Consider the following 56,765-nt stretch of genomic DNA (forward strand, 5'->3'; position numbering starts at 1 on the left):
GCCCGCCGATGGTCTCCTCGGGGCTGCGGATCGGCACCCCTGCCCTCGCCACCCGGGGCTTCGGCGCGGCGGAGTTCCGGGAGGTCGCCGACATCATCGCCCAGGCTCTGAAGGACGAGCGGCTCGGCGACGAGCGCGCGGGCCTGCTGCGCGCCCGGGTCGAGAAGCTCGCCGCCGCGTTCCCCCTCTATCCCCACCTGCCCCAGCTGAACGGAGACGCGGCATGACCACCCAGCCGCTTCCGGAGCACCCGGACTTCCTGTGGCGCACCCCGGACCCGCGCTCGTCGTACGACGTCGTCATCATCGGCGCGGGCGGCCACGGCCTGGCCACCGCCTACTACCTCGCCAAGAACCACGGCATCACCAACGTCGCCGTCCTGGAGAAGGGCTGGCTGGCCGGCGGCAACATGGCCCGCAACACCACGATCATCCGCTCCAACTATCTGTGGGACGAGAGCGCGGCGATCTACGAGCACGCGCTCAAGCTGTGGGAGCGGCTCCCGGAGGAGCTTGACTACGACTTCCTGTTCAGCCAGCGCGGCGTCCTCAACCTCGCGCACACCCTCCAGGACGTGCGCGAGGGAATGCGCCGCGTCAACGCCAACCGCCTCAACGGGGTCGACGCCGAGTGGCTCACCCCGGAGGAGACCGCCGAGGTCTGCCCCATCCTCAACGTGTCGCCCCGCACCCGGTACCCGGTCCTCGGCGGCACCTTCCAGCCCCGCGCCGGCATCGCCAAGCACGACCACGTCGCCTGGGCGCTGGCCCGCCGGGCCGACGAGATGGGCGTGGACCTGATCCAGGGCTGCGAGGTCACCGGCTTCCTCAAGGACGGCGACCGGGTCGTCGGCGTCGAGACCAACCGTGGCCGCATCCTCGCCGGCCGGGTCGGCCTCGCGGCCGCCGGGCACAGCAGCGTGCTGGCCGCGCGGGCGGGCGTACGGCTGCCCGTGCAGTCGCACCCCCTGCAGGCCCTGGTCTCCGAACTGCACGAACCGGTGCACCCGACGGTCGTCATGTCGAACCACGTGCACGTCTATGTGTCCCAGGCGCACAAGGGCGAGCTGGTGATGGGCGCGGGCGTCGACTCCTACAACGGCTATGGACAGCGCGGTTCGTTCCACGTGATCGAGCAGCAGATGGCCGCCGCCGTCGAGCTGTTCCCCGTCTTCGCCCGCGCGCACGTGCTGCGGACCTGGGGCGGCATCGTCGATGTCACGCCGGACGCCTCGCCGATCATCGGCACCACCCCCGTCGAGAACCTCTACGTCAACTGCGGCTGGGGCACCGGCGGTTTCAAGGCCACCCCGGCCGCCGGCTGGACCTTCGCGCACACCATCGCCACGGGCGAGCCCCATCCGCTGAACGCCCCCTTCGCCCTCGAACGCTTCACGACGGGCGCACTGATCGACGAGCACGGCGCAGCAGCCGTGGCCCACTGAAAGCCTGTTGAGAGAAGGACACCGTGCTGCTGATCAGCTGCCCATGGTGCGGTCCCCGTGACGAGACCGAGTACCACTACGGCGGACAGGCCCACGTCCCCTACCCCGAGGCCTCCGCCCAGCTCACCGACGAGCAGTGGGCCGAGTACGTCTTCTACCGCGACAACCCCAAGGGCCCCTTCGCCGAGAGGTGGATGCACAGCACCGGGTGCCGCCGCTGGTTCAACGTCCTGCGCGACACCGTCACCAACGAGGTGCTCGCCGCCTACCGGCTCGACGAGCCCCGCCCCGAACTGCCCCAGGCCGGAGGGAACCGATGACCGACCAGCACTTCCGGCTGAGGCAAGGGGGCCGCGTCGACCGGGGCACCGTGCTGCGGTTCACGGTCGACGGGCGGGAATTGACCGGGCACCCCGGAGACACCGTCGCCTCGGCGATGCTGGCGCACGGGCTCGTCGAGGTCTCCCCGTCGCTCTACCGCCATCGCCCGCGCGGCATCGTCGGCGCGGGTGTCGAGGAGCCCAACGCCCTGTTGCAGATCGACGGTTCGTACTCGGAGGGCATGCTCCCGGCCACCACCGTGGAGCTGTACGACGGACTGTCCGCGACGACCCTGTCCGGGATGGGGCGGCTCGACCCGGCCCCCGACCCCGCCGTCTACGACAAGAAGTACGTCCACACCGATGTCCTGGTCGTCGGCGCCGGACCCGCCGGGCTCGCGGCCGCCACCGCTGCCGCCGGTTCCGGCGCCCGTGTGATCCTCATCGACGACCAGCCCGAGCCCGGGGGTTCGCTGCTCTCCGGGCGCACCGAGAGGGCCGGTGCGCGGACCGCCCACGAGTGGGTCGCCGACGTCCGCGCGGCACTCGACGCCGCCCCCGAGGTCGTGGTCCTGCAACGCACCACGGCCTTCGGGTCGTACGACGACAACTACGTGCTGGCTCTCCAGCGTCGCACCGACCACCTGGGAGCCGACGCCCCTGAGCCCTCCGCCGTCGTCTCGCGCCAGCGGCTGTGGCACATCCGCGCCCGCCAGGTGATCCTGGCGACCGGCGCTCACGAACGTCCGCTGACCTTCGCCGGCAACGACCGTCCCGGGGTGATGCTCGCCGCGGCCGCGCGCACGTACCTCAACCGGTACGCCGTGGCCCCGGGCTCCCGGGCCGTGGTGAGCACGACCAACGACAGCGCCTACGACACGGTCGCCGATCTCCACGCCGCAGGCGTCGACATCGCCGCCGTCGTGGACGCACGCCCCGAACTGTCCCACCGGGCCGCCGAGGTGGCCGTGGCGACCGGGGTACGGGTCCTGACGGGCAGCGCGGTGGTCCAGACCCAGGGCGAAGGCCGGCTCACCGGCGTCACCGTCCAGGCGCTCGACGAGTTCGGTCGACTCACCGGTGAGGCACGGTCGTTCGACTGCGACCTGCTCGCTGTCTCGGGCGGCTGGAGCCCGGTGGTGCATCTGCACAGCCAGCGCCAGGGCAAGCTGCGCTGGGACGAGGACCTGGTCGCCTTCGTCCCCGACGGGACCGTACGGGACCAGCAGGTCGTGGGTGCGGCCCGGGGGACGTACGACCTCGACGGCTGCCTGGCCGAAGGGGCCAGGGCCGGTGCGCGGGCCGCGACGGACGCCGGATTCCCGGTACCCGTACCGTCTCCCGGCGATGCGCGGTCCGGAGCGGGCCCGACGCGCGCACTGTGGCTGGTGCCTGCCCCGGGCGGTGAACCCGGCACCTGGGACACCCACTTCGTCGACCTCCAGCGCGATGTCACCGTCGCCGACATCTGGCGGTCCACCGGCGCCGGCATGCGCGGTGTCGAGCACGTCAAGCGCTACACCTCGCTCGGCACGGCGAACGACCAGGGCAAGACGTCCGGCGTCAACGCGATCGGTGTGATCGCGGAGGCCCTCGGCGGTTCCCTCGGAGAGATCGGCACGACGGCCTACCGGGCGCCCTACACACCGATCGCCTTCGCCGCCCTGGCCGGGCGGGAGCGCGGCGACCTGTTCGATCCGGAGCGGACCACATCCATCCACAGCTGGCATGCCGCCCACGGTGCGGAGTTCGAGGACGTCGGGCAGTGGAAGCGCCCCTGGTACTACCCCGGGCCCGGTGAGGACATGGACACGGCCGTGGCCCGCGAGTGCCGGGCGGCACGTGAGGGCGTGGCGTTCATGGACGCCTCCACCCTCGGGAAGATCGAGATCTGGGGCGCCGACGCGGGCGAGTTCCTCAACCGCGTCTACACGAACGCCTTCAAGAAGCTCAAGCCCGGCACGGCCCGCTACGGCGTCATGTGCAAGCCCGACGGCATGATCTTCGACGACGGTGTGACGCTCCGCCTGGACGACAACCGCTACTTCATGACCACCACCACCGGCGGCGCCGCCGGGGTCCTGGACTGGCTGGAGGAGTGGCTGCAGACCGAGTGGCCCGAACTCGACGTCCACTGCACCTCGGTGACCGAGCAGTGGGCGACGATCGCGGTCGTGGGCCCTCAGTCGCGCCAGGTCGTCGCGGGACTCGCGCCCGACATCGACCTGTCCGCCGAGGCGTTCCCCTTCATGGCCTTCCGCGAGACCACCCTGGCCTCCGGCATCCCGGCCCGTATCTGCCGGATCTCCTTCTCCGGCGAACTCGCCTACGAGATCAATGTGTCCGCGTGGTACGGCCTGGCCGTCTGGGAGCAGGTGTACGAGGCCGGTCAGCCGTACGGCATCACCCCGTACGGCACCGAGACCATGCACGTCCTGCGGGCCGAGAAGGGCTACATCATCGTCGGCCAGGACACCGACGGTACGGTCACCCCGCAGGACGCGGGCATGTCCTGGGTGGTCTCCAAACAGAAGGACTTCGTCGGCAAGCGGTCCTACTCCCGCGCCGACACCGCCCGCACCGACCGCAAGCAGCTGGTCGGCCTGCTGCCGAGCGACCGCACGACCCGGCTGCCCGAGGGCACCCAGCTCGTCGCACCGGATGTGCCGATCACCCCCGAGGCCGGGCCGGTGCCCATGCTCGGACACGTGACCTCCAGCTACCACAGCCCGGCCCTCGGCCGTCCCTTCGCCCTCGCCCTCGTCGCCGACGGGCGGGCCAGGATCGGCGAGACCCTGCTCGCCCCTGTGGGCGAGGACCTGGTGCTCGTCGAGGTGACCGACTTCGTTCTCTACGACCCCGAAGGGACCAGGCGCGATGGCTGAACCGACGACGACCGGGACAGGCTCAGGACCGGTGACGCTGCGCACCAGCCCTCTGGCGCATCTGGAAGAGCGGATGCGCGACGCCACCGTCACCGGAGCCCACGGCGTCACGCTGGCCGAGTGGCCGTTCATCACCATGGTGAACCTGCGTGTCACCCCCGACTCCGAGGCGGCCGACCGCATCGAGAAGGCCCTGGGGGCGCCGCTGCCGCAGCGGTGCGGCCACACCAGCGCATCCGGCCCCCATACGGTCATGTGGCTCGGCCCCGACGAATGGCTCGTGCTGTCCCAGGCCGAAGGGGCCTCTGTGGCCGCCGAGTTGCGGGGAGCGCTCGCGGAAGCCCCGGGTTCGGTCGTGGACGTTTCGGCGAACCGGACCACGCTGGAGCTGAGCGGCCCGGCCGCCCGGCAGGTCCTGGAGAAGGGCTGCCCATTGGACCTGCACCCCCGGGCCTTCGGCCCCGGCCACGCGGTGTCGACCACGGTCGGCCCTGTCGCGGCGCTGCTCTGGCAGGTCGACGGCATGCCCACATACCGGCTGTTCCCGCGGTCCTCGTTCGCCGACTACCTGGCGCGGTGGCTCATCGACGCGATGAGCGAGTACCGCGGTGTGGAGGTGCCCTGATGGTTTCGAGCGCGTCGCCGGACTCCCGGACCGTGAGGGCCGGTCACGCCCCGTCGACCGAGGGCGGGCTCCCGGCTTCCGCCGCGTCACCAGCTCACTGGCCGGCCGAGGCCGATTCCGGCGCGGCGCCCGTCGAGCACGTACTCACCCTCGACTGTCCCGAGGCTCCCGGCATCGTCCTTGCCGTCTCGCGGTTCCTGGTCGAGCACGGCAGCGACATCATCGACAACCAGCAGTTCGGCGACCGCCGCGACGGCCACTTCTTCATGCGGGTGCGCTTCGCCACCCCCGGCAGCGAGAACACCACGGAAGCCCTGCGTCGGGACTTCGCCACGGTGGCTCCCGCTTTCGCCATGCGGTGGCATCTCGAACCGGTCAGCGCCCGGCGCCGCGTGCTGGTCATGGTGTCCCGCTACGGCCACTGCCTCAACGACCTGCTCTTCCGCACCCGCAGCGGCGACCTGCCCATCGACGTGGTCGCCGTGGTCTCCAACCACCGCGACCACGAGGCACTGGTCGCCTGGCACGACATCCCGTTCTTCCATGTGCCGGTCACCGCCGCGACGAAGCACGAGGCTGAAGGCCGGCTCCTGGAGATCGTCGACTCGTGCGGCGCCGAACTGGTCGTGCTGGCGCGATACATGCAGGTGCTGTCCGACGACCTGTGCACCCGGCTGGCCGGCCGGACGATCAACATCCACCACTCGTTCCTGCCCAGCTTCAAGGGCGCCAAGCCCTACCACCAGGCACACGACCGCGGCGTCAAGCTCGTCGGCGCGACGGCCCACTACGTCACCGCCGACCTCGACGAAGGACCGATCATCGCCCAGGAGGTCATCCACGTCGACCACAGCCACACCCCCGACGACCTGGCCGCCATCGGCCGCGACGCGGAGTCGGCGGCCCTGGCCCGGGCGGTGCGGTGGCACTGCGAAGGCCGGGTGTTCGTCCAGGGCAGGCGCACGGTGATCCTTCGCTGACGGCCGGACGCCCACCACGAGCCCTCCCGTCCGCGAGAGTGCTCAGCCCTTGACGGCGGAGCTGGCGACTCCCTGGACGAACCAGCGCTGGAAGAACGCGAAGACGATCAGTACGGGCAGGACCAGGAGGACGCCGAAGGCGAGGATCTGGCCCCAGTCCGGGGGCAGTTGGGCCTGGAAGACGCTCATCTCCAGGGGCAGCGGGCGTACTGAGGGGTCGGAGACCATCAGGACGGGCCAGAGGAAGGAGCCCCACTGCGTGAGGAAGGTCAGGATCGCCACGGACGCGAAGGCCGGCTTCGACATCGGCACGATGATCGCGAAGAAGGTGCGCCAGGGGCCCGCGCCGTCGATGCGGGCCGCCTCCTCGATGCTCGGCGGGATCGAGCGGAAGAAGGTGTGGAACTGGTAGACGGAGAAGGCATTGGCGATGAACGGGATCGCCTGGATGAAGAGCGTGTTGCGCTGGTCGTTGTACATGTAGAAGAGCGGGACGGCCACCGACTCGAACGGGACCAGCATCAGCAGCAGGATGAGCGTGAAGACGGCGTTGCGGCCGCGCCACTTCAGCCGTGACAGCCCGTACGCCGCCATCGAGTTGACGAACAGGCCACCGGTCACCACCACGAACGCGAGCAGCAGCGAGATGCCCATGAAGCGCCAGAAGTAGCCGGTGCTGTCGGAGTTGAGGCTGCTCAGGACGTTGGAGTAGTTGTCGAAGGACAGGTGGGTGGGCAGGAAGCCGGACAGGCCGTTGAGCACTTCGTCGGACGGCTTGAGGCTGCCTATCAGCAGGTAGAGGACGGGCAGCACGAAGATGAACGCCAGCACGCTGAGGACGGCGTAGTCGAGGAAGCGGCGCAGGGGTGTGCGGGTGAGGCCCGTGTGGGTGCTCATGGTCAGTCCTCGTTGTCGGGCCGGACGACGCGGCGCTGGATGAGGGTCAGGGCGACCACGATCAGGAAGAAGACGACGGTGATCGCGGCTGCCTGGCCGACGTTGTTCTGGTCGAAGGCGGTGGTGACGGCCTGATACATCACGGTGCGGCCGGCGTCCTCGTTGAGGCCGCCGCCCTTGACGAGGACGTAGACCTGGTCGAAGACCCGGAAGGAGAGCACCGAGGTGAGCATGGCGACAAAGACGAGGGTGCCGCGAATGCCGGGCAGGGTGATGTGGCGGAACTGCTGCCAGCGGCCGGCGCGGTCGAGGTCGGCGGCCTCGTAGAGCTCACCCGGTATCTGCTGGAGGCCGGCGAGGAGGATGACCATCTGGAAGCCGACGCCCTGCCAGATGGACAGCACGATGATCGAGGCCATCGCGGTGGCGGAGTCGCCGAGCCAGTCGAAGGCACCCCAGTTGCCGAAACTGACCGCGTCCAGCGCGGAGTTGAGCATGCCCTGGTCGCTGCGGGCGAGGATGAGCCGCCAGATCACGGCGACCAGAGCCATCGGGAAGACGACCGGCATGAAGAAGAGGGACCGGAACAGGCCGATCGCCTTGAGCTTGCGGTTCAGCAGGATCGCCAGCCCCAGCGCCAGGGCCGACTGGACGGGGACGACGACCACGGCGAACGTCAGGTTGTTCAGCAGGGCCCGCAGGAAGGGGCCCGACAGGTCCGGGTCGGTGAACAGCCGCCGGTACTGCTCCAGGCCGAAGAAGGTGGGCGCGAGCGGGGAGCCGAGGCGGACGTTGTAGAAGGAGAGGACGACGGCGTAGCCGAACGGGATGCCCACGAAGGCGATGAGTCCGGCGACAGCGGGCGTGGACATGAGCAGTCCGTGCAACCAGTCGCGGTTCCTGCGCACGGAACGCGCCGGATGCGCCGGACGCACCGGACGCTCGGGCTTGGCGGCGGTCACGGGTGGGGCCTTCTCCCGGGCGTGGGGCGCGGCGTGCGCCGGTTCGACGGATGTCACGGATGGGTCCTGTTCCCGGCGGGGGCGGGCGCGGTCTGTTCCGTCCCGCCCCTGGCCGATGGTCCTACGGGATCTTGTAGCCGGCGTTGTCGGAGAAGTCCTGGTCGATGGCGCGGGCGGCCTTCTCCAGGGCGCTCTTCGGGTCGGCTCCGCCGTAGATCGAGTTGAGGGCCTCGCTGAACTTGGCGGTGATGGTGGGGTATCCGGCGGTCACCGGGCGGGTGACGGCGACGCAGGACTTGGTGATGTCGCTGTCGCCGCAGGGCTTGGCGAGCTGGTCGGTGAAGAGCTGGAGCGGGCCGCCCTCCTTGTACAGGGGGCTCGCGGCGAGCGCGGTCTTCGTCGCGGGCGGGGCGCCGTTGGCCGTCGTCATCGCGGTGACGTTGGCGTCGTTGAGCAGGTAGTCCATGAAGGCGCCGGCGGCCTTGGCGTTCTTGGTGTCGGCGCCGATGCCCCACGCCCAGGAGCCCTGGCCGGTCTTGGGACCGTTGCCGAAGTCGGGCAGCGGCAGAACGACCAGGTCGTCGCCGAGCGCCTTGCTGTAGGTGGGGTACATCCAGTGGCCGACCCAGCTCAGGGCGACACGGTCCTTGGCAAAGGCGTTGCCGTCGGTGTTGGGGTCGACGTAGGTCTTCCAGGACTGGACGGTCTTCAGCGCCGAGACCACGGCCGGTGAGTCGAGGGCGCCTTCCGCCTTGTCGCCCTTGATCAGCGAACCGCCGGCCGACCAGACGACGGGGGCGAAGCCGTAGGTTCCCCACTCGGTGGCCAGGCCGTTGCCCTCTTGGATGTCGAGGGTCTTGCCGTCGGAGTCCTTGGCCTTCAACGCCTTGAGGGCGGCGGTGAACTCGTCCGCCGTCCAGGCGTCGGCCACGCTCGTCGGGTACTTGACGCCGGCCGCGTCCAGCAGCTTCTTGTTGCCGTAGATCCCCAGGCCCGAGTCGTACATGCCCAGGCCGTAGTGCTTGCCGCCGATCGCTCCCTGGGACTTGCTCGCGTCGGTGGCGTTGGACATCGTCTTGGCGGAGACGTAGTCGTCGACAGGGGCGAGCTTCTTGTTGTAGACGAAGTTCGCCATGGTCGGGCCGTCGAACTCCAGCACGTCCGGCAGCTCGGAGGCGCTGGTGGCGGTGATGGTCTTGGTGTAGTCGTTGCCGGGTATCAGCTTCAGCTCGACCTTGATGTCGCTCTGCGAGGAGTTGAAGGACTTCACCGCGGCCTGCACGGCGGCGTCCTCGCTCTTCTGGCCCTGGTGGGCCCAGACGCTGATGGTGCCCTTGCCGCTGCCGGCGTCCGCCGAGGCGTCGGTGCCGCTGCCCCCGCCACAGGCGGCCAGTGCCACGAGAGGGAGCAGGGCCAGGCCCGTACAGGCCGTGCGGCGGTGCCTTCTGTTGGTCGAGCTCATGGTCTGTGCCTCCGTGCTGTGGCGTGGGTTCGAGGTGTGGGAGCGATGTCGAGGCGTGGGGATGTGGGGGTCAGAGGGGGCGCTGGGGGGCGCTACTGAGGTCCGCGCGGACGGGGCGGGGCGGTGGTCTCGCGCAGGACCATGCGGATGGGCATCTGGACATGGCCGGGGTGTTCGGCGCCCGGTTCGTCGAGCTGGCGCAGCAGCAGCCGGGCGGCCTCCGCGCCCTGGCCCGCGACCGGCTGGGCGACCGTGGTCAGACCGACCACGTCGGCGAGTTCGTGGTCGTCGAAGCCGACGACGGACACGTCGTCCGGGACCCTCAGCCGGTGGCGGCGCAGGGCGCGCAGCGCGCCCATCGCCATCTCGTCGGACTGCGCGAACACGGCGGTCGGCGGCCGGGAGGTGGCCAGCAACTCGGTCATCGCCCGCTCGCCGCCCTCGACGGTGTAGTCGCCGTCCGCCTCCAGGGCCGGGTCGTGCTCTATCCCGGCCTCGGCCAGGACGTCGAGATACGCCCGGCGGCGCTCGATGGGCGTGGTCCAGTGCAGCGGACCGCTGGATCCGCTGATCATGCCGATCCGGCGGTGGCCGAGGTTCACCAGATGCCGTACGGCGCTCTCCGCGCCCGCCCGGTCGTCGATGCCGACCACCGTGAAGCCGGGCCGGGCGACGCCGACCGTGCTGGCCAGCGGCACCCCCAGGGAACGCAGCGCCGCGGACTCCGCCTCGTCGGGGATGAGCAGCGACAGCACCGCGTCCACCCGCTTGCGGACCGGCAGCTTCGTGAAGAAGCGCTTGCGTGACTCGGGTGCGCCCAGGTTGTACAGCAGGACGTCGTACCCGGCGGCGCTGAACACCTGCTCCGCCGCGTCGAGCACGGTGCCGAAGAACCAGCGGCCCACGTACGGGACGACGACCCCGATGGTGAAGGTGCGACCGCTGGCCAGGCTGGAGGCGGAGCGGGACGCGGTGTAGCCGAGCTGTGCGGCGACGGCCGCGATCCGGTCCCGCACCTCGTCGGAGACGCCCGCCCGGCCGCGCAGGGCACGGGACACGGTGGACGCGGAGACGCCGGCGGCGCGGGCGACGTCGTTGATGCTGGCCGTCACGGCTCAGTTCCTCCCGTTGATTTCACGGCGGTGTGATCTGCGAGTGACGTGACCGTAAACCTGACCTCGCTGTTGCGCAAGCGTTTGCGTTCATATTTACTTGGGCCGATTCTCAAGAGATGCCGCTTTGGTCAATGGTCAGCGCATGCGTTTGGGCGCTGTGAGCCGACAGGAACTACGCATGCGATACGCCCCGCCCGGCCTCTGCGTGAACGACTTCGCCCTGCTGCGCGACGAGGACGGCACGTACACGGTGCTGCACCTTCAGGGGCCCTGGACAGCGGAGTTCGACCACCTGCGGATGGAGACCTCCTACGGCCGGGCGACCTCCGCCGACCTGGTCCGCTGGCAGCCCCAGGGCACCGCCTTCGGCAACGGGCTGCCCGGCCGCTTCGACCAGCAGGCCGTGTGGACCATGCACCCGCTGCGGCACGGCGACGGGATGGCCATGTTCTACACGGGAGTGAGCGGGCTGACGGCGGACGGCTGGCCCCTGCAGTCCGTCGGCCTCGCGTACTCCGACCGCACCGACGGCACGGGCTGGCGGCGCCACGGCACCGGGCCGGTCGTCGAGGCGGACCCGCGCTGGTACCGCACCGGTGAACGCATGGGCTGGCGCGACCCGTTCGTCGTACGCGACGACGAGGGCGAGGGCTGGGTGATGGCCGTCTGCGCGAGCGACGCCTCACTGCCGGTGGAGGTCAGCGGCTGCGTGGCGCTGGCCACGTCGACCGATCTGGAGCACTGGACGGTCCACCCGCCGCTCGTCTCACCCGGGGACGTCGACGAGTTGGAGTGCCCGGTCCTGGAACGCCTCGACGACGGCAGCTGGCTGTTGATCGGCTCCATCGGCGCCACCCGCGGTTTCGAGGCGTGGACCGCCCCGCGCCTGCGCGGCCCCTGGACCCGCCGCGGCCCCCTCGGCCCGACCGGCTCGTACGCTCCCCGTGTCGTCGCGGCGCCCGACGGTTCCCGCGTAGTCGTGCACACCACGCCCCGTCAGGTGGGCCTCACCGACACCGGGGAGCGCTGCCGCGGCATGCTGGCCCAGCCCAAGTCCCTTGTCGTACGGGAGGATTCGGCGCCCCGCCTGGAATGGTGGACCGGCCTGAACGCCTGGCTCGGCGAGGAGACCGATCGGCCCGCCCTCCACGCGGTCGGCGACATCGGCATCACCGGGCCCGTCGAGATCACTCTCCGCACCGACACCCCGGAGGACGGGGGCTCGGCCCTCTCCGTCGGCTGCGACGGCAAGAACCTCTGGATCACCGGCCCCCGCGGCATCCGGCTCGGCGAGACGGTCCTGACCGAACCCGCCGCCACCCTCCGCATACTCACCATCGGCGAATACGTCGAGGTGTACGCCGACAACGTCTTCGCCCTCACGGCCCTGTGCTACTCCGGGCACTCCACCCCGTGGACAGCCGTATCCGACGAACACAGCCGTACGATCCCCATCCGCCCGATCCGGCTGCCCGACCCCCACCGTGACGACGCCTCGGCCATCTGGCCCGGGCCTTGAGTGACCCGGGTCGACTGCCTGGGCGTGGGCCGTTCACTCGGTGGCGGCCCGGGCGCGTGCGGCCTCGCGGACCGCGGCCACGTTCTTCTTGCCCTTCCGCGAGCCGTTCAGCTTGGCCCTGATGTGGTCCCGGACGGTGACCGGTTCGTAGGCGAGACCGTGGTCCGCGTCGAGAAGGGCGGGCAGCGTCTCGATGACCGCGTCCGGGTTCCCGTCGTGGAAGAAGGCCGCCGAGCGGCGCCGCAGGATCGTCCCGTCGACGACGGGGGGCTTGACGCGGTGCAGCGTCGACATCCACCGGTCGTTGGTCAGGAGGGCCGTGAGATCGCCTAGGTTGACGAGCAGAGCGCCGTCCGCGGGCGTCACGTCGTGCCAGGTGCCGTGGCGGTCGAGCACCTGGAGCCCGGGGACCTGGTCGGCCCACAGCACGGTGACGATCCCGTAGTCGGTGTGCTCGCCCATGCCCATCAACTCGCTGTCCAGATCCACGGTGCCTTCGGGCAGGGCGTAGTTGTTCATCCGGAGCACGTCGATGGAGTGTCCGGTGAGCGCCTCGAAGAAGTCCGGTGCCAGACCGAGGGCGTCCGCGAAGATCCGCGTCAGTGTGCGTGCCACCCGCGAGGCGTGACCGAAGTAGGCCTCCACCCGCGGCGTGAACGCCTCGATGTCCGGCCACACGTTGATCCCGAAGTCGTCCTCGGAAAGGCCGAGTTCGGGCGGGAAGGAACGCGCCTCGACACCGACGTTGAAAGCCTCGAAGAAGTCGTTCATCCGTGAGGCCGACTCCAGGCCCAGGCTCAGGCTGAGTGACTCGCTCCGCGGCGGGCTGTACCCGCGGTTCGCGCCGTCGACGCGGTACGTCTTCTTTGCCTCCAGGGGCAGCGCGAAGAACGCGTCCATCGCCCCCTTCAGACCGTCGAGCGCGCTCCGGGGAATGCCGTGCCCGAGGACCTGGATGAACCCCACGTCGGCACACGCGGCATCGATCAGCCGTGCCACTTGCCGCCGCTTCTCGTCCGTACCGTCTCCGACGTAGGGGGAGATGTCGACGGCCGGAACGGTGAACATGGGCGTGGCGGCGGCATTGTGAGACTTCACTGTCCTGCGTCCTTTCAGACTGCGGTCATGGGGCGAAGGGGCGCTGGCCGGCCCGTGTTCCCGGTCCAGTTTCGGGGCGCAGCAGGTCCCATGGCATCTGCTTCCTACGGGAACCACCGTTGAGAGGGACCTCAGCGGGAGGTCAGCGGGGTTTCCGACTCGACGCGGGTGAGTTTTTCGGGGTTGCGGACGTAGTAGAGGCCGGTGACGCGGGCGTTGTCCACCGTGAAGGCAAGCACGCCGTCGATCACGCCGCCCAGGCGCAGGATGAGGCCGGGGTTGCCGTTGACCGTCGTGGGCTCGCTGCTGAAGGTGCCGCCTGCCTTGTCGATGCTGCCGGCCATGTAGCGGAGCACCTTGTCGGCGCCGACGACCGGTCGCAGGGCCGCCAGCCTGAGGCCGCCGCCGTCGCTGACGAAGACGACGTCCGGGGCGAGTACGTCGAGCAGCCCCTGCAGATCCCCGGTTTCCAGCGCGCGCCGGAACGAGTTCGACGCCGCCCGGGCCTCTTCCGGGGAAGCCGGTCTGCGCGGTCGGCGGGCATCGACGTACTGGCGTGCGCGGTAGGCGATCTGGCGTGCGGCGGCGGGGCTCTTGCCGATCGCGGCCGCGATGTCGTCGTAGCCGAAGTCGAAGACCTCGCGCAGTACGAAGACGGCGCGTTCGGTCGGTGAGAGGGTCTCGAAGATGTACATGAGGGCCAGCGACAGGTTCTCGGAGAGTTCGACGTCCTCGGCCACGTCGGGCGTGGTGAGCAGGGGTTCGGGCAGCCAGGGGCCCACATAGGCCTCCTTGCGCCGTTTGAGGGTGCGCAGCCGGTTGAGTGCCTGCCGGGTCGTGATCCGCACGAGGTAGGCGCGCGGGTCCCGCACCTGCGCCGGGTCGGCCTTGACCCATCGCAGCCAGGTCTCCTGGAGGACGTCCTCGGCGTCCGCGGCCGAACCGAGCATCTCGTAGGCGATGGTGAACAGCAGGTTGCGGTGGGCGACGAAGGCCTCCGTCGCGGGGTCGGTGACGTGGTCGTTCATGGCGTGCGCTTCGCTCTCTCGCGGTCGGCCCCACCTCCCGGAGGCAGGCCGTGCATGTGTACCCGGTCCAACGTCGGCTTATCGCCGGCGGCCTCCCCCACTGATCGGCCGGACCGGTCGGTCCGGCCGAAGGAAGGAGGGCCTGACGGCTAGGCCGCGCGTCCGGTCCCGGACCGTGTCGTGCGGTGTTCCGGCCGAGGAGTCTCCGGGCGGTCCGTGTCGTCGCGCTGGGCTGTGCGGGGGCCGGCTTTGCGTGCCCCGGACACCAACTTGTTGAGGGTGAACTTGCAGGCGATCTCCTTGACGCCGGCACCGGTCCGCCCGCCGATGTGGAGCGCGTTCACCGTGTCGTTCGGGTAGGAGAACTGGGTGACGCCCTCGTCCCGGCCGAGGCTCAGGCACTGCCCGGCGAACCACATCCGGACGGGAGCGGGTGTCTTCCCCGCGATCCGGCGCAGAATCGTGGCGGCGGCCGCCGGGCCCAGCTGCACGGCCGCCTGGCAGCTCATCCGGAACGGATGGTCCGGCATCACCCCCGCGTCCCCGGCGGCGACGATGCGCTCGTCGTCAACACAGGTCAGCGTCGCGTCGGTCACCAGACGCCCGGCGGCGTCGGTGCGCAGCCCGCTGCGGGCAGCCAGGTCCGGGACACGGAATCCCGCGGTCCAGATCGTCACCGCGCTGGGCAGTTCACGGCCGTCGCCGAGCTGTACGGCGTCGTGTGTCACTTCCGTCACCTGCGCGCCGGGACCTTCGAGGACGGTCACACCCAGCTTGGCGAGCCGACGGGCGACCGGGCGGCGGACCCGGGCATGCAGGGAGGGGCCGAGCACGTCGCCGCAGACCAGGGTGACCTTGCGACCCGCTTCCGCCAGCTCGGCGGCGGTCTCCAGACCGGTCGGGCCCGCCCCGACCACGGTCACCGGACGCGTCGCGGGCGCCGCGTCAAGCGCCGACCGCAGCCGCTCCGCGCCTTCGAAGTCCGACACCCAATAGGCGAACTCCGCCGCTCCGGGCACGCCGGGATCGGCGGCGCCGCTGCCCACCGCGTAGACGAGGTAGTCGTACGAGACCGCGCCGCCGCCCGCCAGGGACACCCAGCGCTCGGCGGCGTCGATCCGGGTCACGGTGTCGACCACCAGCCGGACCTTCCCGCCCAGAACCTCACCGAAGCTCTCGACCGCGTCGTCCGAGCCGGTCACGAGCTGATGCAGACGGATCCGCTCGACGAATTCAGGACGTGGGTTGACCAGGGTCACCGACACGCCATCGCGTCGAGCCAGGCGATTGGCCGCCGTCACTCCCCCGTACCCGCCGCCGACCACGACCACCTGAACATTCCCGTTCATCATGTCTCCCTGTGTCTCCCACGCGTGATGGACTCGGCATGGAGACACCGGCCGCGCGTCCCGTGTCACAGCCGACGGATGAGACGTAGCGCACATCGGACGCGGCGGAGACGGCGCAGCGACAGAGATCCCTCGACGGGGCCTGACCTGTTGGCGTACTCGCCCGGCCGGACCGGAGACCAGCAGACGAGCAGACGAGCAGACCATGGGGAGCGATGGCACAGGTTCACCAGGGTGGTCATCTGCCGGTCGACGAAGGCGGGCTTGTGCTCCGCACCGGCTGCCGCCGCCCACCTCGGCACGAGTCGGCACGAGCTTGTTGGGCGGCGATCCGGGCCGCAGTGCGAGGTGCCCACGGGCGGCCCCCGGACCGGCCTTGAACGGTCCCACACCGGCGCTGCGACACTCTTCCGTCTCGCGCGGATCACATGATCTACTCCACCAAGGCCATCGAGTACTGGGCCTGAACCTTTCACTGGAAGCGACTGACACGACGGAGTTGTCATGCCGACCGGCCCACAACGGTTCTCACAGATCGTCACCGACAAGGCGCATCCCGCGCGGGTCTACGACTGGCTGCTGGGTGGCAAGGACAACTATCCGGTCGACGAGGCCGTGGGTGAACAACTCCCGCCCGAGGCCAGGGACGCGGCGCGGCAGAACCGCCAGTTCATGCACCGGGCGGCCGCCTGGCTCGCCACGCAGGGCATCGACCAGTTCCTGGACATCGGGACGGGAATCCCCACCGAGCCCAACCTCCACCAGATCGTCCAGGGCATCGTGCCGACGGCGAAGGTCGTCTATGCCGACAACGACCCGATCGTCCTGCGTCATGCCGAGGCGTTGCTGGTCAGCCGGCCCGGAGGAGTCACCGACTACATCGAGGCCGATGTCCGGCAGCCGCAGGGGATCGTCGAGCACGCCCAGCGCATCCTGGACTTCAGCCGCCCCATCGCGCTGTCGCTGATCGCGCTGATGCACTTCGTCCCCGACGAGCAGGACGCGCACGCCATCGTCCGCGATCTGGTCACCACACTGCCGCCCGGCAGCTATCTGGTGCTGTCGCACGCCGCCTCCGACCTCTATCCCGAACTCGCCGCACAGGTCACCGCCGAGTACGCCAAGGGCGGCATCCGGCTCGGCTTCCGTACCCGTGCCGAGGTGGAGCGCTTCTTCGACGGCCTCGACCTCGTTCCGCCCGGTCTGGTCACCGCGACGGAGTGGGCTCCCTCCGACAAGGAGCAGGAAATCGAGGGCAGCGGCATCTACGTGGGGGTGGCCCGCACTCCGTGACCTCGGGGTCTCCGGTGTGGGCCGGACCCGCGATCCGCGGTACCGCAGGAACGGCGCGGCAGGCCCTCGCCGGGGCGCCGGCGCGGCTTCGATGTGACCGGCACAGCCCCAGGCGCACCGACGGCACACTCCCCCCTGGTCAACGAGCAAGGACGGCTCGGGCAGGCCGGGCCGTACGACGTCGAAGGGACCCCCGTGCATCCTTTCCGTCCGTCCTCGCTGCGGCGCGCCGCGGTGGCCCTGGCTCTGACGCTCATGGCGTCCGGTTCGGCGGTCGGCGCCACCACCGCATCCGCCTCGGGCGACCGGTCCTCGACAGGGCCGGCCGAGCGCGCATGGTTCACGTCCTGGGCTCAGTCCCAGCAGGAACTCGCCCCGACTCCCCTGCGTGACCAGTCCGTTCGCATGATCACCCACCTCAGTCAGGGCGGCGGAGCACTGCGGGTCCGGATCCAGAACACCTTCGGCAGAACGCCGCTCACCGTCGACGCCGCCACCGTCGGCCGAAGCAGCGCGGACGGCCAGGGCGGACCGGCGATCGACGGTGCCGTCCGTGCCGTCACCTTCGACGGCCGACGCGACGTGGTCGTTCCGGCCGGGGGCGAGGTGTGGAGCGACGCCACGGAGCTGGAGACCCGCGCGCAGGACGACGTCGCGGTGTCCCTGTCCGTGTCCGGCACGGTCGCCCCGGGACGGCACACCAACGCCTTCCGCGCCAACTACCTCACCCCACCCGGTTCGGGCGACCACACCGCCGAGGCGAGCGGCTCCGCGTACACGCAGACAGTCGACTCCACGTACCTGGTCAGCGCCGTCGACGTGGACAACCCCGCCGTCAGGGGCACGATCGTCGCGTTCGGGAGTTCGGTGGTCGACGGGACCGGCAGCACCGACTGCGGGCCTGGTTGCACACCGGACGGACCCGATCTTCGCTGGACCGACCACCTCGCCCGCCGCGTCGCCGCCGAACTACCCCGCACCCGGCAACTCGCGGTCGCCAACGCGGGCATCGCCGGCACGACCAGTTCCGCCGACTGCCCGCGCACCCCCGCCGGGGTCCAGGGCCTCGACGCGGCAACCAGGCTGGACCGTGATGTGCTCGACCTGCACGGCGTGACCGGAGTGCTCTACTACTACGGCACGAACGACCTCGCCAACGGCTGCGACGCCACTCAGATCCTGCGCAGCTACCGAGAGGTGTTCCAGCGCCTGCACGCCGCCGGGATCAAGGTCTACGTCACGCCCGTCACGTCGCGGCCCGGGTACACCGACCAGAACAACCTCGACCGCCACACCGTCGGCACCCACGTCAAGAAGCGGAACTCCTGCGGCGGAACCTGCGACGGCGTGATGGACTTCGATCAGGTGCTCAAGGACCCGCTCAAGCCCAACGGCATCAACCCGGCCTACGACACCGGCGACGGAGTCCACGCCAACATCGCCGGCCAACGGGCACTCGCCGACTACTTCTCCCTGCCGATGCTCCTCTCGTCGACCGCACACCACTGACAGGGCAGGCGATGGCGGCCGTCCGCGCCCCGCCGGGTGCCGGGTCTTGAGTGGGGTCAGACTTGTGGCGTGACCGTGCCATCCGAGACCTCACCCCCGTCGGGACAGACCCTCTGCGGCCAGGACGCACGCGGGCCTCTGAGCGCCTTCCTGCGGACGGAGACCGGCAGTGCCTCGGTGCTGCTCGTCGGCGCCCTCGCCGCCCTCGTCTGGGCCAACATCGCCGCCGGTTCGTACGAGGCGCTGTGGGGAACCGAGTTGTCGGTCCGTGTCGGATCGAGCTCTGTGTCGCTGGAGCTGCGCGAGTGGCTGAACAGCGGGCTGATGACGTTGTTCTTCTTCGTCGTCGGCCTGGAGGCACGCCGCGAGTTCGACATGGGCGAGCTGCGCGAACGCCGACGGATCACCCTGCCGCTGCTCGCCGGGCTCAGCGGCATGCTCGTACCCGTCGCCATCTACCTGTCCGTCAACGCGGGCGAGGACTCCGTGCACGGCTGGGGTGCCGCCATGTCGACGGACACGGCCTTCGCGCTGGGCATGCTGGCAGTCTTCGGGAGCCGGCTGCCGGGCGGCCTTCGCGTCTTCATCCTCACGGTCGCCGTCGTCGACGACTTCCTGGCCCTGGCCGTCATCGCCTTCGCCTACAGCGGAGCCATCTCCCTGCCCGCACTGCTCACCGCGCTCGCGCTCTTCGCCGTCGTCCTGCTGGTGCGACGCACCCTCGGCATGCGAATCCCCGCCCTGTACGCGCTGCTGGGCACGGCGATCTGGGTGGCACTCCTGAAGTCCGGGGTGGACCCTGTGGTGACCGGCCTCGCCATGGGTCTGCTGACCTATGCCCGACCGGCGGAACGCCACGACCTGGAACAGGCCAGCAGGCTGTTCAGACGCTTCCGCGAACAGCCGACCCCCGAACTCGGACGCTCGGTACGACGTCAGATCGCCTCGACGCTCTCCCCCAACGACCGCCTCCAGCGGATGCTGCACCCCTGGACGAGCTATGTGATCGTGCCGCTGTTCGCCCTCGCCAACGCGGGCATCGCTCTCAACGCCGGCCAGTTGGCCGACGCCTTCACCTCACCGGTCACCCTCGGCATCCTGTTCGGCTACGTCCTCGGCAAGCCGCTCGGCATCATCGGCGCGACCTGGCTCACGACACGCCTCAGCGGAGGGCGCCTGCACCCACCGGTCGGCTGGGGCGCCATCACGGCCGGCGGCACCCTGGCCGGGGTGGGCTTCACCGTGTCCTTGCTGATCGCCACCCTCGCCTTCGACGGGGACGTGCTGGAGCAGGCGAAGATCGGCATCCTGGCCGCCGTCCTCTGCGCCTTCCTCCTCACCTGGCTGGTCACCGCGGTGATCGGCACCCTGCCACGGCCCTCCCGTGCCCGCGCCCTCCTCGGCACCGGCCGGACGATCGTCGACCTCAGCGATCCCGTCGACATGGACCGCGACCATGTGCGCGGGCCCGTGGACGCACCCGTGACCCTGCTGGAGTACGGGGACTTTGAATGCCCCTACTGCGGGTTGGCCGAGCCCGTCGTGCGCGAGCTGCTCGCCGACTTCGGGGACGTGCGCTACGTATGGCGGCATCTGCCGCTCACCGACGTGCACCCGGGCGCCCAGCTCGCCGCGGAGGCCGCCGAAGCCGCGGCCCGCCAGAACAGCTACTGGGAGATGCACGAGCAGATGATGCGTCATCAAGGAGAACTGCGGCCGGAGGATCTGCTCCGCTACGCCGAGGAGATCGGCCTCGACATCCACCGCTTCAGCGCGGACCTGAGAGCCGGTACGGGCGCCGCGCGTGTCGCCGCGGACGTGGAGTCCGCCGACCTCAGCGGGGTGTCCGGTACCCCGACGTTCTTCGTCAACGGTCGTCGCCACCACGGCGCCTATGACATCGCCACCCTGTCGGCGGCCGTACGCGCCGCACGGGCACGAGCGGCTCTCACGGGAGCGGGTCAGGAGAGCTGACGTCCGGTTCCGGGGCGGCCGCCCACGCCAGGAACCTCATGCCGCCGCGGGCTCCCACACGAACCCGTCCGGGTCGGTGAAGGCCTCTTCGCCGCCGCCGATGGCCAGACGGTGGGATCCGCTGCCCTCCGGCGTGACTCCGGCCACCTTGGCCAGTCCGCGACGTCCGTACAGCGACAGCTTGACGGCACTCGCCGAACCGTCGAACTCGACGTACTTGCTCCCGAAGCTCTTCGCGACAGTGAGGCCCCGGTCGACGTAGAACCGCTTGGTCACGGCCATGTCCGAGACGCCCAGCAGGACGACGATCTCATCGATGTGCCGGCTGTCCGGGCCGGTGTCCTTCTTCGACGAGGTCGCGAGCTGCCAGATCGTCCCGTCCGGGGCCTGTACGACGCCGCCGTACCCCCACAACGACTTCTTGGCGGGCTTCAGCTCGGTGGCACCGGCGGCCAGGGCGGCGCCGAAGAGACCGTTGACGATCGACGGCTGGGAGACCACGAGCGACACCGTGAACCCGCGGAAGCCGGCCGTCGGCTCCTCCGAGGCCCGCAGCCGTACTTGTTTGCCCAGGCCGAAGGCATCCGTGTAGAAACGCTCGGCGGCCGCGACGTCGGCCACCTCGATGGTGAGGAATTCGATTGAGGTCATGTCATTCACGCTAGCTGCGGGTCCGTGACCGGCGCTTCTCGAATCCTGACCGGTGTCGCCACCTCCGGTGCCACGCATGGGGCAGCACGGAGAGCACACGGGCGCTGCCCGACCCGGCCGCCGGTGTCCCGACCAGCGCCATTTCGCGGGTTCTGGCCGGGCCACCAACGGGTTGGCGGTCCTTCCGGGCGTGATCGAGGTGCGTGGTGATCAGAATGGTGTCCGTTCACCTGCGGTGTCGCCCGGATGCCCCGCGGGCCTTGCCGCGCGAGCACGGTGTCGGATTCCACTCAGCCCGGGTAAGGGGTGGCCTCGCGTGCCGACGTGAGCGCACCCGCCCACCAGGCCAGCTGGTCCAGCAGCGCTTTGGCGTATCCGGGAGTCTCGGGGTCGAGCGGACGGCCGTCCTGCCATGCCGTGAAGTAGTTGGGGAAGGCGAGACCGTCGCGGATCGTCACCGCATGCAGTTCCGTCAGGACGTTCTCCAGGTGCAGGACGGCGTGGCGGCCGCCCGCCGCGCCCCCGTAGCTGACGAAGGCGACAGGCTTGGCCGTCCACTGGGTGAAGTGCCAGTCGATGGCCGCTTTCAAGGAGGCGGGGTAGCTGTGGTTGTACTCGGGTGTGACCATGACGAACGCGTCCGCGCTCTCCAGTGCGGTGGTCAGGTGCCGCATCCCGGACGGGCGGGGGTAGTCGTCGCCGGCGTACTTCGGTGACGCCGCGGGCAGGGACAGCGGGATCTCGACGTCGGCCAGATCGACGACATCGACGTCGAAGCCGCCGTGCGACTCGGCCTGTTCAGCCAACCAGGACGCCACCACCGGACCGAACCGCCCTTCGCGGACGCTCGCGACGATGACCACCAGCTTGTGTGTGTTGTTCTCCATGCCCACCACCATCGGGGCGGTTCTCGGCCACAGCCAGGCCGGGCTCAGGCTGGCCCCCGCAGGGCCACCCTGAGCCCGGCACGACCGGTCCGGCCCGCCCTATCCTCAGGACATGGGTACGCCGTTGGGAGACTTCATCCGGAGCAAGCGCGACAGTGTCCAGCCGGAGACACTCGGCCTCCCGGACCGAGGCCGCCGCCGCTCACCGGGGCTACGCCGCACGGATCTCGCGGCGCGCGCCGGCATCAGCGTCGAATACCTGACCCGCATCGAGCAGGGCCGTGACCGCAATCCCTCGGTGGCGGTGGTGAACGCCCTCGCCGACGCCCTCAGCCTCTCCCCCACCGAACGCACCCACCTGCGTTACCTCACGAAGATCACAGGCGGAGAATGCACCGCCCACACCCGGCCCGCACCCCCGCCCCGGCAGGTGCGGGACGCCGTTCAGCAGACACTCCGCCTCCTCGAACCAGGCATCGCCGTGGTGACCAACCGGCTGGGTGACATCCTCGCCCACACCTCCGCGTACCGGTCGGTGACGAACGGCAGCGGACTGCTCGACACCGAAGCCCCGAACCTCACCCGCTACGTCTTCGCCGACCCCCGCGCCCGCACCTTCTTCACCGACTGGGACGACGTCGCCGACGAGCAGGCGTTCGACCTGTGGCTCGCCCCGTCCGCCGAGAACTCCGAGTGGTTCACCGCGGAACTCGCACCCCTTGCCGGCCCCGAACTGACCCGGCGCCTGAACCGGCACGTCGTTCCGCAACGCGGAGTCCTCCGGCTCAGCCATCCAGCCGGATGCGAACTCCGTTTGCTGCGGGAGACACTCGAACTCCCCGCTGACGCACAACAGTTGACCGTCCTCCTCCCCTCGGACGACGAGACCGCCGAGGCCGTCGAACAACTCCGCCGCAGTCGCCGGAACAGCACACTGCGGGCCATCTCCTGACGTGTGCCGGGCGAGGTGCTCGACAGGCCGACAGATCGCGAGACTGGCCCCGACGTTGTTCAGCGGCCCCACCATGTCGGCTTCAGCCGGCCCCGATTCGTGAAGATCGCCGCCTGCAGACGAATCGTTGGGAATCAGTCACGGTGGATGACATTCAGTCGAGCCAGCGGGCCTTGTCCCCGATACGGACATGGCCGGGTTTCTCGACCGCTGCGTACACGCCGAGGGTGTTGCCGAGCTCGCGGGCGACCCAGCGCAGCACGGCGCGGTCATGCGGGACGGTAGGAGTCTCCTTGGTGATCATCACGCAGCGGTCGCACCCCCCGGTGAAGCGCAACCGCAGCGTGCCGATGGCCATCCGGCGGCCGGTCCAATCGTGCTCGGGGTACCCGGTCGCGTGGTCGCCGGGCACGTCGTCGAGCACCAGGTTGGGCCGGAACCGGCTGGCGTCTATCGCACTGTCCGGCAGCGTCGAGCGGAGGCTGCGCAGCGCCGTCGTCGTCAGTACATGGAGCGCGGCATCAGGCCGGTCCGGCTGGTGCTCGACCAGCGTGATCTCGGCCTGTACAGCCGCGCTGAGCCGACTGGCGGCGTCAGGCGCATCGGAGCGGAACCGTCGGCCGTCCGGCAGGATCAGTTCGGCCACGCCCGGCCCGAGGGTGACTGCCCGCAATCGCATGAGCGCCGGAACGGCACCGGCCCAGGTGACCTCTTCCCGCTCGTCGTGGATGGCGATGCCCCGGTCACCCTCGATTCCGAGCACTCTGACCGTGGCCGCGGTCAGTCGCTCACCACCCACCGACTTCACCGGATACCGCCACAGTTGTTCGACCCGCATCCATCGCCCCCTTCATCCCAGCGGTCCGGCGACCGTGGTCGACGGCTGCCCAGGCGAGCACAGCGACGATCACCGTACTGAAGGTCATGCCGTCGTTCCACCGCCGCCTGGCTGTGACGTCTGCCGGCGGCCCCGTCGTGGCCTCTCTTGCGGCGGCAGCACCTGTGAAGGCAGCGGTGGGGACCGGTTCCAGTTGAACCCGCCGCCGAGCAACGCGCCGCGGCCGGGTGGGGCCAAGTCAAGTCGTCCGCGCACGAGGTGTCTCCCAGCTGCCGACCTCCTGGGAAGCAGAGGCAGTCTCCAGGGACCGCCGCCAGGGTCCTTCTACCGCTCACAAGACCCTGAGCAACTTCTCGAAGGCCGCGTCGACGGCCTCCCCGGCATCCGACCTGCCGCCCAGTCGGATCTCCGCCCAGTGGACATAGGCGATGGAGGCCGCCTGGGCTGTGGCTACGGACGCAGGGCGCGGGGGCTTCGTTTCAGCGGGTGCCCAGCAGGCCGGCGAGCAGTTGGAGTCGTTCGGCGTCGGGGCTGCCGTCTTCGGCGGTGTAGACGATCAGCATCGGACCGGGATCACCAGGCAGCGGGTACGCGTCCCAGTCCAGGTTCAGTTCTCCGACCAGCGGGTGGTTGACGCGCATCCGGCCGCGGGTCGTCTCCTCCACATCGTGGCGGGCCCAGAGTGTGGCGAACTCGCCGCTGTGGACTGCGAGTTCACCTACCAGTTCCGCGGCGCGCGGATGGCCCGGACGGGCGGCGACCTGCGCGCGGAGCATCGCGCTCAGTTCGGCGACGGTGACTGCCCGCTCCGGGCAGGTCTGGTCTGCCTCCGGGTGCAGCAGCAGTGCCAGCAGGTTGCGTTGCGCCCGCGGCCGTTGGGTGAACTCGCCCAGCAGGGCTCCGGCCAGCGGGCTCCAGGCCAGCACGTCCAGGAAGCGGCCGACGACCAACGCGGGCGCGGGCATGGTGTGCAGCAGCCGCAGCGTGGTGGGCGGCACCTCCTCCGGCGCATGCTCGCGCGGGCGACGGGCGGGCGTGCGCGCGGCGGCGGCGAGGCCGTGCAGGTGCCGGGTCTCCTCGGCGGTGAAGTTCAGGGCGCGCGCCAGGGCGTCCAGGACCTGCTCGGAGGGGTGTACGTCGCGTCCCTGCTCCATGCGCTGGTAGTAGTCCGAGCTGACCCCGGCCAGCAGAGCCAACTCCTCCCGCCGCAGCCCGGCGACGCGCCGCCTCGGGCCCGGTTCCAGGCCAACGTCCTGTGGACGTAGGCGAGTTCGGCGGGTCCGCAGGAACTCGGCGAGTTCGCGCCGGGGATCGTCGGTCACGTCGAGGGCGTCGTCGGTCACGGGGTCAGTATGGCGCGGGCGAGGCCGGGGAGGGTGGGTCTGCCAGTCCCAGGAAAAGGCGAACGACCATGATGCGGGCAGCCGGAGAAAGGATCGGACTCACACCAGCCGACCACGGAAGGACCACCATCATGAAGGCCGCCCAGATCACGAGTTACGGTGCAGCGGATGTCCTGCGGGTCAACAAGGTCGCCCGCCCCGCTCCCGGTACCGGCGAGGTCCTGGTGTCGGTCGAGGCGTCCAGCGTGAACGGGCACGATGTGATCGTCCGCGCCGGGGAGTTGAAGATGGTCTCCGGGCGCCGCTTCCCGCTAGGGGCGGGGCTGGACTTCGCGGGCGTCGTCGTAGAGACCGGCGCGGATGTCGAGGGCTACCGGGCCGGGGACCGGGTGTGGGGCATGGTACATCCCCGTAAGCGGCACGCAACCGCTGGAGCGGCCGAGTACGTCGTGGTCCCGGCCGGCCGCATCTCGCTCGCCCCCGCCGGGGTCTCGTCGGTCGAGGCGGCCTCCCTGGTCGTCACGGGCGCGACGGCGCTGCTCGCGCTGCGGGACTCCGTGCACGCGGTGAAGGGGGAACGGGTCCTCGTCCGGGGTGCGGCGGGCGGGGTCGGCACGGCCGTCGTCCAACTGGCCCACGCGCTGGGCTGCCACGTGACGGCACTCGCCCGCGACCGCCACGCTCCGGTCCTCACCGGCCTCGGCGCCGACGAGGTCCTCGACCACGGCTCGACGACCTCGGACGGGATCGGCCCCTTCGACGTCATCGTCGACACGGTCGGTACGGAACTGAACTGCTACCGGAGCCGGTTGGCGACCGGCGGCCGGATGGTCACCGTAGGACTCTCCGCGTCGGCCCTGGCCGCGATCGCCGCGTCGAGTGTGTACGGTTCCCGCCGCATCCGCACCTTCAGCGCCAACCCCGACACCGCCGTGCTGCGCGACCTGGCCGACAACGTCACGTCAGGTGCGCTGCGTCCGGTGATCGACAGCGTGTACTCGCTCACGGACATCGCCGCGGCACACGAGGCATTCGAGCGCGGTGGCGTCGTGGGCAAGCACGTGGTCGCGGTGTCCGCCTAGCTCCGTCGCTCTCGTGGAGAACGGCGCGCACCCGTCCGGGGACTTGGCCACTCGTCGGCGGAGGTGATGGGCGGGCGGCGCGCCATGAGCACCGGTTGGCGCAGTCATCGCAACTCGCGGCGGCTCAGGCCGCGCGCTTTGGGAGTTCGGCGAGGTAGTCGCCGATCGCGTCCCGGTTGCGGGTCAGGACGTCGACCCACTCGGTCAGCCTGTCACGCTCGCGTTCGGGCGCCGCCATGGCCGCAGCGTCGGGCGCGCCGGATCCGTCGATACGCCCCATCCACCCCCCGCCAATCCGTCGCAGCCGCCGGCGCCGCACAGCCCCACATCACCGGGACGGAGCGCCGGCTGCTCGCCTCACCCGCCTGCGCAGGAGGGTGAGGCACGTCGTCCCGAGCGTCCGCATGCGCCGACGGAAGCGAACTCAACCGCGCACACCGGCGTTTGGACCATTGACAGCAATCCGGTCGACATGGCAGGTTCTCGGTCTGTCCAGCCGAGACAACGTTGTCAAGGAGGTCTGCCCGATGCGGCTGTCCGTCAGACGGATCACGGCCCGCGCAATCGCCGCGGGCGTCGGCTTGCTCATTCCAGGCCTGCTGTTCGGAGGTGTGCTTCCGCCCGTCGCTGCCGCCGCAGAACCGGTCTCCGACCCCGCCGCACTGGTGAACCCCTTCATCGGCACCCAGAACTTCGGGAACACCTTCCCGGGGGCCGCAGCCCCGTTCGGCATGGTCCAGGTCAGCCCCGACACCGGCGGGCAGGGCGGGTACGACTACCAGCAGGACAAGATCCACGGGTTCAGCCAGACCCACCTCTCCGGCGTCGGCTGCGGTGTCTCCGGAGAGCTGCCGATCATGCCGACCACCGGCGCGGTCGACAGCGTCAACCCGGACACGTACCGCTCCAAGTACTCGCACGACGACGAGGAAGCCACCCCCGGCTACTACCGGGTGGGACTGTCGACGTACGACATCGAGGCCGAGCTGACCGCCACGAAGCGCACCGGCTGGCAGCGGTACACCTTCCCGGCCACCGGCGCGGCGAACGTGCTGTTCAACACCGGCAAGGCCAACCAGAACGTGTTCGACTCCGAGGTGCACGTGGTCGGGGACCGCACGGTGGAGGGACGGGTGCGTGCCGGTGGGTTCTGTGCCGGGAAGGACAAGCACACCGTCTACTTCACCGCCACCTTCGACCGGCCCTTCAAGGATCACGGCACCTGGCGCGGTTCAACACCCAAGCCGGGCACGCGAGATGCCGAAGGAGAGGGCGGCAACGGCGCCTGGGTGACCTTCGACGCGACCGAGGACCGGGACGCCGTCGTGAAGGTGGGCCTGTCGTACACCGGCATGGACGGTGCCCGGAAGAACCTCGCGGAAGAGACCGGCGACTCGTACGACTTCGACGCCACGCGCGCCGCGCTGCGCGCCACCTGGGAGAAACAGCTCTCCTCGATCAAGGTCGGCGGAGGGACTCCGGAACGGCAGAAGGTGTTCTACAGCGCCCTGTACCACGCGCAGTTGCACCCGAACCTGGCCGGAGACGTGGACGGCCGCTACACGGGGTTCGACGGCGCGGTGCACACCGCCTCCGACTTCACGCCGTATCAGAACCTGTCACTGTGGGACACCTACCGGCCGCAGAACCAGCTGCTGGAGATGGTGGAACCACGCGTCGCCCGGGACGTCGCGCTGTCGGTCCTCGCGATCGGCAAGGACGGCGGATGGCTGCCCAGATGGGCTCTCGCCAACAGCGAGACCAACATCATGACCGGCGACCCCGTGACGCCGTTCCTCGTCGAGGCATGGTCGAAGGGCATGCTGGCCGGGCACGAGGACGAGGCCTACGCGCTGCTGAAGAAGAACGCGACCAGCACCCCGCCCGCCGACTCCCCGTACAACGGCCGCTCCGCCGTGGACCAGTACAGCAAGCGCGGCTACGTCCCCTCCGGCCTGCAGCTGAAGAAGGACTGCGCGGACAAGGGCGGCGACAACGACTGCACCCACCCGGCTTCGGCGACCCTGGAGTACTCGGCCGCGGACGCGTCACTGGCCCTGATGGCCAAGGGGCTCGGGCACGGCTCCGACGCACGGATGTTCGCGGCCCGCGGCCAGTGGTACCGCAACCTGTGGGACTCCTCGATCGGCCAGTTCCGGCCCCGCACGACGGCGGGGACGTGGCTGACGCCGTACGACCCGGTCGAAGCGGGCCACCAGTTCCACGAGGGCGGCGCGTACCAGTACCAGTGGCTCGTGCCGCAGGACCCCGCCGGTCTCGTCGATCTGATGGGCGGCCGGAAAGCCACGGAGAAGCGGCTCGACTCCTTCTTCGCCTACGACAAGCTGATCACCGACCCGGCGGGCACGGCACGCGAGGACTGGATCTCCCAGCCGTACGACTACTACGGCAAGCCGACCTACAACCCGAACAACGAGCCTGACCTCCACGCGCCCTACATGTACCTGTGGGCGGGCGCTCCGGCGAAGACGGCGACCGTGGTGCGCGCCGCGATGACGCTGTTCACCAACGGGCCCGACGGCATGACCGGCAACGACGACCTGGGCACCATGTCGGCCTGGTACGTGTTCTCCTCACTCGGCCTCTACCCGACGATGAGTGGCGGCGACTTCATGGCGCTGTCCAGTCCGCAGTTCGACTCGGCGGCCATCACGATCGGCCGGTACGGGAAGCGGCAGGGCGGCACTCTGACGATCAAGGCGCCGGGGGCGAGCGACACCAACCGGTACGTACAGGATGTGTCGTTGGACGGCCGGGACGTGCGGCGCACCTGGCTGGACTGGGACAAGGTCTCGCACGGCGGCACCCTGGTCCACCGGCTCGGCACGAAGCCGTCCGGCTGGGGTACCGGTGCGGGCGCCCAGCCGCCGTCGGTCAACCAGGCGGACGCCGACGGCCGACGCCACCTGGACGCGTCCCTTCGGAGCTCCTCCGACGTCGTCCCGGCCGGTGACACGGCCCAGACCGCCCACCTGACCCTGGACGTCCTCGGCCAGGCCCCGGGTGAACTGCGGGCGTCGGTGACGGCCAAGGCGCCCACCGGCTGGCAGGTGACGACAACTCCGCGCTCGCCACTGCGGATCCGGTCCCAGCACCTGCCCGTGCAGAAGACTGTGTCGGTGAAGGTGACCGTGCCCCCCGGCACCGCCGCCGGTTCCTACCCGGTGCGCTTCACGGTCGAGGCGAAGGGAGCGAGCGAGGTCACCCGGGACGCCACTGTCGAGGTACGCCCCGCCGCGAAGTGTGCGACAGCCACGGACAAGCAGTGCGCGGTGGACCTGAGCGGGGACATGGCGCACGACGGGACGGCCACCACGGAGGCGTCCGGCCAGGGTGACTTCGACGGTGGCGGATGGAGTTACGACGCCGGCCTGCTCCCGGCCGCCGGCCCCGTCACCTGGGACGGCGTGACGTACGAGGCACCGGATCCGACGGGGACCGCGGCGAACTTCGTCGAGGCCCGCGGCCAGACGCTGCTGCTGCCGGCGCGCAGCCACGGCACCCTGCGCCTGGTGGCGGCATCGCACAACGGGCCGGTGACCACGGCGCTGACCGTCCGATACGCCGACGGCAGCAGCTCCGAGGTCCCGCTCAAGGTCGGCGACTGGGCCGGCCAGGCCCCCGACGGCACCACCGTCGTCCTCGACATGCCCCACCGGATCAAGGCCGGCCAAGGCGTCGACGGTCCGCCGGTACGACTGTTCGGCAGTTCCGTCGAGCTGGACGATGCCAAGGAGATGCGCTCGTTGACACTCCCGGACGATCCGCGGATCGAGGTGTACGCGATCACGCTGTCGTAGGCGGCCAGCGCAGGCAGCCGTCGCAAGCCCCCATCAACCCCCCATCCGCCTCCGCTCCAGCCTGTCGGCCGGAGCGGAGGTGGGGGGCTTTTCCTGTGTCGGTGCGGTTCCTGTGTCGGGGCGGTTGAGTCTCTGGCCGGGCCCTCAGCCTGCGACCAGGGGACCCTGGGGTAACTCCTCCAGGGAAACGGTGCGATCGAAGACGCTTCCCGGCTCCACGGTTCCGTCCAGGACTGCGGGCAGCAACTCGTCGACGTAGGCGTGCACAGCCGATACCAGCGTCGAACCACACGCTAGGACGGTCGTCGTTGCACGGCATCGGCGATAGCCGCTGTCACGAACTTGTTGACGGCCGCCAAGTCCGGTGGGCCGGGGTCGCGGTCTGCGAACAGGAGATGCCCGCCACCGACCAGCGAGAGGGTGAGTGAGTCGATGTCGGCGTCGGCCGCGATGCGGCCCAGTTCACGCTCGTCGGCCAGATAGACGGAGATCGCGGTCGCGGCTTCGGCGAGGATCGCGATACCGCCTCCGGGCCTGGCTTGTCGCAGCCGTGCGCGCAGCTCATCCCGGAAGGTGATGAGCGGGATGATTGCCACCGGAATCGGCCCGAACAGGGTGGCCAGTGCGCTGGTGAGGTTGTCGGCCACCGCGCCGCTGCCGGCGGACTCGCGCAGCGCACTCGCCTGCGTCTCGATCTGCGCGGCCCGGTCGAGCACGAGGTCGGCGAGGAAGGCGTCGAAGTCGGAGAAGTGCCGGTGCAGGACACCTTTGGCGCAGCCCGCCTCGTCGGTGACGGCCCGGCTGGTCAACCCGTTCGGCCCGTCCCGCAGAAGCACGCGTTCTGCAGCGTCGAACAGCTGCTGCCGCGCGTCGCGAAGATGCACCCCAGTCGGCATTCACAGATCCTCTCGTACTTCATCCCGCCGGCAACCGTTGCCCAGTGGGCATGCGCCCACTAAGGTGGGCGCATGCCCACTTTACCGCGAGAGCAACCAGAATCATCCCCGGCGGAGCCGCATGAGGCCCGGCGGATGGCCGAGTCGTTCGGCGTGGACGCGCAACGCTACGATCAGGCCCGGCCCGGCTACCCCGATACGTTGGTGACTCGGATCGTCACTGGAAGCCCCGGCTCCGACGTCCTCGACGTCGGCTGCGGCACCGGCATCGCGGCCCGCCAGTTCCAGGCCGCCGGCTGCACCGTGCTCGGCATCGAGCCGGATGCGCGGATGGCCGACTTCGCGCGAGCCCGTGGCCTACAGGTCGAGGTGGCGACCTTCGAAGCCTGGCAGCCGGTCGGCCGGACATTCGACGCGGTCATCGCCGCCCAGTCGTGGCACTGGGTGGAACCGGTCGCCGGCGCCGTGAAGGCGGCACGTGTGCTGCGCCCAGGGGGACGGCTGGCGATCTTCGGACACGCGTACGAGCCGCCAACCGAGGTGGCCGAACCCTTCGCCGCCGCCTACCGGCGGGCGGCGCCCGACTCCCCGCTCAGCGGCCAACCGGCCCGGCGTCCGCTCGACTTCTACCGGGCGGCATACGCGAAGTCCGCCGACAAGATCCGCGAGACCGGACAGTTCAACGATCCCGAACAGTGGCGATTTGACTGGGAACAGTCCTACACACGCGACCAATGGCTGGAGCTGCTACCCACCACCGGCGGCCTCACCCAACTCCGTCCCGATCAGCTGGCCCAGATACTGGACGCGGTCGGGAGCGCCATCGACTCCCTGGGCGGACGCTTCACGATGGACTACACCACCCTGGCCGTGACCGCCGTACGCGCCGACGCCTCGGGGCTGGGTGCTTCATCACTGGGCGCGACGCGAAGCCGTTGATCCCGCCGTCGAGGGTGCGAGCGCAGGGCGGCGGAACGCAGAACTCGCCTGATGAGACGCTGATCTCCTGGGCCGTCATCACCCACACGACCGGGCGCCTGACCCGAGAAGGCGCCACGCCCAGCCGGCCGAGGAAACCGGCGCCGGCCGATGCTTGAGTAGCGGTTACTCATGCCATGCCACGGCGGCACAAGCCACTCTCTGAGCGCCGGCGCGATCCACGCCCCACCGGGTCGACCACGAGAAGGGACACGGTGGGAAGGCGGGCGCGCGGTACATGTGCACGCTCAGCGGAGCAGTGCGCAGTCGGCTTTGATCAGGAGGCAGGTATGAGAGGTAAGTTACGATGTCGCGGCGCCATGGCCGCGGTGGTCGCGGCACTCAGTGCCGGTGGGATGGTTCTGTCGACCGCGTCCGCATCCGCGGCCGCGTCAGCGTCCGTGCTGCTCAGGGTGGAGGTCGGGGCGGCTGTCTTCAACGGCCGCAACCTGGCTTCCGGTACGGTCGGAGTCCCTGACCTCTGGTCCGGGGATGTACTCCTCGCCACCTGCTGGAACACCGGCGAGAACCTCGGCGGAGGAAACCGCTGGTACCTCACCGTCTACGAGCGCTACAACCACCTCAACGGACTCGAGCTGACCGTGACGGGGTGGACGTACGCGCCGTTCGTGGACAACAGCGCCGCGTCCAATGGCGGCATCACGCACTGCTGACCGGATGAGCATTGTTCCCATTCCGGCTTGAAGTCGCTGGTCAGCGATCCAGTGCACCTTCGCTGCGCGCTGGGGGCGTGGTAGATCCCGTGGCGCGCACCGAAGGTGCTGCTGTCTGCTCTACTGCGGGCCGATGCTGGTCGGGATTGGACAGAGTTGCCTAATAGGCAAATAAAATCGCCTCGCGGGTTGACCATGGGTGCCGCTCAGTCGATCCTGGGTGCATCCGGAGGAACCCGCGGCTCGCAGGAGGAAGAGCAAAATGGCGACGTTCGTACTGATTCATGGTTCCTGGGGCGGAGGCTGGGTCTGGGACCGCATGCGGCCCGTCCTGGAAGAGGCCGGCCACCGTGTCCTGACTCCCACGCTCACCGGCTTCGCCGAGAAACACGATCTGTCCCGGCCGGAGGTGGGGCTCTCCACCAATGTCCAGGAGATCGCCGACCTGCTCACCACCGAGGAGGTCGGCGACGCGATCCTCGTCGGCCACAGCTACGGCGGCATGGTCATCACCGGAGTGGCGACCCTTGTCCCCGATCGCGTCAGCCAGGTCGTGTACGTGGACGCCTTCGCCCCCACCACCGGCGAGTCGGCCTTCACGGTGCTGCCTTGGCTGGACGACGCCTTCGTGGCCCCCGAGGGAGGCCCGGACTGGGAGGTCGCCCCGCTGGATCCACGCGCTCTCGGCGCGGACGAGGACGGCGCCACCTGGATGGAGGGCCGCCTGACCCCCATGCCGCGCCTCACCCATGCCGAACCGCTGGGGCCCGGCAGCGAGGACATCCTCGAAGGCAAGCAGGTGACCTACATCCACTGCGCGGCCCAGGAGTTCTTCAACGACACCGCTGCCGCCGTGGCCAAGCGCGGGTTCCGCCTTGTCACGCTCACTGAAGTGACTCATGTCGAGGTGCTGGTGCAACCACAGGTCCTGGCCCGCGAACTGCTCCTGCTCCTCTAACCTGCTCCTCTGACCGGTTGCTTCCCTGACCGATTGCTTCCCCGACCGGTCGGCGAAGGGTCAGCGCCGGGATTTCGGTGACGGAACCGGGTGATGCATCGGCATCGTCGCGGCGGTCGACGCGACCAGCACTGTGGCGGGCTTCTCGCTCTTGTTGGTCAACCGGTGCACCTTCGACGAGTCGAAGTGCAGTGAATCGCCGGAACTCAGGGTGATGTCCTTGCCTTCCAGGCGGAAAAGGACCTCGCCCGACAGGACGTGCAGCCACTCTTCGCCCGCGTGCTTGGCGTCCTTGGTCGACTTTCCGGGCTCCACCTCGACACGGATGACGGCGATCGTCGATCCCGGGCCGCTCAGGACGGTGTAGTGCCCGTCCTGCCCGGGGTGCTCGACCGCGTCACCGGCTCGTACGAGGTGGTAGTCCTCCGGCTCCTGCTCCTGGATCAGCTCGCTCACCGAGATCCCGTACACCCGGGCGATCTGCAGGAGGCTGCCGATGGACGGCTGCCGGTGTCCCTTCTCCAGGCGGGAGAGGTGGGTGACGGAGATACCGGTCTGCTCGGACAAGGTCACCAGCGTGATGCCGCGTTCGCTGCGCAGGTCCTTGAGCCGATGACCTACCCAAGTGGCCAGCTCAGTGTCTGCCTCGTTCTCGTGCGCCATGCCCGTAACATACACACCTCACAGACAAAGCATGTTGCCGGGTTGGCAAACATCGCGAAAGCGGCCGAACGGCCATGACCGGCCTCCCTCACCGGCCGGCAAGGATTGCGGCCACCCCTGATTCGAACCGCTCGTCGAAGGACGTCGGCGCGAGATGGCCGGCCACGCGATGGAGGGAGGGATAGCTCGCCTCCGAGATGGCGCTCGCCAGGATGTCGCCCAGCGGGCGCTGGTTCACCGCCTGCTCCTCCTGTGTGAGGCCCAGGGTGAAGTAGATGACCGCCCACGCCGTCCACGCGGCCTCGCGGTCGCCCGGGCCGCACTTCAGCAGCGCCTCCACCAGGACCTCCGCGAAGCGCAGGGTGTGCGGCTCTGCGGCATAGGTGCCCACCACCAGTGCGGCACCGTCGCGATGGGACAGCAGGGCGCGGCGGTAGCGGCGGGTCAGCTCACGGGCTCGTTCGTCGGGGGTGGCCGGCAGGTCGGTCAGTGGGATTTCGCCGAGTACGGCGTCGGCCATGAGTTCCAGCATTCGGGCCTTGGTCTTCACATGCCACTGCACGGTGTTGATGCGTACGCCGAGTCGGTCGGCGACCGCTCTCGTGGACACCGCGTCCAGGCCCTTCTCGTCCAGGAGGTCCAGTCCCGCGCGGATCACCGTGGCCGGGTCCAGTCGGTCGCTCTGTTGCCTGTTGGTCACTGACCTAGTTTACTGCACTCAAGGGTTCTTGGTCGGCGACCAAGAAACTGCCCGAGCGCCTTCGTCATGCCAGAAATCTCGCCAGCAACCAAAAGAGAGTGGTCGCATGGAAACACCGCAGGTGGAAACAGCGCAGGTCGTCATTGCCGGAGGAGGTCCCGTCGGGCTCTGGCTCGCCGCCGAACTGCGGCTGAACAACATCTCCGTCACCGTCCTGGAAGTGCGCACCGAGATCGACCAGCGCTCCAAGGCGCTCACCGTGCACCCGCGCGGTGTCGAGGTACTGGCCTCACGTGGGATCCACCAGCGATTCCTCGACGAGAGCCTGAAGATCTCCACCGGTCACTTCGCCAACCTCTCCAACCGGCTCGACTTCTCGGTCATGGACACGCCGTTTCCCTACACCCTGTTCATCCCCCAGGCCCGCACCGAGGCGCTCTTCGAGGAGTACGCCCTCGGGCTCGGCGCCACCATCCGGCGCGGGCATCGCGTCACCGGCTTCACCGAGCACACGGACTCGGTGACCGTGCAGGTGGAGGGGCCGCAGGGGCCGTACGAGATCGAGGCCGAGTACATCGCCGGCTGCGACGGCACCAAGAGCACCGTGCGCGAGGCCGCGGGCATCGGCTTCCCCGGCACGCCCTCCACCTATCTCGGCTGGCTCGGCGATGTCCTCTTCGACAACCCGCCCCCGCCCGGTTTCAACCGTTTCAACGAGCGCGGCGGGCTGATGATCATCCCGCTGCCGGACAACCAGTGGCGCATCGCCGGCACCAGCGCCGACGGTGCGACCACGGAGTGGCCCGGCGACCTCACGATGGACGAACTGCGGCAGAGGGTCATCGACATCGCCGGTGACGACTTCGGCATGCACGACCCGTCCTGGCTCTCCCGCTTCGGCAACGCCACCCGGCTGGCCACCCACTACCGGCGCGGCCGCGTCGTGCTCGCGGGCGACGCCGCCCACCAGCACTACCCCACCGGCGGCGTGGGCATGAACGTCGGTTTCCAGGACGCATTCAACCTCGGCTGGAAGCTGGCCGCGACGATCGACGGCTGGGCCTCGGACGGGCTGCTGGACACGTACCACTCCGACCGCTACCCGGTCGGTGAACAGCTGATGGAGCACAGTCGCGCGCAGACCTATCTGTTCCACGCCTTCACACCCGAGGGCCTCGCCCTGCGTGATCTGCTCAGCCGGATGGTCCCCCAGTCACGGGAGTTCAGCGACGTACTGGCCGGCCGCCTCACCGCGCTCGACGTCGCCTACCCGAGCCCCGACGCGACGGCCCACCCGGTGACCGGCACCCGCGCCCCCGACCTCACCCTCACCGGCTCGGAGAGCACCCTATTCGGCGCGCTGCGGGCGGACTCGTACGTCCTGCTCGATCTCACGGCCGACGGTGTGCTCGCGGACCGCGCCCAGGAGCGGATCGCGGTGCATCGCGGGGCGCCGGACCGGACGCGGGACGTCTGGGAGGACGTACGCGCCGCCCTGATCCGGCCCGACGGGCATGTCGCGTGGGCCTGGACGGAGCAGGACGACACCAAGCTGGGAGCGGGTGTGGACTCCGTCATCACCACCGCTCTGGGCCGCTGACAGAGGACCAAGCGCATGGATCTCGAACTCAAGGACAGGGTGTACATCCTCACCGGTGCCACACGCGGGCTGGGCTACGCCGTCGCGCGCGAACTGGTCGCCGACGGGGCCAAGGTGGTGGTCACCGGCCGCGACGAGAAGCGCGCCGCCGAGGCGGCGGCCGAGCTGGGGCCGAACGCGGCCGGAGTCGCCGTGGACAACTCCGACCCGCAGGCACCGCAGCAACTGATCGGCACCGCACGGGAGTTGTTCGGCGGCTTCGACGGCATCCTCGTCAGCGTCGGCGGACCACCCGCGGGCAACGTGGCGGACAACACCGACGAACAGTGGCAGGCGGCGTTCGAGTCGGTGTTCCTGGGCGCGGTACGGCTGACCCGGGCGGCCGCCGCAGAACTGGGAGACGGAGGCTCCATCGGATTGGTCCTCTCCATCACGGCACACGAACCGTCCCCCGGCATGGTCATCTCCAACGGGCTGCGGCCCGGACTCGCCGGGTTCGCCAAGTCACTCGCGGACGAGCTGGGCCCACGCGGAATCCGCGTCTTCGGGCTGCTGCCGGGGCGTATCGGTACGGATCGCATGCGCGAGCTGGACGGACTGTCCCCCGATCCCGAGACCCGGCGAGCCGCCAACGAGTCCGGGATCCCGCTGCGGCGGTACGGAGCGCCGGAGGAGTTCGGACGCGCGGGCGCGTTCATGCTGTCGCCGGCGGCTTCCTACGTGACCGGGGTGATGCTGTCGGTGGACGGCGGGGCCCGGCGCGGTTTCTGACACTGTTCGACCCCAGGGCACGGGGCGCCTGCTCAGCTCCCCGTGTCCCTTGCCCGTCGGTCCCGATCGCCCGCCTTTGCAGGAGTCGCACGGGACCGGGTCCGGACGGGGCAGGAGGGCCGGAGCTGCCAGGCCCCGGACGTGCAGCAGCGTGGGACGCTCGGGCGCCGCAGCACTCAAGGGGGTGCGACCGAAGTCGCACCCCCTCTGAGCGGATCGGTCAACCGGACGTACCGGCATCCGGATCCGGCTCACCGGTCCACGGGTCCAGCCCTTCCTTGAGCTTGCCGTTGGGGTAGTAGTCCCAGCCCATGGTGCGGCTGGGGGAACAACGGCGCCGAGGTCAGAGTCCGTGAGGTCTGGCGTGTGCACCGGTGCAGGTGCTGGAGGACGACGTCAGATCCGTGTCGTCGAGCCGGTGCGGTCAGGCTCGCCTGCGAGCAGCGTGCGCCATCGGTCGACGATGTCGTCGACCGCCGCGTCGCCCTCGGGAATGAGGTCGCCCAGTACGGGGAAGTCGTGGACCTGACCGGCGACGCGGAACAGGGACACGTCGACTCCGGCCGTTTGCAGGGCGCGGGCGTACTCCTCCCCGGCGTCGCGGAGTGGGTCGTACTCGGCTGTGACGACCAGGGCAGCGGGTGTGCCCGCGAGGTCGGTGGCGGCGGCCGGAGACAGTTGAGGGTGCGAGAGGTCCTGGCCAGGGGCGTAGAGGCTGATCCAGTGCTCGAATTCGCTCGTCGACACGAAGTAGCCCTTGGCGAACTCGACGTAGGATCCGCGGCGATGGCCGAGGTTCACTGCCGCGCAGATGAGCAGCTGCGCACGTACCGTGAACTCGTCCGTGGACCGCGAGGCCTGTGCGACGACCGCGGCGAGGTTGCCCCCGGCGCTGTCACCACCGACGAGGATTCCTGGTCCGCCCGCATTGATGTCGGAGGCGTTCCGGCTGAGCCAGGCCGCTGCGGCCAGCGCGTCCTCGACGGCCGCGGGGTACGGGTTCTCGGGTGCCAGCCGGTAGTCGACGTTGACCACCACTCCCCCACTGCGAGCGGTGAGTTTTCGGCAGAGGGCGTCAGAGGTGCTGAGCCCTCCGACGGACCATCCGCCGCCGTGGAAGTACAGCAGTGGTGGCAGGTCGGCACCACCACCTTCCGGGTGGTAGACCCTGGCGGAGACAGTTCCTGACGGAGTCGGGATGTCGACGTCGGAGGTGGAGCCGACCCGGTCACCCGTGCCGAAGCTCGCCGCCAGCGTGTCGAGTTGGAGCCGGGCCTGCTGGATGGGGATGTCCGCCAACGACGGGCCGTCCGAGGCCATGTCGATGAGGCGCTGCACGCCGGGGAGAAGCGGCATCAGGACTCCTGTGTCGTGGATGCACGTCTTGGACGCGTGGATACGCTGAGAGAGGGTGAGCCTGGGTCGCGAAGTCGCTCGGCGGGCCTCACTTCAGGACCGCGAACCCGTCGACCTCGATGAGCCACTCAGGCATGCCGAGCGTCTGTACGCCGAGGAAGGTGCTCGCTGACACCGGCCACGTACCGTCAAAGGCGCGTTGGCCCGCGGCGAAGATGGGGCCGATCAACTCGGGTTTGTGGCCGACGACGTGAATCGTGTTCTTGATCAGATCGCCCGGGGTGGCACCGGCGGCTTCCAGAGCAGCCTTGAAGTTGCGAAAGGCCTGTTCGGCCTGCGCTTCATGGTCTCCAGGTCCGACAAGGTTGCCGTCGGAGTCGAGCGCGATCTGCCCCGCGATCGCGATGAAGCGGCTGCCCGTCCCGATCGCCGCGTGGGTGTAGAGGCCCTGGACCGGGGGCGCGACAGTGTCCGGGTTCACTCGTTGAATCGACATGGCGTCTCCAGTCTCGTTTCGGGGTCGGCACACGACTCGGCGCACAGCTCGGCGCCTCGCCGGGGCCACGGCCTGCTCCGTCACCGCAGGACGTCGGGCTCCTCGTCCACCACGAGTCCGGCGAGGAGGTTGAAGTTGTGCCGGGCCATGTTGGCGTTGCTGAACTGCCGGTGCGCGAGCGTCACTTCCTCGTCGCTCATGATTCGCGGCTCGCCCGCCGCGTCGGCCAGGAGTTGCATCTGGCAGGCCCGGTCCATGGTGATGAACCACCAGGCCGCCTCTTCGACGGACCGGCCCACGGTGAGCAACCCGTGATGGCGGAGGATCGCCGCCCTGCTGTTCCCCAGCCTCTCGGCGATGCGCTCGCCCTCCGCCTTCTCCAGCACAAGGCCCTTGTACTCGTCGAAGAGCACATGGTCCCCGGCGAAGGCACACGACTCCTGGACGATCGGGTCGAGAAGCTTGTTCAGCGAGGCGAAGGCCCGGCCGTGGATCGTATGAGCGTGCGCGACGGCGACCGCGTCGGGGCGCGCGTGGTGGATCGAGGAGTGGATCCAGAAGGCGGCCTTGTTGGTGCGGCGATCGCCCTCGATCACCTGCCCCTGCTCGTCGATGAGCAGCAGATCGCTCACCCGGATCTTCGAGAAGTGCACGGCGTACGGGTTGACCCAGAAGCGGTCGGGGAACTCCGGGTCGCGTGCCGTGATGTGTCCTGCGATGCCTTCGTCGAACCCGTACCGCGCGAAGATCCGAAAGGCGATCGCGAGCTGTTGCTTGCGGTGCCGGCGTTCGGACTCGACCGAATCCTTCACGTCCGCCAGCTGCGGTATGTCGAGCTCGCCGATGCTGTCCAGATTCTCTGCGCCGGCGCTCCCAGTCGACACGGACATGTGCTCACGCCTCCCTGTTCGGTGCGGTTGGGCCTCCTTCAGCGTGCGCCCCGCAGACCTGGCAAGTCAACCCACTAGGCAAATCAATGTGCCCTCTGGGCAAATTCCTACTGAAGCGGGGTCAGCCGTCCCGTCGCCACGCACCCAGCACCATCAGGGTCTTCGTCCCGATGACCGGCCCCGAGCGGCGCAGCCGGTCGATGACATCCCGCAGATGCTGGACGCCGGACACGCGGACCCGGACCAGCGCGTCGGGATCCCCTGCCACCGTGAAGACCTCCAGGACCTCCGTGACGCTGGTGGCCGCCATGGTGATCATCTCGACCTTCACGTCACCCGAGAACCTCAGCTCGACGAAGGCCTCGAAGCTGGACCCGAGCTTGCCGTGGTCCAGGACGACCGTGTAGCCCGCGATCACCCCGATCCGTTCGAGGCGGTCGATGCGCCGCTTCACGGCGGAGGGAGACAGGCTGACCTGCTCCGCGATCTCCGTGACCGCCCGCCGGCCGTCCTGCACCAGCAGGTCGATGATCATGCTGTCGACACTGTCGACGTGCTCGGTACCGGCCATGGACACACCTCACTCGCAAGTGGGTTCCTTGCGTGGTTCTCTGCATGGTCTCTGCATGGTCTCTGCGTGGTTCTTTGCGTGGTTCTTTGCGTGGAATCTTGATCGAACTTCATAAAGTTTGCGCGCACCGCAAGATCTCAGCAGGTTAATTGCACCCTGGGCAGCGCGCTGTCGACTGTAGTCGCATCCACGAGGACGAGACCGCAGGAGAGGGCTCAGCAGTGAAAGTAGAACGCGAACTGCCATCTCGCGAGGCCCATGACCTGCTGGAACTGGTCACGGACATCGCGGACAAGGAACTGGGGCCACGGGCCGCCGAGTTCGAGGACAGGGGTCACTTCCCCCGTGAGGTCTTCGGTCTCCTCGGCGAGGTCGGGCTGCTGACTCTGCCGTTCGGTGAGGAGGTCGGCGGCGGGGGTCAGCCCTACACGGTCTACCTCCAGGTACTGGAGGAGATCGCCGCGCGCTGGGCCGCGGTGGCCGTCGGCATGAGTGTGCACACGCTGTCCTGTCACCCGGTGACCACGTTCGGCACCGAGGCGCAGCGGGCCGAACTCCTGCCGCGGATGCTGAGCGGGGAGGCCCTGGGCGCGTACTCCCTGTCGGAAGCCCACGCGGGTTCCGATCCCGGGGCGCTGCGCGCCTCCGCCGTACACGGGCCGCACGGCTGGACCGCACGGGGCACGAAGGCCTGGGTCACACACGGGGGTCAGGCCGACTTCTACACCGTGTTCCTGCGGACCTCCCCGGACGCGAGCGGGGGCATCTCCTGCTTCCACGTCGACGCCGACTCGGCTGGGCTGGTCGCGGGAACACCGGAACGCAAGATGGGCCTGCGCAGCTCGACCACCGCTGAGATGCACTTCGAGGATGTGGTCATCCCCGAGGACAGACTCGTGGGGGCTCCCGGTCAGGGACTGCAGATCGCCCTGTCGGCTCTCGACTCGGGCCGGCTCGGGATCGCAGCGGTCGCCGTCGGCATCGCGCAGGCCGCTCTGGACTACGCGATCGAATACGCCCGGGAACGCCAGACGTTCGGGCGACCGGTCATCGAGCACCAAGGCGTCGGATTCCTGCTGGCCGACATGGCCGCCAGGACCGAAGCCGCCCGCGCGACCTACCTCGTCGCCGCCCGCCGCAAGGACAACGGCCTGCCGTACACCCGGCAGGCCAGTGTGGCCAAGCTGATCGCGACCGACACGGCGATGGCGGTCACGACCGATGCGGTGCAGGTGCTCGGCGGCGCGGGATACGTGCTCGACCACCCGGTGGAGCGGTTCATGCGGGAAGCGAAGATCACGCAGATCTTCGAAGGCACCAACCAGATCCAGCGCCTGGTGATCAGCCGTCAACTCGCGGATCCCACACGCTGACCACCGTCGCGACGTCAACCCCTCCTATCCGGACGCCAACCCTCGTGTCCGTCCGAGACACCAACCCATGATGCGTACATGTGAGGAGAACTGCCGTGCAGTATCGCGATGCCGTAGCCGTCGTCTCCGGCGGTGCATCCGGCCTCGGGCGTGCCGTGGTCGGGCGACTGCATTTCGAGGGAGCCACTGTGGTGGTTCTGGACCTGCCCACCGGAGCGGGCCGCGAGTTCGCCGACCACCTCGGCAAGCGCGCACATTTCGTAGCGGCCGACGTCACGGACGCGGCCGAGGTACGGGCGGCGTTCGCCACGGCCGCTGAACTCGGCACGCTGCGCGTGGCCGTCAACTGCGCCGGAGTGGCCACACCCGGACGGATCATCGGCGGCCGAGGAATGCTCCCGCTCGACCAGTTCCGCCGCGTGGTGGACGTCAACCTCGTGGGGACCTTCAACGTCCTGAGCAACGCCGCGGCGGTGATGGCGGGCAATGACCCCGTCGACGGCGACCGCGGGATCATCGTCTGTACGTCGTCCATCGCCGCCTACGACGGACAGATCGGGCAGGCCGCCTACGCAGCCAGCAAGGGTGGAGTCGCCTCGCTGACGTTGTCCGCCGCACGGGACTTGGCGGACAAGGGCATCCGCGTGGTCACCGTCGCGCCCGGGCTGTTCGACACCCCGCTCATGGCGGGACTGCCTCAGAAGGCGCGAGCGGCACTCGAGGTCTCCGTGCCCCACCCCTCAAGGCTGGGTGCGCCGGACGAGTTCGGCGCGCTGGTCGAGCACGTCATCGACAACCCCATGCTCAACGGCTGCGTGATCCGCCTCGACGGAGCGCTCCGTATGGCACCGCGCTGACGCGCGGCGGTGCTCGCAAGTCCAGTACTCCGCCGGCGCCCCTACCGGCGCATCCGAAACGAGAGCCGTGATGCCACGTAAGCAAGCCAAGTCGACCGCGGACGCCGAACCCGTCGACGGTCCGATCCAGTTCCTCTCGCCCGCGGGTGTACTTGAACCCGACAACAGACTCGAACTCCCTTCCGCGATCGATCTGTTGGCCCTCTATCGGGACATGGCGCTGGTCCGCCGCCTGGATACCGAGGCGATCGCGCTCCAGCGTCAGGGCGAACTGGGTCTGTGGCCCTCACTTCGCGGTCAGGAGGCGGCCCAGGTCGGTGCGGCGTACGCGCTCGCCGAGCAGGACATGGTGTTTCCCACCTACCGTGAGCACGGCGTGGCCTGGTGCCGCGGGCTCGATCCGGTGTCGCTCCTCGGCCTCTTCCGCGGTTCGACACTGGGCGGCTGGAACCCGTACGAGCGTCGCTTCGGCCTCTACACCCTGGTCATCGGCGCGCAGACCCTGCATGCGGTCGGGTACGCCATGGGCCTGGTTCGGGACGACGTGATCGGCTCCGGAGACGACGCCCGCGACACCGCGGTGCTGGTCTTCCTCGGTGACGGAGCCCTGAGCGAGGGCGAGACCAACGAGGCGTTCCTCTGGGCCGCTGCCCAGAACCTCCCGGTGGTGTTCTTCTGTCAGAACAACCAGTGGGCCATCTCCGCTCCCTACAGCGTGCAGAGCCGTGTCCCCGTCGCTCAGCGCGCGGCCGGGTTCGGCTTTCCCGGCGTGTCCGTCGACGGCAACGACGTGCTGGCCTGTCTCGCGGCGACCCGTGAAGCGCTGACCCGTGCCCGGTCCGGTGGTGGGCCGACCCTGATCGAGGCGGTGACCTACCGCATCAACGCCCACACCACCGCCGACGACGCCACCCGCTACCGCCCGTCCGCAGAGACCGACGAGTGGGCGGCCAAGGATCCGTTGGAGCGGCTGCGGCTTCATCTCACAGCGAGCGGCGATGTCGGTGCGGAGTACTTCGCCGACATCGAGCGACGAGAACAGGAACTGGCCGAACATCTGAGGGCCGGCTGCCGGGCACTGCCCACGCCGGACCATGCCTCGTCCTTCGAGAACACCCACACCGACATGCCGGCCGAGCTCAGGCGCCAACTGGCCGAGCACTCGGAGTACCTCGCCGCCGGCCAGGAGATCGGAGCCACTCGATGAGCATCTCCATGGTCAAGGCCCTCAACAACGGGCTTCGCAAAGCCCTGGCGGACGATCCCAAGGTCCTGCTGATGGGCGAGGACATCGGACGGCTGGGTGGCGTGTTCCGCGTCACCGACGGCCTGCAGAAGGAGTTCGGAAGCCTGAGAGTCATCGACACCCCTCTCGGTGAGGCGGGCATCGTCGGCTCCGCGATCGGTCTCGCCATGCGCGGTTACCGGCCGGTGTGCGAGATCCAGTTCGACGGCTTCGTCTACCCGGCCGTCAACCAGATCATCAGCCAGCTCGCGAAGCTCCGGCACCGCTCGGGCGGTGTCATCACCCTGCCCGTGGTCATCCGCATCCCGTTCGGCGGCGGCATCGGCTCCATCGAGCACCACTCGGAATCGCCCGAGGTCTACTTCGCCCACACCGCCGGGCTCAAGGTCGTCGCGTGCTCCAACCCGCAGGACGCGTACGACATGATCCGCCAGGCCGTGGACGACGACGACCCCGTGATCTTCCTCGAACCCAAGCGGCACTACTGGACCAAGGGCGAGGTGACGGACGGGACGCCGGCACCGTTCGACCGGGCCCGGGTGCTGCGGGCCGGCACCGACGCCACCCTCATCGCGTACGGCCCCATGGTCGCGGCGGCTCTCGAAGCAGCCGATGCCGCTGCCGAAGAGGGCCGCAGCGTCGAGGTCATCGACCTGCGCAGCCTGTCACCGCTGGACCTGGACACCGTACGGGAGTCGGTCCACCGCACCGGCCGGGCCCTGGTCACCCACGAGGCCTCCCTGTCCCACGGGTTCGGGGCGGAGCTGGCCGCGCGGATCCAGCAGGAGGAGTTCCACTTCCTCGAAGCGCCGGTCCTCCGGATCACCGGATACGACACCCCTTACCCGCCGAGCCGCCTCGAGTCGGACTGGCTTCCGGGGGTCGACCGGATCCTCGATGCCCTCGACCACAGCCTGAGTTACTAGAGGAGGAGCGGGTCACCGTGTCGAAAGAGCAAGTCTTCCTGCTGCCCGATGTCGGCGAGGGCCTCACCGAGGCGGAGATTCTCCAGTGGGCCGTGCGGGTGGGCGACTCCGTGGAGATCAACCAGGTCATCGTCGAGGTGGAAACGGCCAAGGCCGCCGTTGAACTCCCCTCTCCGTACGCGGGTGTTGTCGGAACACTGCACGCGAAGGAAGGGGAGACCCTGCCCGTGGGCGAACCCCTCATCACCGTCCTCAGTGATGTCAGCGCAACTCCCGAAGTGACGGAACCTCCGACCACGGACGCGGCGCCGGCTCCCGACAGGGAGGCGCTGCTGGTGGGGTACGGCCCGCAGGAGGGCAGCGGTCGCCGCAGACGCCGTCGGCCAGGGGCCCCACCCGCACACCAGTCGGCAGCGTCGACTCCCGTCCAGCCATCGGCCGCAGCGCCAGCAGCGGCACCGGCACCGGCACCGGCCACAGAGCGGACAGCGGCCAAGCCCCCTGTCCGCAAACTCGCCAAGGACCTGGGGGTCGACATCAGCGTCGTCACACCCACAGGCCCTGGCGCCACCGTCACCCGCGACGACGTACGCCGGGCGGCGGAGGCCGAACACGTGGTGGCGGAACACGTATTGGTGGAACACGTGGTGGCGGAAGCTCCGAAGCCCGCGATCCCGGAGGCCACGGCCGAGACCCGCATCCCGATTCGCGGCGTACGCAAGCACACGGCGGCCGCGATGGTCGCCTCCGCCTTCACGGCACCGCACGTCACCGAGTTCATGACGGTCGACGTCACGGCGACCATGCGGCTCCGCGAAACGGTGGCCGCCCGCCGCGAGTTCCGTGATCTGCGCGTCACTCCGCTGCTGTTCGTGGCTCGGGCACTCCTGTTGGCCTTGCGCAACACCCCTGAGGCGAACGCCAGTTGGGACGAACCGGCGCAGGAGATCGTACTCAAGCACTACGTCAATCTGGGCATCGCCGCCGCGACCGGGCGAGGCCTCATCGTCCCCAACATCAAGCACGCCGACCGGATGTCGCTGCGCGAACTCGCCGAAGCTCTCGCCGCGCTCACCAGCACAGCCCGCGACGGCAGGACAACGCCCCAGTCGATGATGGACGGGACCATCACCATCACGAACGTCGGCGTGTTCGGTGTGGACACAGGAACGCCGATCCTCAACCCGGGCGAGGCGGCCATCCTCGCCGTGGGCGCCATCCGCCGCACCCCCTGGGTCGTGACCGACGCCTCGGGCGCCGAGAAGATCGAGCCCCGGTGGGTCACTCAACTGGCGCTGTCCTTCGACCATCGGCTCGTCGACGGCCAGCAGGGCTCCCAGCTACTGGCCGACCTCGGCGCCTTCCTGCACGATCCCGGGCTGGCGATGCTCTGAAGCGGCTCTTCTCCTGAGTACGGGCGCACCCGGGCGAGGTGCCGGAAGTCGGTCAGCGTGTGTGGCGACGGACCGCGTCGAGGAGTTGGTCGATGTCGTCGGCGCTGTGGGAGAAGGCGGTGACGAACCGGACGATGCCCGGTTCCCAGCGGTCGTGGTAAAAGACGTAGCCCTCGGCGAGGAGTCCTTCGGTGACCTGCTGCGGCAGGCGGCAGAAGAGGATGTTGGCCTGCGGAGTGGCCAACAAGCCCGCGCCGGGGGTGGACTTGAGGCCGTCGCCGAGCCGGGTGGCCATCGCGTTGGCCTGGCGGGCGTTGCGCAGCCACAGTCCGTCGGTGAGGTAGGCGTCGATCTGGGCCGTGTGGAAGCGCATCTTGGAGGCGAGCTGGCCGGCGCGCTTGGCGCGGAAGGCCAGCTCGGCGGCGAGTGCGGGGTCGAAGGAGACGATCGCGTCGGCGGTCATCGCGCCGTTCTTGGTGGCGCCGAAGGACAGGACGTCGATGCCGGCCTTCCAGGTCATCTCGCCCGGGGTGACGCCGAGATGCACCAGGGCGTTGGCGAAGCGCGCGCCGTCCATGTGGACGCGCAGTCCCGCGTCCTTGGCGATGGTGGACAGGCGGCGGATCTCCTCCACGGTGTAGACGCTGCCGCTCTCGGTCGCCTGGCTGATGCTCACCGCGGACGGCTGCACGCTGTGCACGTCACCGGCCCGCCGGCGCACCGCCGCCCGCAACGCATCGGGGTCGATCTTGCTGTCGGGGCCTGGGACACCGACGAGCTTGGCACCGTTGGTGAAGAACTCCGGGGCGCCGCATTCATCGGTGTTGATGTGGCTGTCGGGGTGCGAGAGCACGCTGCCCCACGGCGGGGTGAGGGCGGCCAGACTCAGGCCGTTGGCGGCGGACCCGGTGGAGACCGGGAAGACATCGACGTCCCGCTCGAAGATCTCGCCGAGCCTGCGGCGGGCGCTGTCGGTGTAGGGGTCGTTGCCGTACGGCAGGACCTGTCCGGCGGCCGCGTCGGCTACTGCCCGGGCTATCTGCGGGGAGGCCCCGGCCATGTTGTCGCTGCTGAAGGCACGGCTGGAGGGAGTGATGGCGATGGTGGTGCTCATGCGGGGTCTTCCTTGGTCTCAAGTGCTGAGGCCTCAAGTGCTGAGGTCTCAGGCGTGGGGTCCCAAGTGCTGGGGTCTCAAGTGCTGATGGGCGAGGCGAAGACGACGGTGATGTCCACTTCCTCGGCGCCGGTGCGGTAGAAGTGCGGGGCGTCACCGGCGAAGGCGAGCATGTCGCCGGGACCCAGGTCCTGCGGGGCATCGACCGGGCCGGCGGTTACGTGCCCGGTGGCGATGAGCAGGTGCTCGATCGTGCCGGTGGCGTGCGGGACTCCGGGCAGCTCGGTCTCGGCCGGGATGCGCAGCCGCCAGATCTCCAGGCTGTTGCCGCTGCTGATACGGCGCAACAGTTCCCGGGAGACCTCGCCGGGCTCAACGTCCGTGCCCGGCCGGAACACCGGCCCGGTGTCGGCGTCGCGCGCGAGCAGATCGGCGATCGGGATGCGCAGGGCGACCGCGATCGCGTCCAGGGTGTCGATCGTCGGATTGCCGTTGCCGGCCTCCAACTGCGACAGCGTGGCCTTGCTCAGCCCGGCTCGCCGGGCCATCTCCGCGGCGCTCATACCGCGCTGCTGACGGCGCAGGCGGATCTTCGCGCCGACCGCGGCTGCGGTGCTGCTCACGGGCTGGCGGCCGGACGGTGGTGGCGTCATCAGTGGCTCCTGTGCGTTGGGGTGCCCGACACGTGGGGTGCGGCGTACGGCGCGTGAGATGCGGAGTACGGCGCGTGCGTTGCGGTGTACGACACGCGGATGCGGCCCTTCTTGACCTTGAGCGTCGGCAGCACCACTTCGGCCAGGTCGCCGAGGCTGCGCACATGCGTGCCCCCGCACGGCGCGGAGTGCAACTCGTCCAGGTGCACCACGCGCCGTCCGTCGGCGAGGCACCGTGCGAAGACCGGCAGATCGTCGGCGACCGCGGCCGCCACCGCCACGCGCAGCGCGGCGGTCACTTCCTCCCGCCCTTCCGGGTCGGTCAGCCGCGGGTCCGTCCGGGGCGCCTGGAACTCGATGCGTGCCTGACCGGGGAAATGGTTGCCGGCGACCATCTCCCACCCCTGCATCCGCCCGACCGCCTCGACGAGGTGTCCGGCTGTGTGCAGCGCGGCGTGCGCCGTCCGGGCCCGAAGGTCGATCCGGGCTCGCACCTCACCCGCGTATCGACCTGCTCCAGGTAGGTGTCATCAAGGTAGGCGCTGAGCTGTACGCCTACCCCGAGGGCCTCGATTGAGTGAACCATACGTTCACTATACCGAACCATCCGGCTTCAGTGAACCTGACGTTCGTTATACCGAACACTCTGGCCGGTCGGCGACGCTGCGAGCGGGATGGCAGTTACCAGTTTCGACGTGAGGGAAAACCCTGTCGGTCCATGTCAGTGGTCTCTGTTAGCTTCAGGCGCTCGTGTGATCCACGAGCCTCAAGCGCTCACAGGGGAGGGCCAGTTGACCAGGTTGAGAAGGACGGGCAGACGCAGACGGACGGTGGTGGGGAGCTGCGCGGTGGCGCTGCTCGTCACGGCCACCGGTACGGCGTACGCGGTGGACAACCTGCCGCCGAAGCAGCCGCTCGTCCAGGATCTCCGGTCGGGAAGCAAGGCCTGCGCGACCGGCGACGACACTTCGTACGTTTCGGCGCCGCCCAGGCTCAACGCGGTGCTGTACGACCCGGAGGAGGACAACCAGCCCTCCGAATTCAGCCCGGTCAGCGGCGAGTTCGAAGCCTGGTGGACGGACGCGACAGGAGTGGAGCAGCGGCGCGGCCACACCACCATCACGCAGTCGTCGGGGTCGCACCACTACTGGACGATGCCGGACGACATCCCGGCGAACACCGTCGTCTCCTGGCACGTCCGCGCGAACGACGGCAGGGCGACCTCCGCGTGGAGCGACGAGGGCGACGGCTCCGTCTGTTCGTTCGTGTACGACGACGTGAGCCCGGCGAAGGCGACGATCACCTCTCCCGAATACCCCAACCCCGAGGACGTGTTCTGGGTGGACGGAGTGGGCGTGTACGGCCACTTCACCGTGGACTCACCCTCCGACGACGTGGTGTCGTACACGTACGGATTCATGGGCGGGCCTTACGGAACCGTTTCCGCGGAGCGTCCGGGCGCGGCCGTGACCCTTCCGTACCTGCCGCTCACCTCGGGGCCCCAGGCGCTGACGGTCCGCGCGATCGACCGGTCGGGCCGAAGCAGCGGGGAGTCCCGGTACGAGTTCAACGTGAAGGCCGGCCGTGCTCCCGTCGCCCGCTGGAGACTGGACGACCCGGCCGGCTCCCGCTCGGCCGCCGCAGAGACCGGCACCGCCGCCCGTGCCGGCACCGGCGTGACCTTCGGCGGCCCGGTACCCACAGGCACCACGACGTCTGCCACGGTCGCTCTCGACGGCAGCGGCCACGGTTTCCTCACCCCGGACGCCCCGGCGACCGACATCCGGAAGACCTTCGCGGTGAGCGCGTGGGTACGGCCCGCCGGAACCGGCCGGAACATGACCGTCGCCAGCCAGGACGCCAATGGTGCTCCCGGCTTCGGCCTCGGTCTGCGCCGTCAGGACTCCGGTGCCGCCTGGTCGTTCTCGGTCGGCGGCGCGCGGGTGTCCGGCGGCACCCCCGAGACCGGCGAGTGGGCCCATGTGCTGGGTCTGTATGACGCCGAGACCGCGAAGGCTCGGCTGTACGTCAATGGCCACGAGGTCGGAACGGCGGCCGACGCGACCCCCGCCGAGGCGGCCGGAGCTTTCCAGATCGGGCGGGCCCGCGGGGCGGTCGGCTATCGGGACCGGTGGGAGGGGGACATCGGTGACATACAGGTCCACGACCGGGTCGTGGTGCCGGACGAGGTAGCCGAACTGGCGTACCGCAAGCCGAAGTTGCTCGGCCACTGGTCGCTGGAGAGCGCGACGGACGGTGTGACTCCCGAGCAGTCGGACGGCGTGCCGCTGCGACTCGGCACGGGCGCTTCGATCTATCGGGGCTCCGACAAGTCCTGTATCCCGGACCTCGATCCCGACTGCACCTACGTGCCGCCGCCACTCGTCGGCGACGGGCATCTGCGTCTGGACGGTGAGAGCGGGTATGCCGCTGCCGACGGTCCCGTCGTCGACACCGGGGACAGTTTCACGCTCGGTGTCGTCGTACGCCTCGCGGACTCCGAGCCCGCCCACCCGATGACCGTGCTCTCGCAGGCAGGTGAGCACACCGACGCCTTCAAGGTGCGCTACGAGCCGTCCACGCACACCTGGCAACTGGTGGTGCCGGAGAAGGACGAGGCCGGAGCCCCGGAGAAGGTGGCGTCCCAGATCGAGGGCGCGGACGGGGGCGAGGGCCAGGGGCATCGCCTCGCCGTGGTCTACGACGACGCGACCGACACGATCAAGCTCTACCTCGACGGCTACACCAACGACCAGGCGACCGCGAGCCTGCCCAACGGCTGGAACAGCACCGGTGCCCTCCAGATCGGCCGGGCCAGGACTGGTGACGGCTGGGGCGAGTACCTGCACGGCGACGTGGACGAGATACAGGCCTACTCCGGTGCGCTGAGGGACGGGGACGTCCGCGGCCTTGGATGGGGTACGGATCCTTGTCTGTGCTGATCCCTGATCCCTGATCCTTGGCCTCTGGCCTCCGGCCTCCGCGGCGGCCCGCCCGAACCCAGGTTCCGGCGGGCCATCCTCCGTCCAAGTCCCCCGTGGCTACGGGTGATCCGCCGCCCCGGTCACGCCGCGGCGGTCGCGGATGAGCGCGATCACTGTGTCGGCGGTGCGGTCGAGGTGGCTGCGGCCGTCGGGCAGTTGAGCCGTCGGGCTCACGTAGCTGGACGGCCCGACGTGGGTGGCCGGGTCGAGCCGGTGCACGGTGATCTTCCCGGCGCGGTCGGCCCGGTTCCACGCACTCCCCCGGAACAGCGGCCAGCGCTGCGGGAAGATCCACGAACCGACTCGCTCGATCCGGTCGCTCGCGCTGGTCAGCCGATGCAGGTGCTCGGCACTGGTGAGGTCGTTGGCGCCGTTATGAAAGCCGCCGAGCGTGATCAGCAGGAGCGGGGAGCGCAGCTGGGTGTGCAGTTCGTCGACCGCGCCGCCGGCGACCTGGGCGCCGCCGCTGTAGCTGAGCAGCACCACGGGGATGCCGCTGTCGGGCCGGTAACCGGCGAGCGTGAGCTGAGTGGCGATCTGGGAGCCGACGGCCCGGTTGTAGAGGGGGCGGTACCGCTGGTCGGCGGCGACGAAGATCTGCATCACGTTGTGCAGGAACAGCAGGAGGCCGATGCGGCGGCGCAGCCACTTCCACACCGGCCGTTCGGCGAGCGGGGCGGCAAGTGGCGAGTAGGGCTGCACCTGACCCAGTACCCGCAGCTCCGGGGCCCTGGCGATCAAGGCCTTGACCAGCTGGCCGCCGTCCCGGCTGTCGCGGACGCGGCGTTTGCCGATGCCGTCCAGGTAGACCAAGTAGGCGTCCGGGGGATCGTCGGGCGCCGCGCCACGGGCGTACGGCACCCCCTCCGGGAGCTTGGTGACGGGTGCCCGCCAGCCGGCGCCGTAGGCCAGCACCTCGTAGCGGGCGAGCAGGGCTTCGGCGATGAGGACCGGCCCGATCGCGAAGACCCAGAGCAGGTACGCGTTCATGTGACCGGCCCCCGTGCCTCGGCGGCGCTGATCCTCACGACCAGACGCCGGACGGCCTCCACCGCGATACCGAGCCCGGCCCCGGCGACGGCCACACATCCGGCGGCGCCCCACCAGCCCAGGTCGGTCGCACCGGCGAGCGGGCCGGCCAGACCGGCTCCGACCGCCACGAAGAGCAGCAGGTGGAGGAAAGGCCCGAGCAAGGGGAACGCGAGGACGGCGGCGAGCACCAGCGGGGCGACCAGATCGGGTGTCCAGACCAGCTCGTTGCCTTCCGGCGTGGAGGACAGCACCAGTTCGGCCAGGGTCCACGCGGTCAGCGGCCACAACGCGAACACAGCTGCCTCGACGAGGCCACCGGTGCAGAGCAGTCCCGCCACCCGGGTCCGCGACATGCCAGGTCGACCCACTGCCACGGGCAGGATGCGCCCGGCGGCTTCCGACACTCCGGCGAGCAGCAACAGGACGACGAGTGCCATGAGTCAGCCTCGCTGGGACGGATCCACGGGAGCCGACCGACCGGCCACGACGTTCGTGTGCAGGTACCGCTCGCATTCGTCGACGGCACGCCGGTATCCGCCCGCCTCGTGCTGAGCACCCTGCAAGGTGGCAGCGGCCGCCCTGAACCGCGGTTCGTGGAGCAGACGCGCCGCGAGGGCACGTACGGAGTCCTCGGTGACGTCCTGCGTACGGATCGACAGGCCCGCGCCGAGCTCCTCGACACGACGGGCCACCATCGGCTGGTCGGCACCCTGCGGGACCACCAGCATCGGAACGGCCGCGTACATGGCCTCGTTGACGCTGTTCATGCCGCCGTGGGTGATGAACAGCGCCGCACGGGCCAGTACCTCCGGTTGCGGTACGAAGCGGCGGGCGAGCACGTTGGGCGGCAACGGGCCCAGCGCGGCGGGGTCGGTCTGCCCGGTGGAGACGACGACGGTGCCGCCCAGCGGGGCGAGCGCCGTGGCGAATCCGCGCAGCAGTCGCGGGTCGGCGTTGAAGACGGTGCCGAGCGAGGCGTAGAGCACCGGGTCCCGCAGCTGATCGGCCGGGAACGACGGGTCGGCCGGACGGGCTCCGATGCTCGCGCCCACGAACCGGTAGGACCGGTCGAACTCCTCGACGGCAGGCTGGAACGCCCGCGAGGTGTAGACGAGGTTGAGCGGCTGGCGGATGTTCCCCAGGTCCAGCAGGGGCAGCCCCCTCGTGTCGAAGCGGCGCAGCCCCCGGCGCGCCCGCAGGTAGCCCTTGAGGCTGTTCCGCCGAGTCGCCGCCTCGGCCAGCAGGGCCCATGAACCGCGGGTGGGGCTGGGCACGTGACGGTTGAAGGCGAACGTGGTGAACGACGACGCGGCCGGTACTCCGAGTTCGCGGGCGGCGACCGCGCCCCAGAGACAGGCGCTGTCGTGCACGATCAGGTCGGGCCGGATCCGGCGCAGGTCGGTGAGCACCGGAGGCAGCAGGCGGACGGCGGTGCTCGCGAGCCCCTCCATCAACGTGACAGGCGTCGGCGGATCGGGGAGCGGCTGGTCGCCCCCGGGGTAGAGGCACACCGTCGCGCCGACGGCCTCGATCTCCTCACGGAAGGCGGGCGAGGTGTGGTAGGTGACGGAGTGGCCGCGGCGAACGAGTTCGGCCGCCACCGGCAGCGTCGGGTTGACGTGCCCGTGCATGGCGATGTTCAGGAACGCGACGGTACTCACAGGGCCACCCCCGATATTGAGGAAGTCGAGTTTGAGGAAGTCGATGCTTCCGCCGGGCCGTCCGACGTCGCCGGAGGGCCGTCGGCCCGGTACAGGCCCGGCCCGCTGACGTGCAGGCCGTCGAGAAAGCGTCCCGCCGTGCGGGAAGCGGTGCTGATGAGCCGCTTGGAGTGGCCGAAGTCCCACGGGGCGGGCCATTCCTCGATGCCGGTCGGCAGCACGACGGTCGGAATGCGCCGGGCCACCTCGTGCAGATCACGCTCGATCTGATGGTGCATCAACAGCAGCCCGGCCCTCGCGGCGATCGCACCGGCCCTCCGGCGCGGGACGGTCGGGCTCAACGGTGAGCATTCCGGTCCGGTCGACAGCACCACCACACTGGCCGCCCCGGCCCGCAGTGCCGCCAGCACCGGGACGTAGGCGATCACACCTCCGTCGACCAGCGTCCTGCCCTCGCGTTCCACCGGGGGCAGCATGCCGGGAACGGCCGCGCTGGCCAGCAGCGCCGACTCGAGGTCTCCGTGGTCGAGCAACGCCGGAGCACCGGTGGCCAGGTCCATCGCCACCGCGGTGAACGGGACCGCCAGCTCCTCGATCCGGGACGGCAGCCCGGCCCCGGCAATCAGTCGGCGCAGGCCGCGGTCGGTGAAGACACTGGCCCGCGAGGCCAGGAAGCCCAGCGGATACACCTCGCGGCGGCTCAGCCGGGTCCATACGTGGTCCAGCCAGGGCGCGGCCGTGTCCGGGTGGGCGGCCGCGATGGCGCCGTTGAGAGCGCCGACCGAGGTGCCGATGATCATGTCCGGGACGAACCCGCGCTGCTCCAGAGCGCTCCCGACGCCGACGTGCGCGGCTCCGAGCACGCCACCGGCACCCACCACGACGGCCACGGGACGGGGAAGGGCGTGCAGGCCCGCCGATACGGGGCCCTCGGCCGGCCGGTTCTGTCGGCTCGACGCCAGGGGTTGCGTCCCCTGGTCGGCCGTCAGGGCTCGACGCCCCTCACGGCCACGCCCCCTCGTCGAGTCGCCCCGGCCGAAACCGGAGGGAGCCCATGAGACCGGCCTCCGACCACAAGCAATCATCAAGATCAACTCTCCCAGCGCTGCACGGAATCGTTCTCGGTTCCTCATTTACATCAGGGCGGGAGTCCTATTTGTGACATTATCCGTCGGATTTTTCTTCCGAGTGCGCCATTGAGGCGTGCGGCAGGACTCTCCGTTCGCCGCGTCGCCTCCGCCGGGGTGTGACCTCGGCGCGCGACGTCCATCGCGTCGACGAACGTGACTGTCTCGTCGAGACCTGGTCGGCCCGTACGGGTGTCACTCACGGCGACACCCTCGAAGTCGATCGACATGCCGCAGAAGAGGATCAACCCCTCCGGGGGCGACAGAACCTCCGCGACCATCCGGTGGCACTTCGCCCACGCCATCTGCGTACAGCCGTGCAGCCCTTCGGCGCGGAGCAGCAGCATCACGGTCTGCAGATACATGCCGACGTCGGACCACTGGGCCGGGCCCAGGTCGCGGTCGACATAGCAGAACAGGGCGGCCGGCACGCCGACGGCCGCATCACGTTCACCGAGCACTTTCTCCAACTCGGCCAGTGGTCGTCCGGTCAGCACGTAGACGCGCCGCGGCTGGAGGTGCGGCGCGGATGACGCCCAGGCCGCAGCGGACAGCACCCGCTCCAGCACCTCCCGCGGGACATGCCGGTCGGTGAATCTGCACACCGACCGTCGGCTCGTAACCGCTTCGTACATGTCCAAGACCGCCACCTCATCCGCTCGGCGCTCCCGCCTGACCACCCCTAGGATAGTATCAATCAATACCGTCTCGTACGCGACTACCATGGGCCAGGCCTCAGGCGGTGGCCTTGGCCCGCTCGGCCATGAACGTCTGCGTCTGCAGGGGGATGTTGAGGTCCTCCGTGGCCAGAAGAACCCAGACCGCAGGAGGCGCACGTCACGTTCGATTGCTGTCACGGATCACCAGGCGACTCGGTCAATTCGGTGTCAGCGCCCTATCACCGAGGAGATCCCGTCATGGATTCGCGTGTCAACTACTTCGGAAACGCCCTTGCCAGCAAGGTCATGAGGCACCTCAACTCCGCCAACAAGGTGGTGGCCGAGTCGACGCTGCCGGTCGCGACCCAGGAACTCGTGAAGGTCCGCGCCAGCCAGATCAACGGCTGCGGATTCTGTACCGACATGCACACCAAGGACGCCGTCGCCGCCGGTGAGACCCAGCAGCGTCTGAACCTGGTGGCGGTCTGGCGCGAGGCCAAGGTCTTCACCGACGCCGAGCGCGCGGCCCTGGAGATCGCAGAACAGGGCACCCGCATCGCGGACGCCGCGGGCGGTGTCTCTGACGACGCCTGGGCCAACGCCACGAAGTACTTCGACGAGGACCAGCTCGCCGCGCTGATCTCGCTCCTCGCGATCATCAACGCCTACAACCGCATCAACGTCATCAACCAGCAGCCCGCCGGGGACTACGAGCCAGGCATGTTCGGCTGAGGCGATCCCGCCTCGCCGGACTTCACCGTCCGTCTCCTCGTCGCCGCGGCCCACGACGGGGAGACGGGCTCCCCGCCCACTCCGATGCACCGGATCGTCCCCCTCTCACCTCACGAGAAGGACACAAACAGCAGGTCAGACGCAGTGTGAGGCACGGGCGTCCAGGAGTGTGCGGTCCGCAGCGGCTGTAACATTGTCTTGGCCGAAAGGGGCCACCATGCACGCCGAGGATGACGCCGGCTCGCTCGAGAGAGCGACGCGGGAGTTCATCGCGGCGCGACCGCAACTGTTCGGTGTCGCATACCGCGTGCTCGGCAGTTCAACGGAGGCCGAGGACATCGTCCAGGAGACCTGGCTGCGGTGGCAGAACACCGACCGTCGGGAAGTCGTCGAGCCGAAGGCCTTCCTGACGACCGTCAC

The 56,765-nt window shown here is 69.6% G+C and carries 52 protein-coding genes and 1 pseudogene (2 of these 53 cut by a window edge); 26 read left to right on the forward strand and 27 right to left on the reverse strand.

The genetic code is table 11. The features are described from left to right. The 6 genes in view from glyA to purU are tightly spaced (at most 23 nt apart) and all read left to right on the forward strand, a layout consistent with a single transcriptional unit that may run on beyond the window. On the forward strand, nt 1–227 hold the 3' end of the coding sequence (gene glyA / locus ACIBEI_RS06095) for a serine hydroxymethyltransferase (RefSeq protein ID WP_398885540.1). 1,099 nt of this gene lie to the left of the window's left edge; the window shows 227 of its 1,326 coding nt (coding positions 1,100–1,326); its start codon lies off the left edge, out of view; the stop codon is at nt 225–227. After that, the gene (locus ACIBEI_RS06100; RefSeq protein WP_398885542.1) at nt 224–1,444 is read left to right on the forward strand and encodes a sarcosine oxidase subunit beta family protein; all 1,221 of its coding nucleotides are present in this window, start codon (nt 224–226) and stop codon (nt 1,442–1,444) included. Before glyA ends, ACIBEI_RS06100 begins: the two co-directional genes overlap by 4 nt. Before the next feature lie 23 nt (nt 1,445–1,467). Continuing rightward, nucleotides 1,468–1,764, forward strand: coding sequence for a sarcosine oxidase subunit delta (locus tag ACIBEI_RS06105; protein WP_398885544.1), 297 nt, complete (start codon nt 1,468–1,470; stop codon nt 1,762–1,764). Next, nucleotides 1,761–4,649 carry a sarcosine oxidase subunit alpha family protein gene (locus ACIBEI_RS06110; protein WP_398885546.1) on the forward strand — a complete coding sequence of 963 codons (2,889 nt, stop codon included), beginning with the start codon at nt 1,761–1,763 and terminating at the stop codon, nt 4,647–4,649. The genes ACIBEI_RS06105 and ACIBEI_RS06110 overlap by 4 nt, the downstream gene beginning before the upstream one ends. Then, nucleotides 4,642–5,274, forward strand: coding sequence for a sarcosine oxidase subunit gamma (locus ACIBEI_RS06115; protein ID WP_398885548.1), 633 nt, complete (start codon nt 4,642–4,644; stop codon nt 5,272–5,274). Before ACIBEI_RS06110 ends, ACIBEI_RS06115 begins: the two co-directional genes overlap by 8 nt. Then, the gene (gene purU / locus ACIBEI_RS06120) at nt 5,274–6,254 is read left to right on the forward strand and encodes a formyltetrahydrofolate deformylase (protein WP_398885550.1); all 981 of its coding nucleotides are present in this window, start codon (nt 5,274–5,276) and stop codon (nt 6,252–6,254) included. Before ACIBEI_RS06115 ends, purU begins: the two co-directional genes overlap by 1 nt. Nucleotides 6,255–6,296: 42 nt before the next feature. On the opposite strand, the gene ACIBEI_RS06125 is transcribed toward purU, so the two are convergent. The 4 genes from ACIBEI_RS06125 to ACIBEI_RS06140 form a co-directional block, all read right to left on the reverse strand. Next, nucleotides 6,297–7,151, reverse strand: coding sequence for a carbohydrate ABC transporter permease (locus ACIBEI_RS06125; RefSeq protein WP_398885552.1), 855 nt, complete (start codon nt 7,149–7,151; stop codon nt 6,297–6,299). Between the two features lie 2 nt (nt 7,152–7,153). Next, complete coding sequence (locus ACIBEI_RS06130; RefSeq protein ID WP_398885554.1) at nt 7,154–8,170, reverse strand: carbohydrate ABC transporter permease; 1,017 nt, start codon at nt 8,168–8,170, stop codon at nt 7,154–7,156. Between the two features lie 64 nt (nt 8,171–8,234). After that, the gene (locus ACIBEI_RS06135) at nt 8,235–9,575 is read right to left on the reverse strand and encodes an ABC transporter substrate-binding protein (RefSeq protein WP_398885556.1); all 1,341 of its coding nucleotides are present in this window, start codon (nt 9,573–9,575) and stop codon (nt 8,235–8,237) included. Nucleotides 9,576–9,667: 92 nt separating this feature from the next. After that, nucleotides 9,668–10,687 (reverse strand): LacI family DNA-binding transcriptional regulator, encoded by a 1,020-nt coding sequence (locus ACIBEI_RS06140; RefSeq protein WP_398885558.1) that lies wholly within the window; start codon nt 10,685–10,687, stop codon nt 9,668–9,670. Between the two features lie 181 nt (nt 10,688–10,868). Between ACIBEI_RS06140 and ACIBEI_RS06145 the strand changes: the two genes are divergently transcribed. Then, nucleotides 10,869–12,209 (forward strand): mucin-1, encoded by a 1,341-nt coding sequence (locus ACIBEI_RS06145; RefSeq protein ID WP_398885560.1) that lies wholly within the window; start codon nt 10,869–10,871, stop codon nt 12,207–12,209. A 33-nt stretch (nt 12,210–12,242) separates the two neighbouring features. Here ACIBEI_RS06145 and ACIBEI_RS06150 read toward each other — a convergent pair whose 3' ends face one another. The 3 genes from ACIBEI_RS06150 to ACIBEI_RS06160 all read right to left on the reverse strand — a co-directional run bounded on the left by ACIBEI_RS06150 (nt 12,243) and on the right by ACIBEI_RS06160 (nt 15,684). Beyond that, nucleotides 12,243–13,307 (reverse strand): isopenicillin N synthase family dioxygenase, encoded by a 1,065-nt coding sequence (locus ACIBEI_RS06150; protein ID WP_398885562.1) that lies wholly within the window; start codon nt 13,305–13,307, stop codon nt 12,243–12,245. A gap of 131 nt (nt 13,308–13,438) precedes the next feature. Continuing rightward, a complete protein-coding gene (locus ACIBEI_RS06155) occupies nt 13,439–14,335 on the reverse strand; it encodes an RNA polymerase sigma-70 factor (RefSeq protein WP_398885564.1) in 897 nt (298 codons plus the stop codon). Nucleotides 14,336–14,484: 149 nt separating this feature from the next. Further along, nucleotides 14,485–15,684, reverse strand: coding sequence for an NAD(P)/FAD-dependent oxidoreductase (locus ACIBEI_RS06160; RefSeq protein WP_398885566.1), 1,200 nt, complete (start codon nt 15,682–15,684; stop codon nt 14,485–14,487). A gap of 504 nt (nt 15,685–16,188) precedes the next feature. Between ACIBEI_RS06160 and ACIBEI_RS06165 the strand changes: the two genes are divergently transcribed. The 3 genes from ACIBEI_RS06165 (at nt 16,189) to nhaA (ending at nt 20,460) form a co-directional block, all read left to right on the forward strand. Then, entirely contained in the window at nt 16,189–16,977 is a 789-nt protein-coding gene (locus ACIBEI_RS06165; RefSeq protein WP_398885568.1) for an SAM-dependent methyltransferase, read from the forward strand. Between the two features lie 195 nt (nt 16,978–17,172). Beyond that, on the forward strand, nt 17,173–18,486 hold the full coding sequence (locus ACIBEI_RS06170) for a GDSL-type esterase/lipase family protein (protein WP_398885570.1): 1,314 nt from the start codon (nt 17,173–17,175) through the stop codon (nt 18,484–18,486). Between the two features lie 75 nt (nt 18,487–18,561). After that, a complete protein-coding gene (gene nhaA / locus ACIBEI_RS06175) occupies nt 18,562–20,460 on the forward strand; it encodes a Na+/H+ antiporter NhaA (protein WP_398886307.1) in 1,899 nt (632 codons plus the stop codon). 36 nt (nt 20,461–20,496) lie between these two features. Here the strand turns inward: nhaA and ACIBEI_RS06180 are convergent, their stop codons facing one another. Further along, nucleotides 20,497–21,111: a glyoxalase gene (locus ACIBEI_RS06180; protein WP_398885572.1), complete on the reverse strand. Its 615-nt coding sequence runs from the start codon at nt 21,109–21,111 to the stop codon at nt 20,497–20,499. A 290-nt stretch (nt 21,112–21,401) separates the two neighbouring features. Next, entirely contained in the window at nt 21,402–21,998 is a 597-nt protein-coding gene (locus tag ACIBEI_RS06185; protein ID WP_398885574.1) for an NADPH-dependent FMN reductase, read from the reverse strand. Nucleotides 21,999–22,110: 112 nt separating this feature from the next. Here ACIBEI_RS06185 and ACIBEI_RS06190 point away from each other — a divergent pair, with 112 nt between their 5' ends. Continuing rightward, nucleotides 22,111–22,950 (forward strand): helix-turn-helix domain-containing protein, encoded by an 840-nt coding sequence (locus tag ACIBEI_RS06190; protein WP_398885576.1) that lies wholly within the window; start codon nt 22,111–22,113, stop codon nt 22,948–22,950. Between the two features lie 154 nt (nt 22,951–23,104). Here the strand turns inward: ACIBEI_RS06190 and ACIBEI_RS06195 are convergent, their stop codons facing one another. After that, nucleotides 23,105–23,788, reverse strand: coding sequence for an MOSC domain-containing protein (locus tag ACIBEI_RS06195; RefSeq protein ID WP_398885578.1), 684 nt, complete (start codon nt 23,786–23,788; stop codon nt 23,105–23,107). Between the two features lie 479 nt (nt 23,789–24,267). Next, nucleotides 24,268–25,131 (reverse strand): helix-turn-helix transcriptional regulator, encoded by an 864-nt coding sequence (locus ACIBEI_RS06200; protein WP_398885580.1) that lies wholly within the window; start codon nt 25,129–25,131, stop codon nt 24,268–24,270. Between the two features lie 131 nt (nt 25,132–25,262). Between ACIBEI_RS06200 and ACIBEI_RS06205 the strand changes: the two genes are divergently transcribed. Beyond that, on the forward strand, nt 25,263–26,213 hold the full coding sequence (locus ACIBEI_RS06205) for an NAD(P)-dependent alcohol dehydrogenase (protein ID WP_398885581.1): 951 nt from the start codon (nt 25,263–25,265) through the stop codon (nt 26,211–26,213). Between the two features lie 124 nt (nt 26,214–26,337). Here ACIBEI_RS06205 and ACIBEI_RS06210 read toward each other — a convergent pair whose 3' ends face one another. Further along, the gene (locus tag ACIBEI_RS06210; RefSeq protein WP_398885583.1) at nt 26,338–26,493 is read right to left on the reverse strand and encodes a hypothetical protein; all 156 of its coding nucleotides are present in this window, start codon (nt 26,491–26,493) and stop codon (nt 26,338–26,340) included. A 247-nt stretch (nt 26,494–26,740) separates the two neighbouring features. Here ACIBEI_RS06210 and ACIBEI_RS06215 point away from each other — a divergent pair, with 247 nt between their 5' ends. Then, entirely contained in the window at nt 26,741–30,034 is a 3,294-nt protein-coding gene (locus tag ACIBEI_RS06215; RefSeq protein ID WP_398885585.1) for a GH92 family glycosyl hydrolase, read from the forward strand. A gap of 293 nt (nt 30,035–30,327) precedes the next feature. On the opposite strand, the gene ACIBEI_RS06220 is transcribed toward ACIBEI_RS06215, so the two are convergent. Beyond that, nucleotides 30,328–30,930 carry a TetR/AcrR family transcriptional regulator gene (locus ACIBEI_RS06220; RefSeq protein WP_398885587.1) on the reverse strand — a complete coding sequence of 201 codons (603 nt, stop codon included), beginning with the start codon at nt 30,928–30,930 and terminating at the stop codon, nt 30,328–30,330. Between the two features lie 72 nt (nt 30,931–31,002). Between ACIBEI_RS06220 and ACIBEI_RS06225 the strand changes: the two genes are divergently transcribed. The 3 genes from ACIBEI_RS06225 (at nt 31,003) to ACIBEI_RS06235 (ending at nt 33,540) form a co-directional block, all read left to right on the forward strand. After that, nucleotides 31,003–31,869: a class I SAM-dependent methyltransferase gene (locus ACIBEI_RS06225; RefSeq protein ID WP_398885589.1), complete on the forward strand. Its 867-nt coding sequence runs from the start codon at nt 31,003–31,005 to the stop codon at nt 31,867–31,869. A gap of 329 nt (nt 31,870–32,198) precedes the next feature. Further along, nucleotides 32,199–32,582, forward strand: a complete 384-nt coding sequence (locus tag ACIBEI_RS06230; RefSeq protein WP_398885591.1) for a hypothetical protein — start codon at nt 32,199–32,201, stop codon at nt 32,580–32,582. Nucleotides 32,583–32,844: 262 nt separating this feature from the next. Next, nucleotides 32,845–33,540 carry an alpha/beta fold hydrolase gene (locus tag ACIBEI_RS06235; protein WP_398885593.1) on the forward strand — a complete coding sequence of 232 codons (696 nt, stop codon included), beginning with the start codon at nt 32,845–32,847 and terminating at the stop codon, nt 33,538–33,540. 60 nt (nt 33,541–33,600) lie between these two features. On the opposite strand, the gene ACIBEI_RS06240 is transcribed toward ACIBEI_RS06235, so the two are convergent. Together ACIBEI_RS06240 and ACIBEI_RS06245 are read right to left on the reverse strand one after the other, a co-directional pair. Continuing rightward, nucleotides 33,601–34,203, reverse strand: a complete 603-nt coding sequence (locus ACIBEI_RS06240; protein WP_398885595.1) for a helix-turn-helix domain-containing protein — start codon at nt 34,201–34,203, stop codon at nt 33,601–33,603. Nucleotides 34,204–34,291: 88 nt separating this feature from the next. Beyond that, nucleotides 34,292–34,903: a TetR/AcrR family transcriptional regulator C-terminal domain-containing protein gene (locus ACIBEI_RS06245; protein ID WP_398885597.1), complete on the reverse strand. Its 612-nt coding sequence runs from the start codon at nt 34,901–34,903 to the stop codon at nt 34,292–34,294. A gap of 106 nt (nt 34,904–35,009) precedes the next feature. Here ACIBEI_RS06245 and ACIBEI_RS06250 point away from each other — a divergent pair, with 106 nt between their 5' ends. Together ACIBEI_RS06250 and ACIBEI_RS06255 are read left to right on the forward strand one after the other, a co-directional pair. Then, nucleotides 35,010–36,503, forward strand: coding sequence for an FAD-dependent monooxygenase (locus ACIBEI_RS06250; protein WP_398885599.1), 1,494 nt, complete (start codon nt 35,010–35,012; stop codon nt 36,501–36,503). A gap of 15 nt (nt 36,504–36,518) precedes the next feature. Beyond that, nucleotides 36,519–37,274, forward strand: coding sequence for an SDR family oxidoreductase (locus ACIBEI_RS06255; protein ID WP_398885601.1), 756 nt, complete (start codon nt 36,519–36,521; stop codon nt 37,272–37,274). A gap of 396 nt (nt 37,275–37,670) precedes the next feature. Here the strand turns inward: ACIBEI_RS06255 and ACIBEI_RS06260 are convergent, their stop codons facing one another. From ACIBEI_RS06260 to ACIBEI_RS06275, 4 genes are all read right to left on the reverse strand, one after another. Then, nucleotides 37,671–38,630 (reverse strand): alpha/beta hydrolase, encoded by a 960-nt coding sequence (locus ACIBEI_RS06260; RefSeq protein WP_398885603.1) that lies wholly within the window; start codon nt 38,628–38,630, stop codon nt 37,671–37,673. Nucleotides 38,631–38,718: 88 nt separating this feature from the next. Beyond that, nucleotides 38,719–39,126, reverse strand: a complete 408-nt coding sequence (locus tag ACIBEI_RS06265; protein ID WP_398885606.1) for a RidA family protein — start codon at nt 39,124–39,126, stop codon at nt 38,719–38,721. Nucleotides 39,127–39,206: 80 nt separating this feature from the next. Then, complete coding sequence (locus ACIBEI_RS06270) at nt 39,207–40,016, reverse strand: class II aldolase/adducin family protein (RefSeq protein WP_398885608.1); 810 nt, start codon at nt 40,014–40,016, stop codon at nt 39,207–39,209. Between the two features lie 121 nt (nt 40,017–40,137). Continuing rightward, nucleotides 40,138–40,587, reverse strand: coding sequence for an Lrp/AsnC family transcriptional regulator (locus ACIBEI_RS06275; RefSeq protein WP_398885610.1), 450 nt, complete (start codon nt 40,585–40,587; stop codon nt 40,138–40,140). A 221-nt stretch (nt 40,588–40,808) separates the two neighbouring features. On the opposite strand from ACIBEI_RS06275, the gene ACIBEI_RS06280 reads away from it, so the two are divergent. From ACIBEI_RS06280 to ACIBEI_RS06300, 5 genes are all read left to right on the forward strand, one after another. After that, nucleotides 40,809–41,960 (forward strand): acyl-CoA dehydrogenase family protein, encoded by a 1,152-nt coding sequence (locus tag ACIBEI_RS06280; protein WP_398885612.1) that lies wholly within the window; start codon nt 40,809–40,811, stop codon nt 41,958–41,960. 95 nt (nt 41,961–42,055) lie between these two features. After that, on the forward strand, nt 42,056–42,817 hold the full coding sequence (locus tag ACIBEI_RS06285) for an SDR family NAD(P)-dependent oxidoreductase (protein WP_398885614.1): 762 nt from the start codon (nt 42,056–42,058) through the stop codon (nt 42,815–42,817). A 70-nt stretch (nt 42,818–42,887) separates the two neighbouring features. After that, nucleotides 42,888–44,024 carry a thiamine pyrophosphate-dependent dehydrogenase E1 component subunit alpha gene (locus ACIBEI_RS06290; protein WP_398885616.1) on the forward strand — a complete coding sequence of 379 codons (1,137 nt, stop codon included), beginning with the start codon at nt 42,888–42,890 and terminating at the stop codon, nt 44,022–44,024. After that, nucleotides 44,021–44,989, forward strand: coding sequence for an alpha-ketoacid dehydrogenase subunit beta (locus ACIBEI_RS06295; RefSeq protein WP_398885618.1), 969 nt, complete (start codon nt 44,021–44,023; stop codon nt 44,987–44,989). Before ACIBEI_RS06290 ends, ACIBEI_RS06295 begins: the two co-directional genes overlap by 4 nt. A 17-nt stretch (nt 44,990–45,006) precedes the next feature. Then, nucleotides 45,007–46,383 carry a dihydrolipoamide acetyltransferase family protein gene (locus ACIBEI_RS06300; RefSeq protein WP_398885620.1) on the forward strand — a complete coding sequence of 459 codons (1,377 nt, stop codon included), beginning with the start codon at nt 45,007–45,009 and terminating at the stop codon, nt 46,381–46,383. A gap of 52 nt (nt 46,384–46,435) precedes the next feature. Here ACIBEI_RS06300 and ACIBEI_RS06305 read toward each other — a convergent pair whose 3' ends face one another. From ACIBEI_RS06305 to ACIBEI_RS06315, 3 genes are all read right to left on the reverse strand, one after another. Beyond that, entirely contained in the window at nt 46,436–47,497 is a 1,062-nt protein-coding gene (locus tag ACIBEI_RS06305; RefSeq protein ID WP_398885622.1) for a threonine aldolase family protein, read from the reverse strand. 77 nt (nt 47,498–47,574) lie between these two features. Further along, the gene (locus ACIBEI_RS06310; RefSeq protein WP_266756977.1) at nt 47,575–48,150 is read right to left on the reverse strand and encodes a helix-turn-helix domain-containing protein; all 576 of its coding nucleotides are present in this window, start codon (nt 48,148–48,150) and stop codon (nt 47,575–47,577) included. Further along, nucleotides 48,150–48,644, reverse strand: a complete 495-nt coding sequence (locus ACIBEI_RS06315) for a hypothetical protein (RefSeq protein ID WP_398885625.1) — start codon at nt 48,642–48,644, stop codon at nt 48,150–48,152. The genes ACIBEI_RS06310 and ACIBEI_RS06315 overlap by 1 nt, the downstream gene beginning before the upstream one ends. Nucleotides 48,645–48,980: 336 nt before the next feature. On the opposite strand from ACIBEI_RS06315, the gene ACIBEI_RS06320 reads away from it, so the two are divergent. Then, nucleotides 48,981–51,092 (forward strand): LamG-like jellyroll fold domain-containing protein, encoded by a 2,112-nt coding sequence (locus ACIBEI_RS06320; RefSeq protein WP_398886309.1) that lies wholly within the window; start codon nt 48,981–48,983, stop codon nt 51,090–51,092. Nucleotides 51,093–51,191: 99 nt separating this feature from the next. Here ACIBEI_RS06320 and ACIBEI_RS06325 read toward each other — a convergent pair whose 3' ends face one another. From ACIBEI_RS06325 to ACIBEI_RS06345, 5 genes and pseudogenes are all read right to left on the reverse strand, one after another. Then, nucleotides 51,192–52,124 (reverse strand): hypothetical protein, encoded by a 933-nt coding sequence (locus ACIBEI_RS06325; protein WP_398885627.1) that lies wholly within the window; start codon nt 52,122–52,124, stop codon nt 51,192–51,194. Continuing rightward, nucleotides 52,121–52,603 carry a hypothetical protein gene (locus tag ACIBEI_RS06330; protein WP_398885629.1) on the reverse strand — a complete coding sequence of 161 codons (483 nt, stop codon included), beginning with the start codon at nt 52,601–52,603 and terminating at the stop codon, nt 52,121–52,123. Before ACIBEI_RS06330 ends, ACIBEI_RS06325 begins: the two co-directional genes overlap by 4 nt. Before the next feature lie 3 nt (nt 52,604–52,606). Next, nucleotides 52,607–53,827: a macrolide family glycosyltransferase gene (locus ACIBEI_RS06335; RefSeq protein WP_398885631.1), complete on the reverse strand. Its 1,221-nt coding sequence runs from the start codon at nt 53,825–53,827 to the stop codon at nt 52,607–52,609. Continuing rightward, nucleotides 53,824–54,717: a patatin-like phospholipase family protein gene (locus ACIBEI_RS06340; protein ID WP_398885633.1), complete on the reverse strand. Its 894-nt coding sequence runs from the start codon at nt 54,715–54,717 to the stop codon at nt 53,824–53,826. Before ACIBEI_RS06340 ends, ACIBEI_RS06335 begins: the two co-directional genes overlap by 4 nt. Nucleotides 54,718–55,100: 383 nt before the next feature. After that, nucleotides 55,101–55,595: pseudogene (locus ACIBEI_RS06345) on the reverse strand (nitroreductase); the annotation flags it as partial. Between the two features lie 276 nt (nt 55,596–55,871). On the opposite strand from ACIBEI_RS06345, the gene ACIBEI_RS06350 reads away from it, so the two are divergent. Continuing rightward, on the forward strand, nt 55,872–56,345 hold the full coding sequence (locus ACIBEI_RS06350; protein ID WP_398885635.1) for a carboxymuconolactone decarboxylase family protein: 474 nt from the start codon (nt 55,872–55,874) through the stop codon (nt 56,343–56,345). A 217-nt stretch (nt 56,346–56,562) separates the two neighbouring features. Continuing rightward, on the forward strand, nt 56,563–56,765 hold the 5' end (the start) of the coding sequence (locus ACIBEI_RS06355; protein ID WP_398885637.1) for an RNA polymerase sigma-70 factor. The gene runs 694 nt beyond the window's last position; the window shows 203 of its 897 coding nt (coding positions 1–203); its start codon is at nt 56,563–56,565; its stop codon lies beyond the right edge, outside the window.

The sequence above is a fragment of the Streptomyces sp. NPDC050988 genome (genome assembly GCF_044456225.1).
In the GTDB taxonomy this organism is placed as follows: Bacteria; Actinomycetota; Actinomycetes; order Streptomycetales; family Streptomycetaceae; genus Streptomyces.

Bases quoted from the DNA above. Each gene is read 5' to 3' on its own strand.
- ACIBEI_RS06190 (WP_398885576.1), top strand. From the start codon at position 22,111: ATGGGTACGCCGTTGGGAGACTTCATCCGGAGCAAGCGCGACAGTGTC.
- ACIBEI_RS06220 (WP_398885587.1), bottom strand. From the start codon at position 30,930: ATGCCGACTGGGGTGCATCTTCGCGACGCGCGGCAGCAGCTGTTCGAC.
- ACIBEI_RS06325 (WP_398885627.1), bottom strand. From the start codon at position 52,124: ATGAACGCGTACCTGCTCTGGGTCTTCGCGATCGGGCCGGTCCTCATC.
- ACIBEI_RS06165 (WP_398885568.1), top strand. From the start codon at position 16,189: ATGCCGACCGGCCCACAACGGTTCTCACAGATCGTCACCGACAAGGCG.
- ACIBEI_RS06185 (WP_398885574.1), bottom strand. From the start codon at position 21,998: ATGGAGAACAACACACACAAGCTGGTGGTCATCGTCGCGAGCGTCCGC.
- ACIBEI_RS06350 (WP_398885635.1), top strand. From the start codon at position 55,872: ATGGATTCGCGTGTCAACTACTTCGGAAACGCCCTTGCCAGCAAGGTC.
- ACIBEI_RS06265 (WP_398885606.1), bottom strand. From the start codon at position 39,126: ATGTCGATTCAACGAGTGAACCCGGACACTGTCGCGCCCCCGGTCCAG.
- ACIBEI_RS06160 (WP_398885566.1), bottom strand. From the start codon at position 15,684: ATGAACGGGAATGTTCAGGTGGTCGTGGTCGGCGGCGGGTACGGGGGA.
- ACIBEI_RS06275 (WP_398885610.1), bottom strand. From the start codon at position 40,587: ATGGCCGGTACCGAGCACGTCGACAGTGTCGACAGCATGATCATCGAC.
- ACIBEI_RS06225 (WP_398885589.1), top strand. From the start codon at position 31,003: ATGCCCACTTTACCGCGAGAGCAACCAGAATCATCCCCGGCGGAGCCG.
- ACIBEI_RS06145 (WP_398885560.1), top strand. From the start codon at position 10,869: ATGCGATACGCCCCGCCCGGCCTCTGCGTGAACGACTTCGCCCTGCTG.
- ACIBEI_RS06230 (WP_398885591.1), top strand. From the start codon at position 32,199: ATGAGAGGTAAGTTACGATGTCGCGGCGCCATGGCCGCGGTGGTCGCG.
- ACIBEI_RS06290 (WP_398885616.1), top strand. From the start codon at position 42,888: ATGCCACGTAAGCAAGCCAAGTCGACCGCGGACGCCGAACCCGTCGAC.
- ACIBEI_RS06125 (WP_398885552.1), bottom strand. From the start codon at position 7,151: ATGAGCACCCACACGGGCCTCACCCGCACACCCCTGCGCCGCTTCCTC.
- ACIBEI_RS06250 (WP_398885599.1), top strand. From the start codon at position 35,010: ATGGAAACACCGCAGGTGGAAACAGCGCAGGTCGTCATTGCCGGAGGA.
- ACIBEI_RS06115 (WP_398885548.1), top strand. From the start codon at position 4,642: ATGGCTGAACCGACGACGACCGGGACAGGCTCAGGACCGGTGACGCTG.
- ACIBEI_RS06305 (WP_398885622.1), bottom strand. From the start codon at position 47,497: ATGAGCACCACCATCGCCATCACTCCCTCCAGCCGTGCCTTCAGCAGC.
- ACIBEI_RS06110 (WP_398885546.1), top strand. From the start codon at position 1,761: ATGACCGACCAGCACTTCCGGCTGAGGCAAGGGGGCCGCGTCGACCGG.
- ACIBEI_RS06295 (WP_398885618.1), top strand. From the start codon at position 44,021: ATGAGCATCTCCATGGTCAAGGCCCTCAACAACGGGCTTCGCAAAGCC.
- ACIBEI_RS06180 (WP_398885572.1), bottom strand. From the start codon at position 21,111: ATGACCTCAATCGAATTCCTCACCATCGAGGTGGCCGACGTCGCGGCC.
- ACIBEI_RS06270 (WP_398885608.1), bottom strand. From the start codon at position 40,016: ATGTCCGTGTCGACTGGGAGCGCCGGCGCAGAGAATCTGGACAGCATC.
- ACIBEI_RS06205 (WP_398885581.1), top strand. From the start codon at position 25,263: ATGAAGGCCGCCCAGATCACGAGTTACGGTGCAGCGGATGTCCTGCGG.
- ACIBEI_RS06255 (WP_398885601.1), top strand. From the start codon at position 36,519: ATGGATCTCGAACTCAAGGACAGGGTGTACATCCTCACCGGTGCCACA.
- ACIBEI_RS06155 (WP_398885564.1), bottom strand. From the start codon at position 14,335: ATGAACGACCACGTCACCGACCCCGCGACGGAGGCCTTCGTCGCCCAC.
- ACIBEI_RS06215 (WP_398885585.1), top strand. From the start codon at position 26,741: ATGCGGCTGTCCGTCAGACGGATCACGGCCCGCGCAATCGCCGCGGGC.
- ACIBEI_RS06235 (WP_398885593.1), top strand. From the start codon at position 32,845: ATGGCGACGTTCGTACTGATTCATGGTTCCTGGGGCGGAGGCTGGGTC.
- ACIBEI_RS06195 (WP_398885578.1), bottom strand. From the start codon at position 23,788: ATGCGGGTCGAACAACTGTGGCGGTATCCGGTGAAGTCGGTGGGTGGT.
- ACIBEI_RS06260 (WP_398885603.1), bottom strand. From the start codon at position 38,630: ATGCCGCTTCTCCCCGGCGTGCAGCGCCTCATCGACATGGCCTCGGAC.
- ACIBEI_RS06210 (WP_398885583.1), bottom strand. From the start codon at position 26,493: ATGGGGCGTATCGACGGATCCGGCGCGCCCGACGCTGCGGCCATGGCG.
- purU (WP_398885550.1), top strand. From the start codon at position 5,274: ATGGTTTCGAGCGCGTCGCCGGACTCCCGGACCGTGAGGGCCGGTCAC.
- ACIBEI_RS06100 (WP_398885542.1), top strand. From the start codon at position 224: ATGACCACCCAGCCGCTTCCGGAGCACCCGGACTTCCTGTGGCGCACC.
- ACIBEI_RS06240 (WP_398885595.1), bottom strand. From the start codon at position 34,203: ATGGCGCACGAGAACGAGGCAGACACTGAGCTGGCCACTTGGGTAGGT.
- ACIBEI_RS06135 (WP_398885556.1), bottom strand. From the start codon at position 9,575: ATGAGCTCGACCAACAGAAGGCACCGCCGCACGGCCTGTACGGGCCTG.
- ACIBEI_RS06310 (WP_266756977.1), bottom strand. From the start codon at position 48,150: ATGACGCCACCACCGTCCGGCCGCCAGCCCGTGAGCAGCACCGCAGCC.
- ACIBEI_RS06330 (WP_398885629.1), bottom strand. From the start codon at position 52,603: ATGGCACTCGTCGTCCTGTTGCTGCTCGCCGGAGTGTCGGAAGCCGCC.